The 54,245-nt window shown below is 64.2% G+C and carries 60 protein-coding genes (2 of these 60 cut by a window edge); 24 read left to right on the top strand and 36 right to left on the bottom strand.

What is annotated here, in order from left to right; translation table 11 throughout:
- From A8G00_RS01415 to A8G00_RS01385, 7 genes are all read left to right on the top strand, one after another.
- Positions 1-325, top strand: the final stretch of a protein-coding gene (locus A8G00_RS01415; RefSeq protein ID WP_102999760.1) for an ImuA family protein. The gene continues 521 nt to the left of window position 1, outside the view; only the last 325 of its 846 coding nucleotides appear in the window; its start codon lies off the left edge, out of view; the stop codon is at positions 323-325.
- The gene (locus A8G00_RS01410) at positions 222-1,811 is read left to right on the top strand and encodes a DNA polymerase Y family protein (RefSeq protein WP_102999759.1); all 1,590 of its coding nucleotides are present in this window, start codon (positions 222-224) and stop codon (positions 1,809-1,811) included. Before A8G00_RS01415 ends, A8G00_RS01410 begins: the two co-directional genes overlap by 104 nt.
- Positions 1,808-5,389: an error-prone DNA polymerase gene (locus A8G00_RS01405; protein WP_102999758.1), complete on the top strand. Its 3,582-nt coding sequence runs from the start codon at positions 1,808-1,810 to the stop codon at positions 5,387-5,389. The genes A8G00_RS01410 and A8G00_RS01405 overlap by 4 nt, the downstream gene beginning before the upstream one ends.
- A 289-nt stretch (positions 5,390-5,678) precedes the next feature.
- Complete coding sequence (locus tag A8G00_RS01400; protein ID WP_102999757.1) at positions 5,679-6,935, top strand: pilus assembly protein TadG-related protein; 1,257 nt, start codon at positions 5,679-5,681, stop codon at positions 6,933-6,935.
- Positions 6,932-7,405, top strand: coding sequence for a TadE/TadG family type IV pilus assembly protein (locus tag A8G00_RS01395; protein ID WP_102999756.1), 474 nt, complete (start codon positions 6,932-6,934; stop codon positions 7,403-7,405). The genes A8G00_RS01400 and A8G00_RS01395 overlap by 4 nt, the downstream gene beginning before the upstream one ends.
- Positions 7,402-7,782 (top strand): TadE/TadG family type IV pilus assembly protein, encoded by a 381-nt coding sequence (locus A8G00_RS01390; protein ID WP_025551710.1) that lies wholly within the window; start codon positions 7,402-7,404, stop codon positions 7,780-7,782. Before A8G00_RS01395 ends, A8G00_RS01390 begins: the two co-directional genes overlap by 4 nt.
- A 114-nt stretch (positions 7,783-7,896) precedes the next feature.
- On the top strand, positions 7,897-8,937 hold the full coding sequence (locus A8G00_RS01385; RefSeq protein WP_025551712.1) for a rod shape-determining protein: 1,041 nt from the start codon (positions 7,897-7,899) through the stop codon (positions 8,935-8,937).
- A gap of 234 nt (positions 8,938-9,171) precedes the next feature.
- Here the strand turns inward: A8G00_RS01385 and A8G00_RS01380 are convergent, their stop codons facing one another.
- From A8G00_RS01380 to alr, 8 genes are all read right to left on the bottom strand, one after another.
- Positions 9,172-10,179: a class 1 fructose-bisphosphatase gene (locus A8G00_RS01380; RefSeq protein WP_044662631.1), complete on the bottom strand. Its 1,008-nt coding sequence runs from the start codon at positions 10,177-10,179 to the stop codon at positions 9,172-9,174.
- Positions 10,180-10,313: 134 nt separating this feature from the next.
- On the bottom strand, positions 10,314-11,153 hold the full coding sequence (locus A8G00_RS01375; RefSeq protein WP_102999755.1) for a shikimate 5-dehydrogenase: 840 nt from the start codon (positions 11,151-11,153) through the stop codon (positions 10,314-10,316).
- Between the two features lie 104 nt (positions 11,154-11,257).
- Positions 11,258-12,604 (bottom strand): PepSY domain-containing protein, encoded by a 1,347-nt coding sequence (locus tag A8G00_RS01370; protein WP_102999754.1) that lies wholly within the window; start codon positions 12,602-12,604, stop codon positions 11,258-11,260.
- Complete coding sequence (locus A8G00_RS01365) at positions 12,601-13,179, bottom strand: hypothetical protein (protein ID WP_146032541.1); 579 nt, start codon at positions 13,177-13,179, stop codon at positions 12,601-12,603. Before A8G00_RS01365 ends, A8G00_RS01370 begins: the two co-directional genes overlap by 4 nt.
- Positions 13,180-13,187: 8 nt before the next feature.
- Positions 13,188-15,287, bottom strand: coding sequence for a TonB-dependent siderophore receptor (locus tag A8G00_RS01360; protein WP_102999752.1), 2,100 nt, complete (start codon positions 15,285-15,287; stop codon positions 13,188-13,190).
- 163 nt (positions 15,288-15,450) lie between these two features.
- Positions 15,451-15,801, bottom strand: a complete 351-nt coding sequence (locus A8G00_RS01355; RefSeq protein WP_102999751.1) for a RidA family protein — start codon at positions 15,799-15,801, stop codon at positions 15,451-15,453.
- 20 nt (positions 15,802-15,821) lie between these two features.
- Positions 15,822-17,075 (bottom strand): D-amino acid dehydrogenase, encoded by a 1,254-nt coding sequence (locus A8G00_RS01350; RefSeq protein WP_102999750.1) that lies wholly within the window; start codon positions 17,073-17,075, stop codon positions 15,822-15,824.
- Positions 17,072-18,214, bottom strand: a complete 1,143-nt coding sequence (gene alr, locus A8G00_RS01345) for an alanine racemase (RefSeq protein ID WP_102999749.1) — start codon at positions 18,212-18,214, stop codon at positions 17,072-17,074. The genes A8G00_RS01350 and alr overlap by 4 nt, the downstream gene beginning before the upstream one ends.
- Before the next feature lie 117 nt (positions 18,215-18,331).
- Here alr and A8G00_RS01340 point away from each other — a divergent pair, with 117 nt between their 5' ends.
- A complete protein-coding gene (locus A8G00_RS01340) occupies positions 18,332-18,802 on the top strand; it encodes an Lrp/AsnC family transcriptional regulator (protein ID WP_025550230.1) in 471 nt (156 codons plus the stop codon).
- Here A8G00_RS01340 and A8G00_RS01335 read toward each other — a convergent pair.
- From A8G00_RS01335 to A8G00_RS24675, 5 genes are read right to left on the bottom strand one after another with little or no spacing between them, the layout of a single operon-like run.
- On the bottom strand, positions 18,799-19,560 hold the full coding sequence (locus tag A8G00_RS01335; RefSeq protein WP_025550228.1) for a TIGR02186 family protein: 762 nt from the start codon (positions 19,558-19,560) through the stop codon (positions 18,799-18,801). The genes A8G00_RS01340 and A8G00_RS01335 overlap by 4 nt on opposite strands.
- A complete protein-coding gene (locus A8G00_RS01330) occupies positions 19,557-20,471 on the bottom strand; it encodes a sulfite exporter TauE/SafE family protein (protein ID WP_025550226.1) in 915 nt (304 codons plus the stop codon). Before A8G00_RS01330 ends, A8G00_RS01335 begins: the two co-directional genes overlap by 4 nt.
- Positions 20,472-20,520: 49 nt before the next feature.
- Positions 20,521-21,582, bottom strand: coding sequence for a hypothetical protein (locus A8G00_RS01325; RefSeq protein ID WP_102999748.1), 1,062 nt, complete (start codon positions 21,580-21,582; stop codon positions 20,521-20,523).
- Positions 21,579-22,967 carry a glycosyl transferase family protein gene (locus A8G00_RS01320; protein ID WP_172451722.1) on the bottom strand — a complete coding sequence of 463 codons (1,389 nt, stop codon included), beginning with the start codon at positions 22,965-22,967 and terminating at the stop codon, positions 21,579-21,581. The genes A8G00_RS01325 and A8G00_RS01320 overlap by 4 nt, the downstream gene beginning before the upstream one ends.
- 40 nt (positions 22,968-23,007) lie before the next feature.
- Positions 23,008-23,265, bottom strand: a complete 258-nt coding sequence (locus tag A8G00_RS24675; protein ID WP_146032540.1) for a hypothetical protein — start codon at positions 23,263-23,265, stop codon at positions 23,008-23,010.
- 93 nt (positions 23,266-23,358) lie between these two features.
- Between A8G00_RS24675 and A8G00_RS01315 the strand changes: the two genes are divergently transcribed.
- Positions 23,359-23,538: a hypothetical protein gene (locus A8G00_RS01315; RefSeq protein WP_025550220.1), complete on the top strand. Its 180-nt coding sequence runs from the start codon at positions 23,359-23,361 to the stop codon at positions 23,536-23,538.
- Here A8G00_RS01315 and A8G00_RS01310 read toward each other — a convergent pair.
- Positions 23,535-23,933 carry a low affinity iron permease family protein gene (locus A8G00_RS01310; protein WP_044662623.1) on the bottom strand — a complete coding sequence of 133 codons (399 nt, stop codon included), beginning with the start codon at positions 23,931-23,933 and terminating at the stop codon, positions 23,535-23,537. The genes A8G00_RS01315 and A8G00_RS01310 overlap by 4 nt on opposite strands.
- A 70-nt stretch (positions 23,934-24,003) precedes the next feature.
- Here A8G00_RS01310 and A8G00_RS01305 point away from each other — a divergent pair, with 70 nt between their 5' ends.
- The 4 genes from A8G00_RS01305 (at position 24,004) to A8G00_RS01290 (ending at position 27,481) form a co-directional block, all read left to right on the top strand.
- Positions 24,004-24,336, top strand: coding sequence for a hypothetical protein (locus tag A8G00_RS01305; protein ID WP_102999746.1), 333 nt, complete (start codon positions 24,004-24,006; stop codon positions 24,334-24,336).
- 140 nt (positions 24,337-24,476) lie between these two features.
- A complete protein-coding gene (sucC, locus tag A8G00_RS01300; RefSeq protein ID WP_025550217.1) occupies positions 24,477-25,676 on the top strand; it encodes an ADP-forming succinate--CoA ligase subunit beta in 1,200 nt (399 codons plus the stop codon).
- Between the two features lie 126 nt (positions 25,677-25,802).
- A complete protein-coding gene (locus A8G00_RS01295) occupies positions 25,803-26,552 on the top strand; it encodes an electron transfer flavoprotein subunit beta/FixA family protein (RefSeq protein ID WP_025550216.1) in 750 nt (249 codons plus the stop codon).
- Complete coding sequence (locus tag A8G00_RS01290) at positions 26,549-27,481, top strand: electron transfer flavoprotein subunit alpha/FixB family protein (RefSeq protein WP_048577912.1); 933 nt, start codon at positions 26,549-26,551, stop codon at positions 27,479-27,481. The genes A8G00_RS01295 and A8G00_RS01290 overlap by 4 nt, the downstream gene beginning before the upstream one ends.
- Positions 27,482-27,537: 56 nt before the next feature.
- Here A8G00_RS01290 and A8G00_RS01285 read toward each other — a convergent pair whose 3' ends face one another.
- The 10 genes from A8G00_RS01285 to uvrA form a co-directional block, all read right to left on the bottom strand.
- Positions 27,538-27,882, bottom strand: coding sequence for a glycine zipper 2TM domain-containing protein (locus A8G00_RS01285; protein ID WP_025550214.1), 345 nt, complete (start codon positions 27,880-27,882; stop codon positions 27,538-27,540).
- A 170-nt stretch (positions 27,883-28,052) separates the two neighbouring features.
- Positions 28,053-28,271 carry a hypothetical protein gene (locus A8G00_RS01280; protein WP_025550213.1) on the bottom strand — a complete coding sequence of 73 codons (219 nt, stop codon included), beginning with the start codon at positions 28,269-28,271 and terminating at the stop codon, positions 28,053-28,055.
- A gap of 128 nt (positions 28,272-28,399) precedes the next feature.
- Positions 28,400-28,576 carry a hypothetical protein gene (locus A8G00_RS24935; RefSeq protein ID WP_165363300.1) on the bottom strand — a complete coding sequence of 59 codons (177 nt, stop codon included), beginning with the start codon at positions 28,574-28,576 and terminating at the stop codon, positions 28,400-28,402.
- Positions 28,577-28,638: 62 nt separating this feature from the next.
- Positions 28,639-28,851: a cold-shock protein gene (locus A8G00_RS01275; RefSeq protein ID WP_007684722.1), complete on the bottom strand. Its 213-nt coding sequence runs from the start codon at positions 28,849-28,851 to the stop codon at positions 28,639-28,641.
- A gap of 170 nt (positions 28,852-29,021) precedes the next feature.
- Positions 29,022-30,023, bottom strand: a complete 1,002-nt coding sequence (locus A8G00_RS01270; protein ID WP_102999745.1) for a hypothetical protein — start codon at positions 30,021-30,023, stop codon at positions 29,022-29,024.
- A gap of 103 nt (positions 30,024-30,126) precedes the next feature.
- Positions 30,127-30,303 (bottom strand): hypothetical protein, encoded by a 177-nt coding sequence (locus A8G00_RS01265; RefSeq protein WP_025550211.1) that lies wholly within the window; start codon positions 30,301-30,303, stop codon positions 30,127-30,129.
- Positions 30,304-30,415: 112 nt separating this feature from the next.
- Positions 30,416-30,610, bottom strand: a complete 195-nt coding sequence (locus A8G00_RS01260; RefSeq protein WP_025550210.1) for a hypothetical protein — start codon at positions 30,608-30,610, stop codon at positions 30,416-30,418.
- 21 nt (positions 30,611-30,631) lie between these two features.
- A complete protein-coding gene (locus tag A8G00_RS24670) occupies positions 30,632-31,126 on the bottom strand; it encodes a hypothetical protein (RefSeq protein ID WP_128830804.1) in 495 nt (164 codons plus the stop codon).
- The gene (locus tag A8G00_RS01255; protein WP_102999744.1) at positions 31,110-32,495 is read right to left on the bottom strand and encodes a DUF3696 domain-containing protein; all 1,386 of its coding nucleotides are present in this window, start codon (positions 32,493-32,495) and stop codon (positions 31,110-31,112) included. Before A8G00_RS01255 ends, A8G00_RS24670 begins: the two co-directional genes overlap by 17 nt.
- Before the next feature lie 52 nt (positions 32,496-32,547).
- Positions 32,548-35,460, bottom strand: coding sequence for an excinuclease ABC subunit UvrA (gene uvrA, locus A8G00_RS01250; protein ID WP_102999743.1), 2,913 nt, complete (start codon positions 35,458-35,460; stop codon positions 32,548-32,550).
- A gap of 163 nt (positions 35,461-35,623) precedes the next feature.
- On the opposite strand from uvrA, the gene A8G00_RS01245 reads away from it, so the two are divergent.
- The 3 genes from A8G00_RS01245 to A8G00_RS01240 all read left to right on the top strand — a co-directional run bounded on the left by A8G00_RS01245 (position 35,624) and on the right by A8G00_RS01240 (position 37,054).
- Complete coding sequence (locus tag A8G00_RS01245) at positions 35,624-36,196, top strand: septal ring lytic transglycosylase RlpA family protein (RefSeq protein WP_044662614.1); 573 nt, start codon at positions 35,624-35,626, stop codon at positions 36,194-36,196.
- Between the two features lie 40 nt (positions 36,197-36,236).
- Complete coding sequence (locus A8G00_RS24930; protein WP_216365585.1) at positions 36,237-36,377, top strand: hypothetical protein; 141 nt, start codon at positions 36,237-36,239, stop codon at positions 36,375-36,377.
- A 365-nt stretch (positions 36,378-36,742) separates the two neighbouring features.
- Positions 36,743-37,054 carry a UrcA family protein gene (locus A8G00_RS01240; protein WP_102999742.1) on the top strand — a complete coding sequence of 104 codons (312 nt, stop codon included), beginning with the start codon at positions 36,743-36,745 and terminating at the stop codon, positions 37,052-37,054.
- Between the two features lie 166 nt (positions 37,055-37,220).
- Here A8G00_RS01240 and A8G00_RS01235 read toward each other — a convergent pair whose 3' ends face one another.
- Both A8G00_RS01235 and A8G00_RS01230 read right to left on the bottom strand, forming a co-directional pair.
- Positions 37,221-37,964, bottom strand: a complete 744-nt coding sequence (locus A8G00_RS01235; RefSeq protein WP_025552126.1) for a LytTR family DNA-binding domain-containing protein — start codon at positions 37,962-37,964, stop codon at positions 37,221-37,223.
- Between the two features lie 272 nt (positions 37,965-38,236).
- A complete protein-coding gene (locus A8G00_RS01230; protein WP_102999741.1) occupies positions 38,237-39,346 on the bottom strand; it encodes a sensor histidine kinase in 1,110 nt (369 codons plus the stop codon).
- A 161-nt stretch (positions 39,347-39,507) separates the two neighbouring features.
- Between A8G00_RS01230 and A8G00_RS01225 the strand changes: the two genes are divergently transcribed.
- The 3 genes from A8G00_RS01225 to A8G00_RS01215 all read left to right on the top strand — a co-directional run bounded on the left by A8G00_RS01225 (position 39,508) and on the right by A8G00_RS01215 (position 41,135).
- Entirely contained in the window at positions 39,508-39,753 is a 246-nt protein-coding gene (locus tag A8G00_RS01225) for a hypothetical protein (RefSeq protein ID WP_229742423.1), read from the top strand.
- 79 nt (positions 39,754-39,832) lie between these two features.
- Positions 39,833-40,084 carry a hypothetical protein gene (locus tag A8G00_RS01220; protein ID WP_102999740.1) on the top strand — a complete coding sequence of 84 codons (252 nt, stop codon included), beginning with the start codon at positions 39,833-39,835 and terminating at the stop codon, positions 40,082-40,084.
- A gap of 502 nt (positions 40,085-40,586) precedes the next feature.
- The gene (locus A8G00_RS01215) at positions 40,587-41,135 is read left to right on the top strand and encodes a hypothetical protein (RefSeq protein WP_025551523.1); all 549 of its coding nucleotides are present in this window, start codon (positions 40,587-40,589) and stop codon (positions 41,133-41,135) included.
- A gap of 266 nt (positions 41,136-41,401) precedes the next feature.
- Here A8G00_RS01215 and A8G00_RS01210 read toward each other — a convergent pair whose 3' ends face one another.
- From A8G00_RS01210 to A8G00_RS01175, 8 genes are all read right to left on the bottom strand, one after another.
- On the bottom strand, positions 41,402-42,943 hold the full coding sequence (locus tag A8G00_RS01210; RefSeq protein ID WP_253257874.1) for a right-handed parallel beta-helix repeat-containing protein: 1,542 nt from the start codon (positions 42,941-42,943) through the stop codon (positions 41,402-41,404).
- Between the two features lie 257 nt (positions 42,944-43,200).
- Complete coding sequence (locus tag A8G00_RS01205; RefSeq protein ID WP_102999738.1) at positions 43,201-43,896, bottom strand: tRNA (guanosine(46)-N(7))-methyltransferase TrmB; 696 nt, start codon at positions 43,894-43,896, stop codon at positions 43,201-43,203.
- Positions 43,897-44,118: 222 nt separating this feature from the next.
- A complete protein-coding gene (locus A8G00_RS01200) occupies positions 44,119-44,298 on the bottom strand; it encodes a hypothetical protein (RefSeq protein ID WP_025551528.1) in 180 nt (59 codons plus the stop codon).
- A gap of 127 nt (positions 44,299-44,425) precedes the next feature.
- Positions 44,426-45,136, bottom strand: a complete 711-nt coding sequence (locus A8G00_RS01195; protein ID WP_102999737.1) for a methyl-accepting chemotaxis protein — start codon at positions 45,134-45,136, stop codon at positions 44,426-44,428.
- A gap of 234 nt (positions 45,137-45,370) precedes the next feature.
- Entirely contained in the window at positions 45,371-46,576 is a 1,206-nt protein-coding gene (gene metK / locus A8G00_RS01190) for a methionine adenosyltransferase (protein ID WP_048578481.1), read from the bottom strand.
- A 60-nt stretch (positions 46,577-46,636) separates the two neighbouring features.
- Positions 46,637-48,280 carry an apolipoprotein N-acyltransferase gene (gene lnt, locus A8G00_RS01185; protein ID WP_102999736.1) on the bottom strand — a complete coding sequence of 548 codons (1,644 nt, stop codon included), beginning with the start codon at positions 48,278-48,280 and terminating at the stop codon, positions 46,637-46,639.
- An 11-nt stretch (positions 48,281-48,291) separates the two neighbouring features.
- Complete coding sequence (locus A8G00_RS01180; RefSeq protein ID WP_044662606.1) at positions 48,292-48,927, bottom strand: YqaA family protein; 636 nt, start codon at positions 48,925-48,927, stop codon at positions 48,292-48,294.
- Positions 48,928-48,939: 12 nt separating this feature from the next.
- Positions 48,940-49,461, bottom strand: a complete 522-nt coding sequence (locus A8G00_RS01175) for a GNAT family N-acetyltransferase (RefSeq protein WP_102999735.1) — start codon at positions 49,459-49,461, stop codon at positions 48,940-48,942.
- 90 nt (positions 49,462-49,551) lie between these two features.
- On the opposite strand from A8G00_RS01175, the gene A8G00_RS01170 reads away from it, so the two are divergent.
- The 4 genes from A8G00_RS01170 to A8G00_RS24665 all read left to right on the top strand — a co-directional run bounded on the left by A8G00_RS01170 (position 49,552) and on the right by A8G00_RS24665 (position 52,033).
- Positions 49,552-49,794: a hypothetical protein gene (locus A8G00_RS01170; protein ID WP_102999734.1), complete on the top strand. Its 243-nt coding sequence runs from the start codon at positions 49,552-49,554 to the stop codon at positions 49,792-49,794.
- 44 nt (positions 49,795-49,838) lie between these two features.
- Entirely contained in the window at positions 49,839-50,627 is a 789-nt protein-coding gene (locus tag A8G00_RS01165) for a hypothetical protein (protein WP_172451717.1), read from the top strand.
- Positions 50,628-50,788: 161 nt separating this feature from the next.
- A complete protein-coding gene (locus A8G00_RS01160) occupies positions 50,789-51,352 on the top strand; it encodes a hypothetical protein (protein WP_102999809.1) in 564 nt (187 codons plus the stop codon).
- Positions 51,353-51,484: 132 nt separating this feature from the next.
- Positions 51,485-52,033 (top strand): hypothetical protein, encoded by a 549-nt coding sequence (locus A8G00_RS24665; protein WP_146032539.1) that lies wholly within the window; start codon positions 51,485-51,487, stop codon positions 52,031-52,033.
- Between the two features lie 180 nt (positions 52,034-52,213).
- Here the strand turns inward: A8G00_RS24665 and A8G00_RS24660 are convergent, their stop codons facing one another.
- Positions 52,214-52,561: a hypothetical protein gene (locus A8G00_RS24660; protein ID WP_146032538.1), complete on the bottom strand. Its 348-nt coding sequence runs from the start codon at positions 52,559-52,561 to the stop codon at positions 52,214-52,216.
- Positions 52,562-52,683: 122 nt separating this feature from the next.
- Positions 52,684-53,130: an acetyltransferase gene (locus tag A8G00_RS01150; RefSeq protein ID WP_037484348.1), complete on the bottom strand. Its 447-nt coding sequence runs from the start codon at positions 53,128-53,130 to the stop codon at positions 52,684-52,686.
- Between the two features lie 65 nt (positions 53,131-53,195).
- Here A8G00_RS01150 and A8G00_RS01145 point away from each other — a divergent pair, with 65 nt between their 5' ends.
- On the top strand, positions 53,196-54,245 hold the 5' portion of the coding sequence (locus A8G00_RS01145; protein ID WP_025552161.1) for a DNA-packaging protein. 276 nt of this gene lie beyond the right edge of the window; 1,050 of the gene's 1,326 nt are visible here — the first part of the coding sequence; it begins with the start codon at positions 53,196-53,198; its stop codon lies beyond the right edge, outside the window.

The raw sequence follows: 54,245 nt of genomic DNA, 5'->3' as shown, positions 1-54,245 counted from the left end.
CGATCCGGTGCCTAGCGCGGCGGACACGCGCTGGCGCGTTGCGGCGGCGCCCTCTCTGCCCTTGCCGGGAAACGGGCCGGGCAGAAGCGCCTTCGACCTTGGCCTGTTGCGACGGCGGGCGGGACGGGACGGGCTCGGCTGGCGGCTGGTCTGGGACAATGGCCGGGGCATGTTTGAAGGAAGTGGAGGTGGGCGCGATGAACGCCATGGCCTTGGACAGGATGGCAGCGGACGGGAGGGCGGAGGACGCGATGGGCAAGCGCCGCTATCTGGCGCTGTGGTTTCCGTTCCTGCCGATCGACCGGCTTCGGATCGCGCGGCCTGATCTCTGGGCGCAGGGCGAAGGTCCCGCAGCCGTCGTCGAACAGGTGCGCGGCGCGATGCGGCTGGCCATGCTCGACGCCGATGCTCTCGCGCTGGGCCTGACGCCGGGCATGACGCTGGCCGATGCGCGTGCGCGGGAACCGGACCTGCGCGTGTTCGATGCCGATCCCCATGGCGATCAGGACTGGCTGGAGCGGCTCTGCGACGGTTGTTCCCGCTACACGCCGGTTGCGGCGCTGGATTCACCCTTCGGTCTGATGCTCGACATTACCGGCTGCGCGCATCTCTGGGGCGGGGAGGAGATGCTGGCGCGCGAGGCGGCCGAACGGCTGGAGCGTCATGGCATGCGGGTGCGCCATGCCCTTGCCGGAACGGCGGAGGGTGCGCATGCGCTGTGCCGTTTTCCGGTGGGCGCGGCGGCGGACGAGGATGCGGCGCTGCGCCGCCTGCCGGTCGAGGCGTTGCGGCTGGAGGATGAAAGCGCGGTGGCGTTGCGCCGCGCGGGACTGCGGACCGTGGGCGATCTGGCGGCGCGGCCGGCGGCGGTCCTGGCGTCGCGCTTCGGTGAGGCGGCGGTGGACGCGCTGCACGCTTTGCTGGGATTGGGGAGGCGGCCTCTCTCCCCCCGGCGGTCGCGTCCCGCGATCCGGATCGAGCGGCGTTTTGCCGAGCCGATGGGCAGCACCGCCTTTGCCCTCCGGACGCTGGAGGAGATGGCGGCCGAGGCGGGGGAGCGGCTCAGCGAACGCGGGCAAGGCGGTCGACGGTTCGAGGCGCTGTTCTTCCGCAGCGACGGCCTTGCCTTTCCCTTGCGGGTGGAAACCAGCCTGCCGGTGCGGGACGCGCCCGCTATCATGCGGCTGGTGCAGGAACGGATCGATGCCCTGTCCGATCCGCTCGATCCCGGTTTCGGCTTCGACATGCTGCGCCTTACCGTGCCGCAGGCGGAGCCGATGGCGCCGACGCAACTGGCGCTGGAAGGGGGAGAGGCGCGTCGCGAGGAAAGCGTCGCGGCTCTGGTCGACCGGCTGTCGATCCGGGCAGGCCGGGCTCGCATCCAGCGGCTTCACCCGAAGGACAGCCATATCCCCGAACAGGCCCAGCTTGCCCTGCCCGCCGTGGAAAGCCGCGCGCCCATGAACTGGCCGCAAGAGGGGCAGGAGGGGGAGCCGCCCATGCGCCCGCTGCATCTGTTCGATCCGCCGCAGCCGATCGACGTGGTGGCCGAGGTGCCCGATGGTCCGCCCCATCGCTTCCGCTGGCGCAAGGCATTGCATGAAGTGACGCGCTACGAAGGCCCCGAACGCATCGCGCCCGAATGGTGGACGGCCAGGGACGGCGCGCTGGAGGGCGAGAGCGTGGGGCTGACCCGCGACTATTACCGGGTCGAGAATGCGCGCGGGCGGCGCTACTGGATATTCCGCAACGGGCTTTACGGCGCCGAAGCGGAACATCCCGGCTGGTACATCCATGGCCTGTTCGCATGAAGCGCCACGGCAAGGGTCCAGACCCGTCCAGGCCCAAATCCATCGACCGGCGTGAACTGAATGCGCTGGAGGCTGCGCGGGAAAAGGGGCGGCGCGGGTCGCGCGGCGAATCTCCGCCGATCGGGCCGGCAGAGACGCCTCCCTTTGCCGAGTTGGTGGCGGCGACCAATTTCTCCTTCCTGCGCGGCGCATCCCATCCGCAGGACATGGTGACGCGCGCCATCGCCCTGGGGCTTGTGGGCCTGGGCATAGCCGACCGCAATAGCGTCGCCGGGGTGGTCCGCGCCCATGTCGCGCGCAAGCGCTGGCCCGAACGGATGCGCGCCGCTTTGCTGGAGGCGCGCAAGGAAGCGGGGCAGCCGCTGGAACTCAGCGAAGAGGAGGAGCGCGCCTGCCGGACCGACCTGCGGCTGGTCGTCGGCGCAAGGCTGGTCTTCGTGGATGGAACGCCGGACATCGTCGCCTATCCCGCGACGCGGCGGGGTTGGGGCGAACTCACCAAATTGCTGACCGTCGGCAATCTCCGTTCGGTGAAGGGCGACTGTATCCTCCGCTATGAGGATCTGACCGCCTATCTGGACGATCTGCTGCTGATCGTGATGCCTGGCTCCACCGCCACCCAACAGACCGCGCATCGCAAGCCGGTGGACTATGATTATGACGACCGGCCCCCGAAGGAAGCGATCAGGCAGGGCCATCTCAGTCTTGTGCCGCCGCCGGCTCCGTCCGATCTGAAGGGATTGCTGGCGCGCTTGTCGCGTCTTGCGCCGCGCCGGGTCTGGCTGGCGGCGGCATTGGGACGGGATGGGCGGGATGCGCGGCGGCTGGCGCAGTTCAAGGCCTTGTCCGTGGCGGCGGGCGTGCCTTTGCTGGCGACCATGGACGTGCTCTACGCCAGTCCGGCGCAGCGTCCCCTGCAGGATGTGCTGAGCTGCATTCGCGAAGGCACCGGCATCGCCAGGGCAGGGCGCCTGCTGGAGGCGAATGCGGAAAGGCATATCCATGACCCTGCCGAAATCGCCCATCTGTTCCGCGATTGCCCGGAGGCGGTGGCGGAAAGCGGACATTTGCTGAGCCGGGTGCATTTCACGCTCGACCAGCTTGCCTATGAATATCCCCATGAACCGGTGCCGGAAGGATGGACGGCGCAGCAATGGCTGGAGGAACTGACCTGGTCCGCCGCCCATGCCCGCTATGGCGCGCGTCTTCCCCTGAAGGCCCGCGAGACACTGGAAAAAGAATTCGAACTGATCGCCAAGCGCAACTATGCCTATTATTTCCTGACCGTGCATGACATCGTCGCCTTTGCCCGGACCAAGGGCATCCTTTGCCAGGGACGCGGATCGGCGGCGAACAGCATGGTCTGCTTCCTGTTGGGCGTGACATCCATCGATCCGCTCAAGCACGACCTGCTCTTTTCCCGCTTCGTATCCGAAGATCGCAACGAACCGCCCGACATCGACGTCGATTTCGAACATGAGCGGCGCGAGGAGGTGATGCAATATATCTACGAACGCTATGGCCGCCATCGCGCCGGGATCGCCGCGACCGTCATCCATTACCGTTCGCGCAGCGCCGTGCGGGAAGTGGCGAAGGCGCTGGGCATTAGCGAGGATGTGTCGGCCCGCCTCTCCAGCACGGTGTGGGGCAGTTATTCGAGCGACATGAACGATGCGCGGATCGTGGAGGCGGGCTTCGCGCTCGACAATCCGCAGATCGCGCAGTTGAAGGCGATTGTCGACCAGTTGCTGTCAGAGCCCTTTCCGCGCCATCTTTCGCAGCATGTGGGGGGCTTTGTGCTGACGCAGAACCGGCTGGACGAGACGGTGCCGCTGCATCATGCGGCGATGGAGGATCGCAGCTTCATCGAATGGGACAAGGATGACATCGACGCGCTCGGCCTGATGAAGGTCGACGTGCTGGCGCTGGGGATGCTGAGCTGCATCCGCCGGGCGTTCGACCTGATGCGGGAACAGGGGCTGGGCGATCACCAGCTGACGGTCGATATGGAGGCGGCGGACGAAACCGTTTACGACATGCTGTGCAAGGGTGACAGCATCGGCGTTTTCCAGGTGGAAAGCCGGGCGCAGATCAACATGCTGCCCCGTCTGAAGCCACGCTCCATCTATGACCTGACCGTGCAGGTGGCGATCGTTCGTCCCGGGCCGATCGAGGGCAATATGGTCCATCCCTATCTGCGGCGGCGATGCGGGGATGAGAAGGTCGAATATCCCCGGCCGTCCCCCCATCATGGACCAGCCGATGAACTGGAGAAATTGCTGGGCGAGACTTATGGCGTGCCGCTGTTCCAGGAACAGGCGATGAAGCTTGCGATCAAGGCGGCAGGTTTCGAGCCGGCGGAGGCCGACGCCCTGCGCCGCGCCATGGCGACCTTCCGCAATGTCGGCACGATCCATCATTTTCGCGAGAAGATGATCAGGGGCATGGTGGAGCGGGGCTATGAGGCGGAGTTTGCCGAACGCTGCTTCAAGCAGATCGAGGGTTTCGGCAGCTACGGTTTTCCCGAAAGCCATGCCCTGTCCTTCGCGCGGCTGGTCTATGTGTCGGCCTGGATCAAATGCCATCAGCCGGCGGTGTTCGCCTGCGCTCTCCTCAATTCGCAGCCCATGGGTTTCTACGCCCCGGCCCAGATCGTGCGCGATGCGCGGGAGCATGGCGTCACCGTGCATGATGTCGATGTGAATATGAGCGGGTGGGACAATGCGCTCGAACCGCTGTTGCGGTCGCGGGACGGCGGTCGGGGCGAGGGGGCGGGGCGGGCCCTGGCGCTGCGCCTTGGACTGCGGCAGGTGGATGGTTTTCGCGAGGATTGGGCGAAGCAACTGGTTGCGGCGCGAAAGGAAGGGCTGTTTTCCACCATGGAGGATCTGGCGCGGCGGGCGGGATTGCCGGCGCGGGCCTTGCGGTTGCTGGCGGACGCCGATGCCTGCCGCTCGCTGGGGAAGGACCGGCGGGCTGCCCTGTGGGAAGCGCGGCGGACGCCTTCGGACGAATTGCCGCTGTTTGCCGCCGCCAAGGCGCAGGAACTGGGGGAGGAGCCTGATGCGATGCTGCCTGCCATGGCTTTGTCCGAGCATGTCGAGGCCGATTATCTGGTGACGCGCCTGTCGCTCAAAGGGCATCCGATGCAATTCCTGCGCCCGGTCTTCGCGGCGGAGGGCGTGCTGAGCTGCGCCCAGATTTCGGCGGCGAAGAACGGAGCCCTGGTGAAGACGGCCGGCGTGGTGCTGGTGCGGCAACGGCCGGGCAAGGGCAATGCGGTCTTCATCACCATCGAGGATGAGACGGGAATCACCAATATTCTTCTATGGGCGCGATTGTTCGAAATGCAGCGGCGTCCGGTCATGGCGTCGCGGCTGATGCTGGTCGAAGGGGAAGTGCAGCGCAGCAAGGAAGGCGTCGTCCACCTGATGGCTTCCCGCGTGCATGACAGGACCGCGGAATTGTCACGGCTTTCGCAAACGGATGTGCAGGAGTCTTCCCGCACGCGCCAGAGGCACGCTTCAGGACATCCGCGCAATGTGCGGATATTGCCGCAATCGCGGGATTTTCATTGAGACTGAAGGGTGGTTGAGCTTGTCGTTCCAGAGAGGAGAAACGCAAGAAAATCTCAGTTATTTTCAAAAATACGTAGAAATATTTCATCCTATACTATAGTTTATCAGTATTATTTTCGAATATTGATGCGAAAATAAATCAATTAATTTATCTCAATATTGATATAACTAAAGTTATATACTATTCAATATAACTAATTTATGTTAGAAAATCATATTTCATTAACCCATAATATTTAAAACCCCGACTGTGATCTGGAGCGATGCTCCACGCAGGAAGGGAATGGGAATGTTCGGCAGAGCGGTGGGGCGGTTGCTGCGGGACAGGACGGGCAATGTCCTGATGATGGCTGCAGCCTCCATGCCAGTACTGGTCGGCGCGGCGGGCCTGGCGACAGACACGGTGCAATGGACCCTCTGGAAACGACAGATCCAGCGCCAGGCGGACAGCGCCGCGCTGGCAGGAGCCTATGCGGTCGCGCAGGGCTTCAGCGCGTCGGACAGCGCGACATCGGACATCAACCGCATGTCATTGGTCACCCTGACGCAAACCCCGACGATCGAAAATGCGCCGACGACAGGTTCCTATGCCGGCAACAGCAAGGCGGTTCGCGTGGTGCTGCAAACCTCGGCGGAGCTGCCCTTTTCGAAGATATTGGGGGTGAAAGCGCCGGTCATCTATGGCGAAGCGACCGCGGCCGTGGTGGGCAGCGGCGACTATTGCGTCGTTGCGCTCGAAAAGACGAGTGCGGTCGGCATCACGCTCCAGGGCAATGCCACGGTCAATCTGGGCTGCGGCATCGCCACCAATTCGCGGGCATCCAACGCCGTCACTGCAGGCGGCAGCAGCACGGTAACGGCGACTCCGGTGGCGGCGGTGGGCGGGCTGACGTCCAGTTCCAACTATGTCTCGCCGACCACGCTGCTGCCCTACAGCATCCCGGTGCAGGACCCCTATGCATCGCTGCCCACGCCCACTGCGTCGGATTTGTCGGGCTGTGGGGGCAACGCCAATGTTCAACCCAATAACAGCAAATCCATCTCGCCAGGCTGCTATAAAAATTTCAACGTCAAGGGCACGCTCAACATGGCGCCAGGTGTATATTTTATCGACAGCACGACCTTCGACATCGGGTCGCAGGCAGTGGTCAACGGCACCGGCGTCACCATCATCCTGACCAGCGGAAACGCAGCCACCAATCCCAGTTCCATCGCCAACGTCAATATCAATGGCGGTGCGACGCTCAACCTGAAGGCGCCGACGGACCTCAGTGACCCTTATCATGGCGTCCTCTTCTATCAGGACCGGCGCGCGCTGGATTCGGGAACCAACACGATCAACGGCAATGCGAGTTCCGTCCTGCAGGGCGCTTTCTATTTTCCGGGCCAGGCGATGTCCTTCAGCGGCACATCGGGCATGACCACCGACTGCGTGAAGATGGTGGGCAAGCGCGTCACTTTCATCGGGAACAGCAATATCGTCAATCAATGCAAAGATACGGGAGTCGATAAATTCACGGCCACGCTGGTGAAGCTGGTGGGATGATGAAGCGGCTTCTCTCCGACCGATACGGCAACAGCACCGTCGAACTGGCGATCATCATGCCGGTCCTGGTCCTGCTGACCTTCATGGCGGGGGATGTCGCCATGGCGTTCAAGGCGAAGATCGGGCTCCAGCGCGCGGCGGAGCGCACGGCACAACTGGCGGCCGCGGGCGGCTACACCAACGACACCACAGACACTTCGAAGGCCTATAATAATCTGGCCGCAGACGCCGCTGCGGCAGCCGGCGTTCCAACCGGCAATGTCACCGTCACGCCCACGCTGCTCTGCAATGCCATTGTGCAGACCGCCAGCCCGGAAGTTCCTTGCCCCGACGGCCAGCAGACGAAGCGCTATGTCGCGATCAGCATTTCAGGAACCTATACGCCGATGTTCGCGAAACTTGCCCCCGGCAGCAGATGGTCGTCCCAAGGCATCGCGCTCACCGGCTCGGCCTCGGTGCGTCTGCAATGACGCGCCTGATACGCGACCAGCGCGGTGCGGCGGCGATCGAATTCGTCCTCGCCGTGCCGCCTTTCATCATGCTGCTGATGGGCGCGCTGCAACTCGGCATCATCGCCTGCGCGCGCACCGGCCTGCAACATGCGGTCGACGAAGGCGCGCGCTATGCCAGCATCTTTCCCAGGCCCACCGACGCTGAGATCATCGCCAAGGTGAAGAGCCGTGAATTCGGCCTCGACCCGACCTACACCAACGATCCGACGGTCGTGCAGGGCACGCAATATGGCGTTTCCTACAGGGAAATCACCATGACCTATTCCCGGCCATTGAATTTCATCCTTTACCAGACCCCGGCCATATCGATCAGCTATACCCGGCGAGCCTATTAACGCCTCAACTGGCCCCGGATACCGGACGGGCTGTCGCACCCTGCTTCTGCTTGGAGAGGGGGCTGTGCAGGGGATGCCATCCCGCTTCCCCTGCACAGATTGTCCGCCATTCGCATGAAACTGCCGCGCTTCTTTTCCTCTTCCGCCTGCGACATGGCCATCGACCTCGGCACCGTCAACACGGTCATCTATGTGCGCGACCGGGGTATCGTCCTCAACGAACCCTCCGTCATCGCGATCGAGACGCGCGACGGCATCCGCAAGGTCAAGGTGGTCGGCAACGAAGCCAAGCTGATGATGGGCAAGACGCCGGCCGGCATCCAGGCGATCCGGCCGCTGCGCGACGGCGTGATCGCGGACATCGACGTGGCCGAGCAGATGATCAAGCATTTCATCGACAAGGCGCTGAACGGCGCCAACCGCTTCGGCCGCCGCCATGAAGTGGTGATCTGCGTACCGACAGGTTCCACCATGGTTGAACGCCGCGCCCTGCGCGACGCCGCCTCCAACGCGGGGGCCTATCGGGTCCAGCTGATCGAGGAACCCATGGCTGCCGCGATCGGCGCCGACCTGCCCGTCACCGAGCCGCGCGGGGCGATGGTGGTCGACATTGGCGGCGGGACGACGGAGGTCGCCGTCCTGTCCCTGCGGGGCATCGCCTATAGCAGCTCGGCACGGGTCGGTGGCGACAGGCTGGACGATGCCATCGCTTCCCACATTCGCCGCACGCATAATCTGATGATCGGTGAAGCGACGTCCGAACGTGTGAAATGCGAACTGGGCGCCGCGACCTCCCCCGATGGCGAAGGCCGCCGGATGACGGTGAAGGGCCGGGATCTGGTGAACGGCCGCCCCGCCGAAATGTCGATCAGCGAGGCGGAAATCGCGGATGCGCTGTCCGAGCCGGTCGGCCAGATCAAGATGGCGGTGATGACCGCGCTGGAACAGACCGCGCCGGAACTGTCCGCCGACATCATCGAGGAAGGGATCACCCTGACCGGCGGAGGCGCGCTGCTCCGGCGTCTGGACGAAGCGCTGTCCGACGCGACGGGGCTGCCCGTCACGGTCGCGGACAAGCCGCTGATCTGCGTGGCCATGGGCGCTGGCCGGGCGCTGGAAGACCGCGCCTATGACGGTGTGCTGACGGTTTCCTGACATCCGCCTGCCGTAAGTGACGGCGGGAATGGGTGGATTGCGGACATTCCCCCTCCCGCAGGCGGGAGGGGGCTAGGGGGTGGGCTGGCGCGACATCAGCGTGAATTTTCAACGGCTAAGCTGGAAGCTCGCTACGCTCGCGCCCACCCCTAACCCCTCCCGTTTACGGGAGGGGAATGTCTTGGATTGGCCAAAACAGGACATGCCTCCAGGCCGCGCCTGTGCGTCGGGATTCTATTCCTCGCGTCCATAGGCGACCACGGTTTCCACTTCGGCCTTGTCGCCCAGCACGACGCCGACGCGCTGGTGCAGTCCGGTTGCCTTGACGTCCATGATCCGCTGATAGCCGTTGCTGGCCGCGCCGCCCGCCTGCTCGACCAGGAAGGACATGGGGTTCGCCTCATACATCAGCCGCAGCCGGGCCTTGTCGGCGTAGCGGTGATCGGCGGGATAGAGGAAGATGCCGCCCCGCTTCAGGATGCGATGCACATCCGCCACCATCGAAGCGGTCCAGCGCATGTTGTAATCCTTGCCCAGCGGCCCTTCGGTGCCCTGGATGCGTTCCTCTATGTAGCGCGCGATGCCGGGCGACCATTGCCGCCGACGCGCCATGTTGATGGCGAATTCGGCATTGCCCTGCGGCATCCGCATCGGTCCATCCGTCATCCGCCAGGAGCCGATTTCCCGGTCCAGCGTGAATTCATAGACGCCGGTTCCGATGGTCAGCACCAGCAGCGTCTGCGGTCCGTAGATCGCATAGCCCGCCGCCACCTGCTGCGTGCCCGGCTGAAGGAAATCCTGCTCCGTCACCTCACGGCCCGAACATTCCTCCGGCGCCTTCAGCACGGAGAAGATGGTGCCCACGCTCAGGTCGACATCGATATTGCTGGACCCGTCGATCGGATCGAACAGCAGCAGATATTCGCCCTTGGGGTAGCGATTGGGGATGCGATGGATCGTTTCCATCTCCTCCGAAGCCATGGCGGCCAGATGTCCGCCCCATTCATTGGCGTCCAGCAGCAGTTCGTTGGCGATGACGTCCAGCTTCTTCTGGACCTCCCCCTGCACATTCTCGCTACCCAGGCTGCCCAGCACTTCGCCCAGCGCACCCTTGGACACGCTGTGGCTGATCGTCTTGCAGGTGCGCGCAACGGTTTCGATCAGCAGGCGCAATTGCGGCGGGATGGCATTGGCCTCGCGCTGCTGCTCGATCAGGAAGCGGGTGAGGGTGACGGACTGCATAGGCGGTTTACTCGCTCAAGAGAATATGGCGCGCCGAACGCACGCCATGCATGGAACCAGGGAATGCCGTAGCGGCCATACAGGCGTCGGAAAAGCGCCAATTCGTGACGCCCCTGTGACGAAGGACGACCCGTTCACGCTTCGAGACTGGCCGCGACCTCTGGCCCATGCGCGAATAGCGTGGCATCCCGCACCTGTTCCGGCGTCGGCCGGATGCCGGTATAGAGCGCGAATTGCTCGACAGCCTGCAGCACAATGACCTCCCCGCCGGAGATGATCGCCTTTCCCGCAGCCCGTGCGGCGCGGACGAACGGCGTATCCACCGGCTGTGCCACGACGTCGAAGGCGATGTCGCAGGCGGCGATGAAGTCGGCCGGAAAGGCCATCGCCTCGCTATCCGGTCCCTCCATTCCAAGCGGCGTCACATTGACGAGCAGGGGCGCGCCCGTATCGGGCAGGGCGGGCTGCCATGCATAGCCATATTGTTCCGCCAGCGCTCGGCCCGCCGCCTCATTGCGGGCGACGATGGTGCCCTTGTCGAAGCCCGCGTCCCGCAGCGCCGCCGCAACGGCCTTCGCCATGCCACCGCTGCCGCGCAGCAGAAAGGGCTGGGGGCTTGCGATCCGCCGCTCCAGAAGGTCGCGGACCGCCACGAAATCCGTATTGTAGCCGGTGAGGACGCCCCCGTCATTGACGATGGTGTTCACGCTGTCGATGACCCGCGCCGATTCCTCCAGCCGGTCGACAAGCGGGATCACGGCTTCCTTGAAGGGCATGGAGATGGCGCATCCCCGGATGCCCAATGCCCTGATGCCGCCGACGGCCGCGGGCAGGTCCGTCGTGCTGAAAGACTTGTAAACATAGTCCAGTCCCAGCAGTTCGTAGAGCCGGTTGTGCAGGCGCGATCCCGCATTGCCGGGCCGTCCGGACAGGGACATGCACAAGCGGGTATCCCGCCCAATGGGTGGTTTCATAAACTGATGGTCTCCTCGCGCATGGCCTAGACAGCCACCGGCATGGGATCAATGACGAGAGCGACCATCCATGCCCTTTGTCCGCCGGATCGGCGCAGGAGCGCTTATCCTCCCAGCACCGCCGGCACCAGCGCCGCGACGCAGATGCCCAGGCTCCATTGCAGGGCACGCCGCACGCGGTACCGCTCCGGCAAGGCGGTGCCCAGGACCACCAGCACCGCCAGCGAAAGCCAGAAGATCGTCTTGAACGGCGCCGCATTGCCGATCCACAGCCGTGCCAGCAGCGTCAGGGCCAGGGCCAGTCCCGAACCCCAGACGATCGCGTTCCACCCGTTGCGCAAGCGCGGTTGCCGGTAGCCGCGCCGCTCCCGCTTGCCGAGCCAGATCGAAGTGCCCGTCGCGATCACCACGCAAAGCGCTCCACCCAGCAGCAGATAGGCGATCTTCACCGGCAGTCCGCCATAATTGCCGAAATGCAGATTATAGGCCGACGCCGCCACCTGCTGTCCCGTCGCGCCGTCCGCCAGGCCGACCGTCCCCAGAAAGCGCCCGGCCTGATCGAAATTATAGGTTTCGCCATAGACCAGCCGTCGCTGCGGCAGGGCAAGCACCTGTAGCTGCTGCCCCGCGGTTCCCGGTTCGTGCATGAAGACGTAGATCGGACGCACCTCCGGAAAGCGGGCGGTCATCGTCTGCAACGCGGCGGCCACGTCCGCCAACGGGGCGGGCTTGGCATTCGGCTTGCCCTCAGCGCCGAAGATCGGCGCATAGGCCGCCTCCATATCGCCCTTGTAGAAGCCTTGCGCCAGTCCATAGACGTTGATCGATCCCAGGCCGATCATCGCGCCGGTCAGGGCGATCGCCAGCGCGAAGGGCAGGGTCCACACTCCCAGCCTGTTATGCCAGTCCGCCAGCCCGAGGCCACCCCGGTCCCGCGCCCGCAGGCGGAAGGCATCGCGGAAGATGCGGGGATGGGCGATCAGGCCGGTCAATGACAGGGCGATGGTCATCACCCCCAGTCCGCCTACGATCGTCAGGCCGACCATGCCGGGAATGTTCAGCGTATAGTGCAGGTTCAGCAGGAATTCGGACCATCCGTTCAACTCCTTCGCGACCACCCGTCCCTGATCGTCGACATGCACCGCCTGATGGTCGGTGGTGACGGTCGTGCGGGGCAGCGCGTCGGTCGGCAGATGGACGTAGAGATGCTCGGTCGCTTTCCGGTCCTTCTCGCTTGCCAGCACGGAAGCCACGGCGCGTTGCACCGCATCGGGCGAGATTCGCGGCATTTCCGGAGCATCGGGCTGCTCGGCGCGTTGCCATTCCTCGTAGAACACCGTTACCGTGCCGGTCAGGCAGACGATATAGAGCAATGCGCTTGCCAGCAGGCCGATGGCGGCATGGGCGGACAGGCCCCGTTGGACCAGCGTTTTGGACAGGCCAAGGTTCATGGCCGGACCATCCACAGCATGGCCAGACCCAGCAGGGCAGGGGCCGCCAGCAGTCCCACTTGCCGCCGCCGTTGCGGCCAGAGCAGGATCAGCATGGCCAGCACCGCCCAGAGCAGCGGCATCAGGAACAGCATCAGCACATTGCCGTCGGCCTCATGCGCGCCCAGCGCTCCGGCCGTGGCCCGCGCCGCCAGTCCCAGGATCAGCGCCACCAGCATCGCACCCGGCACGCTGAGCAGAAAGCTGACCATCCGCCCGCCGATGCGCAACGGCTCCTGTCCTTCCGGCAGCATATGGGCGCGGCGGTTGGAGGCGCCGGTCTTGCCGGGCGGCGCGGTCGCGGCGGCAAGGGCCAGGCAGGAGAAGGCCATTGCCAGTGCGGCCAGCGTCACCATGGCAACGCCCCAGGCGCCTGCTCCCGCCATTCCCATCGCCAGGGCAAAGGCGAGCAGCCCCCAGGCAGCAGCGTTGAGCGGAGCCGATCGTAGCGCCCTGCCCCATGAGAAGCGCAGCAGGCACACCGCCGCCGCCGCCAAAAGCGCGCTGGTCCAGAGCAGAAGGGAAGGCTGGTTCACCATCATCCTCAATAATCGAAGCGCAAGGTGCCCATCACGCTGCGGGGGGCCGCGTAAAAGGCCTGCCCCCACATCAGGCTGCCCAGATATTTGCTGTCGGTCACATTACGCACATTGATGCTGGCGGTCAGCCGGTCGATGGGCTTGATGCTGGCCATCAGGTCCAGCACCGCATAATCCTTCTGCCGGATGTCGCGGCCGACCGTGCTGTCGAGGGTGCTGATGTCGCTCTGCCACCGGAACTGTGCGCCCAGCTTCAGGTCGCGCCACTCGGGAATATGATAGGTGCTGGCAAGTTTCAGCGACTGACGCGGCAGGTAGGTGCGGGCGCGGTTCCCGGCCTGATCCTCGATCTTGAGGCCCGTATAGCCGCCGCTTACCGACCAGCGGTCCGTCACGCGGCCGGTCAGCTCGATCTCGAAACCCTTGGCAGTGGTGTCGACGCCCGCATAATAGACGTCGCCCACCTGCCCCGGATCGCCCGCGCCGAACACGCCGGCCTGCTCCGCGAGGTTCTTCTGCTTCGCGCGGAAGAGCGAGGCGCTGGCATAGAGCCGCTTGTCGAACCATTCGCTCTTGATGCCGCCCTCCATGCTGCTGCCCTTGGCAGGATCGAGCCGGCGGTTGGTGATGTCGACCTTGTCCTGCGGATTGAAGATGTCGGTGTAGCTGGCATAGAAGCTGATGTTGGACGTGGCGTCGAACACCAGGCCCAGATAGGGGCTGACCGCGCTGTTCTTGCGATACTGGTCGGTGCCGTAGGATGCGCCGGTGGTCTTGAGCCAGAAGGCGCTGGCGCCGACGACCGCCTTCAGCCTGTCGGCCAGATTGGCGTGCAGCGCGCCATAGGCCCGCGTCAGCCGGTCCGTCACCTCTTCCTCCAGGCTTTCCTGCGTGAAGTCGGGTTCGATCAGCGTGGTGCGGTTGAACGCCCATTGGGCAACAGCGGGGTAGGCGACGGCAGCCAGCCCGCTTTGCTCATATTCGCGGCCGTCGGTCCTGCCGGTGGAGAGGCCGAAGGCGAGTTGATGCTCGCGCCCGAACAGCGTCACTGGGCCGGAAGCGTAGAAATCGCCCAGATACTGGTCGGAGGGGGAGCGATATTTGCCCGCCATCCCCGTCACGCCGACGCCCGTCGCCGCATCGGGATAGCCATAGGCGTAAAGCAGTTCCGCCCCCGAACTGCGATGATTATAGGTGAAGCGGCCGCGGGCGTTCCAGCCATTGCCGAAAGCATAGGCCAGTTCCGCCCATGCGCTTTCGTCGCTGACGTTCCAATAGGTCCAGTCGGCCGAAGTGCTGGCCGAACGCGGATAGGCGATCCGATCGCCATTATCGTCGAGCAGCGGCAGCGCGCCCCACAACACGCCGTCCGCGTCATTGTCCTGCCGGGTATAGCCGGCCGACGCCCTTAATTGCGGCGTGATCTCCCAATCCAGGATCGCGCCATAGACGTTGCGGTCGACATGATTGTAGCGGAGGTGGCTGTCCCTGTCCTCATGGGCGAAGATCAGCCGTGCCGACAGTGTGCCCGACGCATTCAACGGCCCCGAAATATCGGCTTCCACACGGCGGTCGTCCCAGCTTCCCAGCATGGCGGAGAGGGAGGCCTGCAATTCCCTGGTCGGCTTCTTGCGGACATAATTGATCGTGGCGGACGGATTGCCGACCCCGGTCATGATTGCATTGGCGCCGCGAACCGCCTCGACATTCTCGAACAGGATGGTGTCGAGGTCCCCGAACTGGATGCCCCAGCGCAAGGGCAGGCCGATGCCGTCGACCTGGAAATTGGTGATGTCGAACCCCCGCGAATTATAATAGGTCCGGTCGGTCTCCACCCGCTCCACATTGATGCCGACCATCTGGGTCAGCAGGTCGTTCACATTGGTCAGCGCGAAATCCTGGATTCGTTCGCGGTCGACGACGGTGATCGACTGCGGCGTTTCGCGCAGCGTCAGGGCAAGGCCGGTGGCCGATGCGTTCTCATCCGTGACCGTGCCCGTGACGACGATATTGTCTGCCTCCGCCAGCACGTCGGCCTGGGCGGGCGACGCCCAGCAAGCGGCAAGGGCAGGGGTGAGCAGAACGGAACGGAAAGCGATGGACATGCGGACGGACCCTTTTTCTTGCCGGACGCAGCCGGCAGAAAGGGCCTTATTGCTGATAATAATGCAAGTCAATCGCAATAAATATATGAGTCGTGCCTCTCCCTTGCAGACGGCGCTGCGGGCGGATTGCCGTGCCTGCCGTACGGCAATCCGCCTGCCCGCTTCACTTCACCCTGGCGGCGGTCACGATGATCTCAACCTTGTAATCGGGGCTGGCGAGCTTCGCCTCGCCCGTGGCGCGGGCGGGTGCTTCGGCATCCGCGATCCACGCATCCCACACCGCGTTCATCTCGGCAAAGTCGTCCATGTCCGCCAGCCAGATCTGCGCCCTCAGCATATGGTTCCTGCTGCTGCCCGTGCGTTCCAGCAGGGCGTCGATCTCGGCCAGCACGGCCCGGGTCTGCGCCGTGACGCTCTCGCCGGGCGCGCCGATCTGCCCCGCCAGATAGATGGTGTCGCCATGAATGACGGCCTCGCTCATGCGCGGGCCGCGATCGATGCGGGTGATGGTCATGCGGAAAGGCTCCTTTTCGGTTATGAATAGCGGCTGATCGCAAGATCGGTGGTTTCGATCCGGGGCCTGCCCCCGCCGATGATGTCCGCGATCACATGCCCCGACCCACAGGCCATGGTCCACCCCAATGTGCCATGCCCGGTGTTGAGGAAGAGGTTCGGGACTTTCGTCGCCCCGATGACCGGCGTGCTGTCCGGCGTCATCGGCCGCAGCCCGGACCAGAAGCTGGCGCCGCCCAGATCGCCTGCGCCCGGAAAGAGCGAACCCACCGAATATTCCAGCGTATCACGCCGCGCCCTGGGCAGCCCTTTGGAATAGCCCGACAGTTCCGCCATGCCGCCCACACGAATACGGTCGCCCAGCCGCGTGATCGCAACCTTGTAGCTTTCGTCGAGCAGGGTTGACACCGGCGCCCTTGCCTCATCGACGATCGGAACGGTGATCGAATAGCCCTTCACCGGATAGACCGGCAGCCTGATCCCCAGCGGGGCCAGCAGCAGCGGGGAATAGCTGCCCGTCGCAACAAGATAGGCGTCGGCCACGACATGGCCCCTGTCGGTTTCGACATGGCTGACCTTTCCATTGTCGACGGCGATCCTTCCGATGGTCCGTCCGTTGAGGAAGGTCACGCCCTTCGCCTTCGCCATGTCGGCCAGCGCGTTGGTGAATTTGAAGCAGTCGCCGGTTTCGTCATTGGGGAGCCGCAGGCCCCCGGCCAGAGGCGCGCCGCTGCCTGCCAGCCCCGGTTCCGCCGCGATGCAGCCTGCCGCATCCAGCACTTCGAAAGGCACTCCGTCCGCCTTCAGCACGGCGATGTCCTTCGCGATGCCGTCAAGCTGCTTCTGCTCGCGGAAAAGCTGCAGGGTGCCCCGCGACCGCTCGTCATAGGCGATGCCGGTTTCGCGCCGCAGGTCGATCAGCCGGTCACGGCTATATTCCGCCAGGCGCACCATCCGGCTCTTGTTGATGGCATAGGCGCGTTCGTTGCAATTGCCCAGCATCGCCACCATCCAGCGTAGCATGGCCATGTCCATCCGCGGCCGCAGGATCAGCGGGGCGTGCTTCATGAACAGCCAGCGCAGCGCCTTCATCGGTATTCCCGGCGCAGCCCAGGGGGAGGCATAGCCGGGCGAGATTTCTCCAGCGTTGGCGAAGCTGGTTTCCAGCGCCGGCCCGTCCTGCCGGTCGATCACCGTCACTTCATGCCCGGCCTGTGCCAGATACCAGGCGGATGTGACGCCGATGACGCCGCTGCCCAGAATGGCGACCCTCATATGGCGACTTTCATGGCGTGATGCTCCGCTTGTGCCGGATCGCGGCCACCCCGTACGGAGCGGTGATAGCGATGTCCGAGCTGTGTCAGTATTTCATAGGCGATGGTGCCGGCGTCGGCGGCGACCTGGTCCACGGTCTGATGAGGCCCCAGAAGTTCCACCAGGGCGCCAGGATAGAGGAGCACATCGGGCACGTCGGTCACGTCCAGCGTGATGCTGTCCATCGAAACCCGTCCCGCTATCGGCGCGCGATGGCCGTCGATGTAGGCGGAGCCGCCGTTGCTCAGGTGGCGAGGCCAGCCATCGGCATAGCCCACGGCGATCGTCGCGATCTGCGTCGGCCGCTCGCAACGGTGGGTGAGGCCATAGCCGACGGCAGCGCCCGCCGGGATGTTCCGCAACTGGATGATCCGCGCGTCCAGCGAGACCACCGGCCGCATCTCCCGGCGCTCGCCCTGCGGCGCTCCGCCATACAGCGCGATCCCGGCGCGGACGATGTCGAAATGATCGGCGGGCAGGAAGCTTCCGCCGCTATTGTCCAGCGAGCGCGGCACGCCGGGGAAATTCATGCTGAATGCATCGAATTTCCGGCGTTGCATCGCGTTGGAGGGGGCATCGGGATCGTCGGCGCAGGCGAGGTGGCTCATCAGCAGGCGAAGGTCGATGCCCTCCAATCTTTCCCGCTGGGCCAGCAGAATGGCGACCTCCTCGGGCGGAAGGCCGAGCCTCGACATGCCGCTGTCCACCTGCAACGCAGCGGGTAGGGTCCGCTCCAGCGTGCGTGCCGTCCTGGCCCAGCGCCCGATCTGGTCGAGCGAGTTCAGGACCGGAATGGCGCCGATGGCTGCGCACTCGCCTTCCGCGCCTGGTTGCAGGCCGTTGAGGATGAACAGCGCCATTCCATCGCTCAGAATGGGTCGGAGCGCCATGGCTTCGCTGAGATGCGCGACGAAGAAGTGTCGGCACTCGGCACCGATCAAGCTGCGCGCGACGAGGTCCGCGCCCAGGCCGTAACCGTCCGCCTTGACCACGCCGGCAACGGTGGCGGGGGCGACCTGCCGCTGGATCGTGCGGTAGTTTTCGACGAGTGCATCAAGGTCGATGCGAAGCACGGCTCCGGCGGTATCGATGGACTGCATATGTGCCCCCTTTTGAAGGGAGGGTAACGCGGCGCTTGGTAAAAATGCTCTCAAATGACCGCAGGATCGTCTAATGTGACGGGATAATTGAACGATCCTTCGCAAGGAATGGAAAAAATGGCAGAATCGCTGGATGCCGTGGACCGCTCGATCATCCGCCTGCTGCGGCTCAATGCGCGGCGTCCCAATTCGGAGATCGCGGCGGAGATCGGCCTGTCCCCATCGGCCTGTCACCGGCGCATCCGGATGCTGGAGGATGCCGGCGTGATCCGCGGTTATACCATCGTGACCGCACCGATGGAAAAGGAGGGCCGCGCCGTCGATGTCCTTGTGCAGGTGACGCTCGACCGGCAGACGGAGGATTATCTCGCCCGTTTCGAACATGCCGTGCGGCAATGTCCTGAAATCCGGGAATGTTTCCTGATGACCGGTGGCGTTGATTACTGGCTGCGCGTCGAGACCGAGAGCGTGGCCGCCTATGAAGCGATCCACAGCGAAATCCTCTCCCGCATGCCGGGCGTCACCCGGATCAACAGCAGCATCGCCATGCGCGATGCGCTGCGGCCCAGGAAAGCGGCGCGGCGCTAAACCCGCCTGGCTATTGCGCCTGCTGCCCATCCCATGCCAACGGCCAGCATCATCGCGACCAGACCATAGGCGAAGGGCCATTGTTCCGCCGCGACAGCCATGAAGCGTTCGAAGCCCGACTTGCGGACGGTGATGTCGCGCACGGCGGCGGCCACCACGCGGCCATCCTGCACGAGGAAGGTTTCCGCCGTATAGTCGCCGACGATCACACGCGCCGAAAGCGGCAGCCGCGCCCTGTAGAGCACGCCGTCGGTGATCTCCACCGTTCCCGGCCGCTCGACATAGAGCCCGGCCCGTTCCCTGAGGTCGATCAGCCCCTTCTGGAACCGGTCCAGCTCCGCGCTGTCGTTGAGCGAGGAAGGGGAGAGCTGGAGCTTGTCCACGCCCATTTCATAGATTGCCGCCGTTCGCTCATCGACCACCTTGTCGACCGGTCGGGACGATGCGATGGCGTAGAAGCTGGGCGCTGACCGGAAGCGCGCGCTGTCGGCATTGACCCAGATGCCGGCCACCTTCTGCTTTTCGCGCATCGTGATCGACTGGTCCGGACCCTTCAGCACGACCATGATGTCCGGCGGCTTGCTGGGCCGACGCCCGTCGGGATAGACGATGGCGCCGAACAGCAGCAGGTCAGCGCCGGTGAAGCTATATTGTATTTCCACCTCGCGCTGGGACACGTCAGGCACCAGCATCGGTTCGTCCGCCGCCGTCAGCAGCAGCAGGGCCGGCGGCAGGGCCAGAAGCGCCCGCCGCCTCACCGGATCTCCACCGTGTATATTTCGTCGGGCCGAAAGCCCAGCCCCAGCGCCATGCGTGCCGCCACCAGCAGCACGATCGCGGCAAGCAGGATGCGCAGATATTCCGGCCGGATCGTCATCGAAAGGCGCGTTCCCACCTGCGCTCCGGTGACGCTGCCGATCAGCAGCAGCAGGGCCAGCACCAGGTCGACCGCATGGGTCGTCATGGCGTGCATCATCGTCGTCGCCATGGTGACGAACAATATCTGGAACAGCGACGTGCCGACGACGGACTGGGTCGTCATGCCCAGCAGGTAGAGCATCGCCGGAACCAGGATGAAGCCGCCGCCCACCCCCAGCAACATGGTGAGGATGCCCGTCGCCATGCCCAGCAGCAGCGGCGCCAGCGGGGAAATATACAGCCCGGACCGATAGAAGCGCCACCGCATCGGCATGGCCGCCACCAGCGGATGGTGCCGCCTTTTGCGGGCCTGAATCTTCCTCCCGGTCTTGAGCGCGATCAGCGCCTGGATGGACTCCTTCGCCATCAGCGATCCGATGCCGCCCAACATCAGCACGTAGAGGATGCCGATCACCGTGTCGATCTGGCCGATGGCCTGAAGAAGGCGGAAGATCAGCACGCCGAGGCCGGCGCCCACCACGCCGCCGGCGATCAGCACGCCGCCCATGCGGAAATCGACCGTTCCGCGCGACATATGGGTGACGACCCCCGATACGCTGGCGCCCGTCACCTGGCTCGCCGCCGAAGCGGCCGCGACGGTCGGCGGAATGCCGTAGAAGATCAGCAACGGCGTCGTCAGAAATCCGCCGCCTACCCCGAACATGCCGGAAAGCAGGCCCACCACGCCGCCCAGGGCGATGATGACCAGCGCATTCACCGACAGGTTGGCGATGGGCAGATAGAGATCCATGCGCTTCCTGGGTTAAGCGCAATATGCGGAGAGATAAAGGCGCTCCCGCTTAAAAATCAGCGCCCAGCGTAACGGCCGGGCCGGACGGCGGTGCCGCGCGCCCCGCAATCCGTTCCCGCCATTCGATGCTCAGCCTTGCGCTCACCGGCCTGAGCGGCAGGCGGACCTGCAGTTCCGGCCCGATGTCCAGCCGCTCGACCTGCGGCTGCGCGCCGCCGGAAAGGCTCGCGCCGATCCGCATGGGCGAATGGCCTAGCGGCGACAGCAGCGACATCTTGCCATCGACGAACAGGTCGTGAGAGCGGAAGCCGACAATGCCGCCCTGGGCATAGGCTTCGACTTCCAGCGAGGGCGCCACCGGTGCCGGCCCGAAACCGCCTGCCGCCAGCACGGCATGGGCGTTGCGCCCGCCCTTGCCCAGTGCAATCCGTCGTTCCGCCGCGAAGCTGACCGGAATGGTGCGCGCCGGTTGCCATGCAATGCCGAGCGCGCCTTCCGGAGATGCCGGTTCGTTCAGCGCGGCACTGGCTCGCGCATAGGCGGCCGCCCGGCTCGATGAGCGCGGGGTCAGGTCGAAATCGAGGCGTAGGCCCGCCTGCGATCCGCCCAGCCTGCCGCCCGTCACGGCATCGGCGCGGGTCGTGCTTCCGTCGCGCCAGAGCAGCCAGGCGCTGCCATGCCAGCGGGCGTCGCTTGCGGATGGCGTGGAAGCGAGGGGCAAGGCTGGCGCAGGATTGTTCGATGGAACGACGCGACCGCCACTCTGGTTCTGTGCTGCCGGCGCCGCCTTCTCTTCGATGGACAGGAAGGTGGCGTTCGCGCTTGTCCTTCTCCCAAGGCGTCGAGAGTCCTTGAATATAGGGCGCTGGATGGCGGCATGCTGGCGCTTTTGCGGCATTTCACCGAACCAGGCCGGTGCGTCATGCCCCGTCGCGGCTGCGGGGCTCTTCTTCTTCTTCGAATAGGCGGTGGGGTGAAAACGCCCCTCGCCGTCAATTTCCCTCGCCATTTGGGGAAGATCACCCTCCGGACCTGCCAGACGGATCGCGACCCAACCCGCCATCACGAGGACGAAGAAGCGGAGCGGGCGCCCCGTGGCGGCTTCGCTCACCCCGGATAATCCAGCTCGGGAAAGCGGTGATGCGTCTTGTCCCAGGTCAGCGGCTTGCCCAACAGCGACTGAAGATACAGGAACATGGCGCGACGGGCGGCCATCATCGCGATGATGTTGGCGATCAGCGTGCGCGGTATCGCCCCCAGCCCGAAGGCCCAGCCATAAGCCATGCCCGAGAAAATCGCGCGCATCGCCATCCGCCAGCTCATGAAGCCGAAGTTGAGCCACAGCAGGGCTTCGACCACTGGCGTGGGTCTGGGCACGGGAAAGGCGCTGAACAGGCTCCCGGCAAGCAGCACGCCCCAGAGCAGCAGCGCCAGATAGGCGGTGAACAGGACGAAGGCGGAAAGCGCCGCACCCCGGTCCCGCATCCGCATCCACCATTCGGCGGGGCTGCCCTGCCAGCCCATGCGATCCCATCCGGCAAGCGAGATGCCGACCATCCAGCGCGCCTTCTGCTTGACGGCATCCGTCAGATTGTCCGGGAAATATTCCTTGGTCGCGACAAGCTGGCCCTCCCCGTCGCGCATGCGGACGAACACGCCGCGCCCGCCCATATTGCTGATACGCAGGCCGACCTCATAATCCTCGGTCAGCGATTCCGGATCGAACGGTCCGCCATTGGCCGGATTCACAAGCCTTTCCAGCATTTGCCGCTCGAATGCGCAGGCCACCCCGGCCGAGGGCATGGACGCACCCATGGCCTCGCGCACGGTCAGGAACTTTCCATGGCTTTCCGCAAACTCGTCACAGTAATGATTGGCTATAGCCCTCGACCACCAGCCGCCCTGGCCGGGCAAGGGCAGGACCGGGAGTTGAACGAGCTGGAACCGATCCGTCATCAGGTCGAACAGCCTGATCTCGTCGCGATGGACGACATCTTCCGCATCGTGCAGGGCGATCGCCTTGAACCGGACCCCGGTGCGCTCTTCCTCCCGCAGCATGGCGCGCCAGACCACATTCAGGCAATCGGCTTTCGTAGTTGGCCCATTTCGTTCGTTGATGCACAGGATCAACCGCGTTTCCCGGCCGGCCAAGGGCGTGAGAATATCCAATGTCGCCCGGTCATTGGGATAGGCGCCCACGAAGATCCGATAGTCCTGGTCCCTCCAGTGGCTGAGCGCGTTACGGAGCATCGGGCCGATCACATCGGCTTCCTGCCAGGCTGGGATGAAGATGGCGATGCGGCCGGGTTGCGGGGAGGCGGGCAGGGTGAGGGTCGTCATTCGTCGATGACGGGAATAGACAATCAGCTTGCGCCACAGCCTTCGGCACAGGAAGACCAGGTCTATGATGAAATCGTCCATGCCGCCGATCGCCAGCGCCACCACCGCGAACAGCAGAATTTCATGATGAACCCTCGCCAGATAAGCGAAGATCATTGCCTCCACGGATCGAGCTCCCCCTGTTCCCGACGAGCGGCTATGACAGCAAAGAATTGATTCTCAAACAAATAATCATTTCATAACCGTAATAATTTTTATTGATCCCTAGCCTTCCCCAACAGTGGCTTTCAGGCCCTCGGTGCTCATGGAGAAGGCGAAGACCGCCATTCTCGCTGGCTTGCTGCTGCTTTGACCCATTGTGGATTGCTTCCTTTTGGAAGGCGGCCTGCTTTTGAGGAGGGGGAATATCCGGCAGGCTGCTCTCCGCATGCGCCGGATGGAATCGCATGGCCATCGGGCCGATGCTATCGTCACCGCGCCATAGAGCGACTCGCACAGGATGCGAACCCCAGCCAATCTCTTTCAGCGATCAGGTAGGAGGGTGAATATGAATGGGGAGATGGATGTCAACTATCTGCTGCACAGACAGCAAGTTGCATTGATTCGCGCGCAGATGAGCCGGTCGGTGAAGGGCCGGGAGGCCTATGAAGGCCTTGCGCGCGGCTATACCGATCAGATCGACGCCTATCGCCGTGAGAATGAAAGGCTGGTCGACCTGGCGCATTAGCGGCGTTCGATCAGCCGTTCTATCGACTCGCGGTGCGTTTCATTGTCGCCACATTCCTTTTCCAGCACCGTCTTGATCTTCTCCAGTTCCGCTTCGGTCAAATGTTCGATGCCGATGAACTCGTTCCGCGCCGTCGATACGGCGCGGATCAGTTCGTCCATTTTCGCCTGTATGGCGGAGCCGTCGCGATTTTGCGCATTCTGGATCAGGAAGACCATCAGGAAGGTGACGATCGTCGTGCCCGTATTGATGATGAGCTGCCAGGTGTCGGAATAATGGAAGATCGGGCCGGTCACAATCCAGCCCAGGATCACCAGCGCGGCCAGGATGAAGGCGGCCGGCTGGCCCGACCAGCTTGCGATCCGGTGGGCAAAGGCCGTGAAAATCCTGTCCATCTCTCTTTTTCTCCCTTGGGCGCGGCCAGCATTTAGCCTCTGTTCAGACCATGCTTGCCATGAAGGAGGGATGACAGCCATCCCCCTCCGTTCGCTGGCCTGCGGGCTGGGCGCTTCGCTCCTCCTCCTGTCCTGCACGACGGTCTCGCCCGAATCGCGCCTTCGCACGGGGCTGATCGATGCGGGCATATCGCCGCGCATGGCCGGCTGTATGGCCGAAAGGATGGTCGATCGGCTGAGCCTGACGCAACTGCGCAGGCTTCAGTCGCTGGCATCGCTCCGCAAGTCTCACATGGGGGACATGACGGTGGACCGGTTCCTCTTCAAGGTCCGCGCGCTGGAGGATCCGGAGATTTTTGCCGTGACCAGCAAGGCGGCGATCGTCTGCGCCATCGACGGCTAATTTCGCAATAAACAAGGCTTGCGCTTTGCAAAGGTTTTGCAATTTTGCAAAGTCATTTTGCGAAATTTGCTGGTGTTGCCCTTTTGCCTGTGCTTAGCCGCTGGACACAAGAGTTTCAGCGGAAAGGACGGGCGAGCCCCATGAACATCCACGAATATCAGGCGAAGGAACTGCTGGCGAAGTACGGCGCGCCGATCGCCGCCGGTTACGCCGCTTTCTCCGTCGATGAAGCGGTCGAAGCCGCCAAGAAGCTGCCCGGGCCGCTCTATGTCGTGAAGTCGCAGATCCACGCCGGTGGCCGCGGCAAGGGCAAGTTCAAGGAACTCGGTCCCGATGCGAAGGGCGGCGTCCGTCTGGCCTTCAGCCTGGACGAGGTGAAGGCTCACGCCACCGACATGCTCGGTAACACGCTGGTGACGGTGCAGACCGGCGAAGCAGGCAAGCAGGTCAATCGCCTCTACATCACCGACGGGGCTGATATTGCGAAGGAATTCTACCTCGCCCTGCTCGTGGACCGTGCGACCGGCCGCGTGGCCTTCGTCGTGTCGACCGAAGGCGGCATGGACATCGAGGAAGTCGCGCATTCGACCCCGGAGAAAATCCACACCTTCGCCGTTGACCCGGCCACCGGCTTCATGCCGCATCATGGCCGGGCCGTTGCCGCCGCGCTGGAATTGACCGGTGACCTGGCCAAGCAGGCCGCCAAGGTCGCTTCGTCGCTCTACGACGCTTTCCTGGCGACCGACGCGTCGCAGATCGAAATCAACCCGCTGGCCGTCACCGAGCAGGGCAACCTCCTCGTCCTCGACGCCAAGGTCGGCTTCGACGGTAACGCACTGTTCCGTCACAAGGACATCGTCGAACTGCGCGACCTGACCGAGGAAGATGCGGCGGAAGTCGAGGCTTCGGAATATGACCTCGCCTATATCAAGCTGGACGGCAATATCGGCTGCATGGTGAATGGCGCGGGCCTTGCCATGGCGACCATGGACATCATCAAGCTGAATGGCGAATTCCCAGCCAACTTCCTGGACGTCGGCGGCGGCGCTTCCAAGGAAAAGGTGACGGCGGCCTTCAAGATCATCCTGAAGGACCCGGCGGTGAAGGGCATTCTGGTCAACATCTTCGGCGGCATCATGAAGTGCGACATCATTGCCGACGGCATCGTCGCCGCCGCCAAGGATGTGAACCTGTCGGTTCCGCTGGTCGTCCGCCTGGAAGGCACGAACGTCCAGCAGGGCAAGGACATATTGGCCAAGTCGGGCCTGGCCATCGTCCCGGCGGACGATCTGGGCGACGCGGCCAAGAAGATCGTGGCGGAAGTGAGGAAGGCAGCCTGACGCAGCTTTTCGCCTGAACAAGACACCAAAAGGGTGCGGGTGGTCCGGAGACGGGCTGCCCGCGCCCCTGCTTGCATTTGCTGTCGCATTTGCGGGCTTGGCGTGAATGAAGGAAGGATGTTGGAGATGAAGATCCTTGTGCCCGTGAAGCGGGTGATTGACTATAATGTGAAGCCTCGGGTGAAGGCGGATGGGACGGGCGTCGATCTGGCGAACGTGAAGATGTCGATGAACCCGTTCGACGAGATCGCGGTCGAGGAAGCCATTCGCCTGAAGGAGAAGGGCGTGGCGACCGAGGTGGTGGCGGTGTCGATCGGCGTTGCCAAGGCGCAGGAGACGCTGCGCACGGCGCTGGCCATGGGTGCCGACCGGGCGATCCTGATCCAGACCGACGATGAGGTCGAACCGCTGGGCGTGGCCAAGCTGCTCGCCAAGGTGCAGGAAGAGGAAGGCGCCGGCCTGATCATCCTGGGCAAGCAGGCGATCGATGACGACAGCAACCAGACCGGCCAGATGCTGGCGGCCCTGCTGGGTCTGCCGCAGGGCACCTTCGCCAGCAAGGTGGAGGTCGAAGGCGACAAGGTCAGCGTGACCCGCGAAGTCGACGGCGGTCTGGAGACGGTGAAGCTCAACGTCCCCGCCATCGTCACCACCGACCTGCGTCTCAACGAACCGCGCTATGCCTCGCTGCCCAACATCATGAAGGCGAAGAGCAAGCCGCTCGCGACCAAGGCGCCTGCCGATTACGGCGTGGACATTGCGCCGCGTCTGGAGACGATCAAGGTGTCCGAACCGGCCAAGCGTTCGGCCGGCGTGAAGGTGGCCGATGTCGATGAACTGGTCGCGAAGCTCAAGGCTCTGGGAGTTGCAGCATGACGAAGACGCTCGTTTGGGTTGAACATGAGGGCGGCGCGGTCAAGGACGCGACGCTTTCCGCCGTCACCGCTGCATCGAAGCTGGGTGAAGTGCATCTGCTGGTTGCGGGGCAGGACGTCGGCGGCGTTGCCGCGGAAGCCGCCAGCATCGCGGGCGTGGGCAAGGTCCATGTCGCTGACGACGCCGCCTTCGGTCATGCGCTGGCCGAGAATGTCGCGCCGCTGGTCGTTGAGCTGATGAGCCATCATGATGCGTTCGTCGCGCCCGCCACCAGCAATGGCAAGAATATCGCGCCGCGCGTGGCGGCTTTGCTGGACGTCATGCAGATCAGCGACATTCTGTCGGTCGAGAGCGAGGATATGTTCACCCGGCCCATCTATGCCGGCAACGCCATCGCGACGGTGAAGTCGAAGGATGCCAAGAAGGTCATCACCGTTCGCGGCACCGCTTTCGAGAAGGCGGCCAAGGAAGGCGGCAACGGGACTGTCGAGGCGGTGGCTTCGACGGGTGACAAGGGCATTTCCTCCTTCGTTGGGGCCGAGATCGCCAAGCTGGAGCGTCCGGAGCTGACTTCGGCCAAGGTGATCGTGTCGGGGGGCCGTGCGCTCAAGGACGGCGAGACGTTCGAGGCGACGATCTTCCCGCTGGCGGACAAGCTGGGCGCGGCGGTCGGCGCGAGCCGCGCGGCGGTCGACGCGGGTTATGTGCCGAACGATTATCAGGTCGGGCAGACCGGCAAGATCGTGGCGCCGGAAGTCTATATTGCCGTGGGTATCTCCGGGGCGATCCAGCATCTGGCGGGGATGAAGGATAGCAAGACCATCATCGCCATCAACAAGGATGAGGATGCGCCGATCTTCCAGGTGGCGGACATCGGGCTGGTCGGCGACCTGTTCAAGGTCGTGCCGGAGCTGGTCGAAAAGCTGTAAGCCCTGTCGGGGTTCAGAAGGAGGGCGCGGGCCTTGGGTCCGCGCCCTTTTTCGTTCTATTCGCAGCGGACGTCGTTCTTGTCGATGGCGCGGCCGGCGAGCGCGCCGCCGGCGCCGCCCAGGATGGTGCCCAGCGTCTTGGAGCCGCCGGGGGCGATGATGTTGCCCAATACGCCGCCCGCGATCGCGCCGACTATGGTGCCGGTGGTGCCGTCGTCGCGCTTGCAATAATAGCGGCCGTCATTGTCGCGGTAGATATAGTCGTTGTCGCCGATGGGCCGGCCGCCGGGGCGGTGGCCGTAGCCGGGCCGGTCGTAGCCGTAGCGGCCACCGTCACCGTCCGAAACGCAGGCCGTCAACGGCATTGCAAGCAGCGCCGCTGCCAATAGGGGGGTGCGCATTGTCCTTTTCTCCTGTGCTTTCCCTGCTGGGGTGACAACCCTTGGGAAGGGAGGAAGTTGCGCGAAATAGTCTGCCCGCCGCGGCACCAAAAGGGGGGAAAGGCAGCCGGGCGGGCAGTGATGCCAGCGGGGAGAGGGTGTTCACCGCTGGAAAGGAAAGGGTCGGGCCGTCAGGGCGTCACGGGCGCGGCGCCGGTGGTGCTGGCGGCAGGCGTGGCGAGGTTGGGACTGGTCACCGTGCTGTCGCTGTCGCGGCGCTGGTCGAGGTCCGATTTCGCCTGGTTGTAGCGGGCGACGAGGTCGTCCTTGAACTCTGTCAGCTTGCCTTCGTCATAGAGTTTCTTGCCGACATAGCCTGCGATCGCGCCGAAGATCAGGGTGCGGATCATGGGTGGGGGCTCCTTGTTCCGTGGGGAATTTGCAAGGATAACATTGGCGGCGCGGATCGGTTCCGGCGCGGTGCGGCAGGGCGAGCGGGGCCGGCGATGCGAAGAGTGGCAGGGCCGGCCGGGGCCGTTCAGTTGGTGGCGGCGGCGCGGCGGGCGCGGCTTTCGTCGACATATTCCTGTCGTCGGGCCATGACCAGAAAGGCGGCTTCGGAACGCAGGCAGCGCTGGCGGACATTGTCCAGGGTGGCGGCGTCGGCTTCGTTCCGGGCCTGACGGGCGAGGGCGCGGAAATCGGGGTTGGCCATGGGACGCTCCTTTCAAGAGTGGCGGGCGCCGCGTGGGCGGCGCCCGGCCTGTCAGCGGCGCATCATTGCGCGTGCTGGATATTCACCGCCGCCATCTTGCCGCGCTTGTCCTGCTCCAGATCGTAGGAGACGCGGTCCTTTTCGCGCAGGGTGGCGAGACCGCCGCGCTCCACCGCGGAGATGTGGACGAAGGCGTCCGGGCTGCCGTCATCGGGAGCGATGAAGCCATAGCCCTTGTCGGCGTTGAAGAATTTGACGGTTCCGATGATGCTCATGGGGTATTTCCTTCTTTACGTGGGCGCGTCCCGTGTGGACGGGCCTTGCGCTAGAGGGGCAGGGAAAGAAGGAAGTTTGGTGCCGCAAAGCGCCGAAAGACCGTCGATTTGCGACTATAGCCTTCCCCATATAGGGGCATGGGGGCGGAATAGCAAATCGGCGGGTGCGATCATCCTGCTCCCGCCAGCGCGGCGAAGCCGAAAAAGGCGTCGCGGGCGCGCGCGGCGGCATGTTCATAGGGGCGGCGCTCCGCCTCCACGCGCAGGGCCAGCGCCTGTTCCTCCGCCGTCGTCAGGTCGCGCTCATAGGCGTCGATGTCGTAGAGGGCGTCGCTTTCGTCGCCGTCGAAGCCGGGCGGCGCGGGATAGTCGGTGCGCCAGCCGTCCCTTTCCTCATCCCACCAGATGCCGCGCAGCCGGGCGGCGGCTTCGTCCGGCGGGAAGCTGGCGCGGTCGACCGGCGGAGCGGCCGGAATGGGCCGAAGTTCACACCGTCCATCGAGGGGGAAGAGCGGGGCCTTGCCGCCCTCGCCCAGCGCCAGGCGCGCGGCGACGAACAGTGCGGCGGAGGCGCCGGGGGACAAGGCTGTGGCGGCCTGTTCGATGGCGGGCGCTTCTTCGGGGGCTGCGGGATCGGGCAGGGCGGCGTGGTCCGCATCGCCGGCCATGGGCTGGGGCGCGGCGTCGGGGCGGTCGGGCTGCGCCTGATCCTCCGGACAGAGCATGTCGAGATAGGCGGCGAAATCCTGCGCCACCACGCGGGCGAGGGCGGCGTCGCTGCCCTGCGGCGGGCTGTCGGCCATGCGGTCGAGGCGGGAGAGCATCGACATGGCGAGGCGGTTGTCGTGGCGGTGGCGGGTGATTTCGCCTGCGTCCATGTCCTTGCGGATCACCTCCTCATGGCCGGTGAGAGCGCGGGCGAGCAGATCGTCGGCGAGGCGGGCGCGGGCGATGAGGATGGCGGCGTCCCAGCCGAGGCGAAAGGCCGCGCCGTCGCGGCGGATGCGCAGGGCATAGGCCGAGCGCGGGCTGATGTGGGCGGCTTCACAGGCGGAGAGAATGATGCCGGTGGCGGCGAGGGTTTCGAGGAAGGCGCGTTGGCGAGCGGGGCTCCAGCCATCGGCGCGGATCTGCTGCGCGGGGGTGGGGAGGGGAGGGAATTGGCAGGTCATGGCAAGGCCCTTTTCCGTTAGGTGCTTTGCCGGGAGGATATGTCAGGGGAGGAGGTGTAGGACAGAACAAAATCGGAACATGTGCGCTAAGACAGTGACCTTGTCATGCCTGCTTCTTTCGATCGATGATCTTTTTCATCATCGCCATGACCTCCTCATGAGGAATGCCGGGCTTATCGGACGCAAGCGACTTCTCCACCTTTGCGCGAAACCATGCATCATAGGCCTCGGCTTCCTCGGTCGTCGCGAACTCGGATATGATGGGGTCGAGTTTGGGCATCGGTGGAGAATGTCAGCGATGTCGGGCGGTGCCAATCAGCGAGGGTGGCTATTGGTCCGGTCTGGATGAGTAGGATGTGGGCAGCGTAGACCCAATTCTGGCGAGGGCGATTTTACCAATTGCCCCCGGCGTCCTTGATGGCTTTGAGCAAAACCTTCTTGCTGGCGGTGCGGCGGGTGCCGCTGTTGCGGGGGATGTCGGCGTCGGTGATGCCGAGTTCGGCGCGGCGGCGTGCAAGGTCGGCGGCAAAGCTCTTGAAGGCGATGCGGCGGCCGGGCCAGTTTTCAATTTTGTCGGTTGAGGACATCGTCTACTTCCGAAGGGGCCTCTATCGTCCAGCACAAAGCTGGTTTACTCTGACGCCAAGGGCGTTCAGGTCATCCTCGCACTCGTCATAGTCGCTGTCACAAGCATTTGCGATTTCTGCCGCTGAGGTTGCATTGTAAGCACCTGCTACCCAAAGATAGTCGTCGTTATCAAATGGTGAAGATGTGAAAGAATCTGGGAGCAGATAACCCTTCTCATCACGGATAGTTATACGGGTAGCCCAAGACGAGACATAGCCTCTTTCATAAACCATACGTAAAAACATGTCGCCTACGCCGGGTTGGCCAGAAAATGAAGCATGATTTCGATATTTGTCGAAATATTCTGACTCGCTATCCAGGATAATCCTGCCGTTCTCGGCTATATCCCTAAGATATTCAGCGCAAGAAATTCGACACTCTTCTGACGCATCTGGAAAGTTTGTGGGTAGTCCCAATGATTCCTTGGTAAGGTCGTTGGCGACAACCAAAACATTCTCATCAACTACTCTGAGCATTGCGATTTCTCATCCGCCATATCGACGCTGCCTTCTCACGCGCTATTATGTCCCCCATCTGATCACCGAAGAAATCCTTAGGCCAGTTCTCCACTCCCCCGAAGAGGTTGACTTGGAGCGGAGAGAGGTTCGATTGCCCTCCTTCATTTTCGCAAAAGAATAAAGCGATATCATTCTGAGTTATATTTCCAAATTCGGTCTCACGTTCAGCAATTCGCCGTAGAAGTCGATTTAAAAAATGTTCGCTATGGGATTCAATTATGAGCTGAAGTTTTCTGTTTATAGCAGTTGCTATAACTAAGTCCGCTATTCCCGCCTGTACATGGGGGTGTAGATGTATCTCTGGCTGCTCAATCAGAATTGTTGATCCCGCCGGGACATAATACAGTAACGTCAACATCGGAAGAATTTGGGAAACGCCAAAGCCCACATCAGTTATGAGCGTCTCCACGGATTGTGGTCCCTTTTTCACATACACACGGAACAGACCAGACTCCTTGCCTACTTCATCAACCCGGAAAGAGTAAATAAGGCCAAGTTTTTGAAGCCACCAAGCAATCATTTCTTGGAAGCTTTTTGTAGGGCTCTTGTATTTAAGATTCCGTCGAAGGCCAAATTCGGTAGCACTTAAAATGGCTTCAACGGTGCGTTCACCCCGGCGACCCACATCAGCCGGAGTTGAGCCCGACCATGGATATTGTCTCTTCGGATCCTCGCGAAGCGGTCCGAGATGCAGAATTGAGTCCATTTGGTTGACATACGCGTTCTCGAATAGCCCCAAAAACTGAGCATTTTGAAAATACGTCTGTGCTTGGTCAGGCAGCGAAAAGCATTTGGTCGGCTCCGGCAAATCCCATGGACGCCCCATCGAACGAACGAACCTAAATAACTCTTCGTTAGAAGATGTTAGCTGATATCCGGGCTTTCCTTCTCTCCTATTCAAGGAAAAGCTGGCCATATTCGTCGTATAAGTAAGCTCGTTTGTCAGAATTTTTCTACCGCGGGATAATAGCTCAACTTTGATCCCGATTTCCCGAAAGTTGTAGGCTTTCCTCCTTTTCTGCGTAGTATCAGTAAATGATAAAGGCTTGTCCAAACTCCATTCCAGATGCCATTTTAGATTGCGGGCATCTTCATGCCTAAAAATTGAATCCTTATAGGAGCCCAGCTCAACCGGCGTGGAGGAATCGCCAAATTCCAAAACAGCTTGGCTGTTGGTTGAATCTTTTGTCTGCTTCAAGAGCAGCAGAAATTGAATGATGCTGCTCTTTCCCGAGGAGTTCGCCCCGAAAAGAACTGTTATAGGCCGAAATTCAACGGAAAGTTCGGCCCATGATTTAAAATTTTTTACGCTGAGCTTTTTGAGCATAGGCCATTTAAATCATGATAAGTTAATCGTCTAGAGCACCATTGGAAGTCTCTTATTCCGCCGCCACAGCCTCCATCCCCAACAACGGCGCTAAGTACCGCCCGGTAAAGCTCCGGGCGTTCTTCGCCACCTTCTCCGGTGTGCCTTCGGCGACGACTTCGCCGCCTTTGACGCCGCCTTCCGGGCCCATGTCGATGATCCAGTCGGCGGTCTTGATGACATCCAAATTGTGTTCGATCACGACCACGCTGTTGCCCTGTTCGACGAGGGCGTGGAGGACTTCGAGCAGTTTGCGGACGTCTTCGAAGTGCAGGCCGGTGGTGGGTTCGTCCAAGATGTAGAGCGTGTTGCCGGTGGCTCGGCGGGAGAGTTCCTTGGCGAGCTTGACGCGTTGGGCTTCGCCGCCCGACAGGGTCGTCGCCTGCTGGCCGACCTTGACATAGCCCAGGCCCACTTCGGCCAGCATCGCCATCTTGTCGCGGATGGGGGGGACGGCCTTGAAGAATTCCACCGCATCCTCGACCGTCATGTCGAGGACGTCGGCGATGGACTTGCCCTTGAACTTTACCTCCAGCGTCTCGCGATTGTAGCGGGCGCCGTGGCAGACGTCGCAGGTGACATAGACGTCGGGGAGGAAGTGCATCTCTATCTTGAGCACGCCGTCGCCCTGGCAGGCTTCGCAGCGGCCACCCTTGACGTTGAAGCTGAAGCGGCCGGGCTTGTAGCCGCGCGCCTGCGCTTCGGGGAGGCCCGCGAACCAGTCGCGGATGTTGGTGAAGGCGCCGGTGTAGGTCGCCGGGTTGGAGCGGGGGGTGCGGCCGATGGGCGACTGGTCGATGTCGATCACCTTGTCGCAATGTTCGAGGCCCGTCACCCTGTCGTGCGGGCCGGCGACGATGCGGGCGCCGTTGAGGGTGCGGGCGGACGCCGCATAGAGGGTGTCGATGGTGAAGCTGGACTTGCCCGAGCCCGATACGCCGGTGATGCAGGTGAAGGTGCCGAGCGGGATGCTGGCGGTGACATTTTGCAGGTTGTTGGCGCGGGCATTGTGGACGGTGAGTTTCTTGCCCGATCCCTTGCGGCGGCGGGGCGGGATTTCGATGCGGCGGGCGCCGTTCAGATAGTCGGCGGTCAGGCTGTCCTTGTGCGCGAGCAGTTCGTTGAGGGTGCCCTGCGCGACGATGGTGCCGCCGTGGACGCCCGCGCCCGGCCCCATGTCGACGATATAGTCGGCGGTGCGGATCGCGTCTTCGTCATGTTCCACGACGATGACGGTGTTGCCGAGGTCGCGCAGGCGCTTGAGCGTGATGAGCAGGCGGTCATTGTCGCGCTGGTGCAGGCCGATGGAGGGTTCGTCGAGGACGTAGAGGACGCCCGACAGGCCGCTGCCGATCTGCGAGGCGAGGCGGATGCGCTGGGACTCGCCGCCGGACAGGGTGCCGCTGGTGCGGTCCAGGTTCAGATAGTCGAGGCCGACATTGTTGAGGAAGCCGAGGCGCTCCACGATTTCCTTGAGGATGGCGCGGGCGATCTGGTTCTGCTGGTCGTTGAGGCGGCTGGGGAGGGTGGAGAAGAAGCCGAGCGCGTCCACCACCGAGCGGCGGGTGGACATGGAGATGTCTTCCCCCGCGATCTTCACCGCCAGCGCCTCCGGCTTGAGGCGGGCGCCGTGGCAGGTCTCGCACGGCATGGCGGTCTGGTATTTGCTGAGTTCCTCCCGCATCCAGGCGGATTCGGTCTGGAGGAGGCGGCGGTTGAGGTTGCCGATGACGCCTTCGAAGGGCTTTTTCACCTCATAGCTTTTCTTGCCGTCGACGAAGCGCAGGGTGACGGGCCGGCCGGCGGTGCCGTGGAGGATGATGAGCTTCACCTCCCCCGGCAGGTCGGCCCAGGGGGTGTCGAGGGAGAAGCCGAACTCCTTCGCAAGGGAGCCGAGGACCTGCATATAATAGGGGCTGGGCGGGTTGGACTTGGCCCAGGGGACGACCGCGCCCTTCTTGAGGCTGAGGGCTTCGTTGGGGACGACGAGTTCGGGGTCGAACTCCTGCCGTTCGCCCAGGCCGTCGCAGGCGGGGCAGGCGCCCTGCGGGGCGTTGAAGGAGAAGAGGCGCGGTTCGATCTCCGCTATGGTGAAGCCGCTGACGGGGCAGGCGAACTTCTCGCTGAAGACGATGCGGTTGGCGGGGATGCCTGCGCCCTTGAGGTTGCCGGTGGATTCCGCTTCGACCTCGCGGCCGGGGACGGCGCCGTCCGCGAGGTCGACATAGGCGAGGCCGTCGGCGAGTTTCAGGGCTTGTTCGAAGCTGTCGGCGAGGCGGGTGGCCATGTCGTCGCTGACGGCGAGGCGGTCGACCACCACTTCGATGTCATGCTTGTATTTCTTGTCGAGGGCGGGGGCGTCCTCGATGGCGTAGAGTTCGCCGTCGATGCGGACGCGGGTGAAGCCGGCCTTCTGCCACTCCGCCAGTTCCTTGCGATATTCGCCCTTGCGGCCGCGGACCACGGGGGCGAGGAGGTAGAAGCGCGTTCCTTCGGGCAGCTGCATCACGCGGTCGACCATCTGGCTGACCGTCTGGGCGCTGATGGGGAGGCCCGTGGCGGGCGAATAGGGGATGCCGACGCGCGCCCAGAGGAGGCGCATATAGTCGTAGATCTCCGTCACGGTGGCGACCGTGGAGCGCGGGTTGCGGCTGGTCGTCTTCTGCTCGATGGAGATGGCGGGGGAGAGGCCGTCAATATGTTCGACGTCCGGCTTCTGCATCATCTCCAGGAACTGGCGCGCATAGGCGGAGAGGGATTCGACATAGCGGCGCTGACCCTCGGCATAGATGGTGTCGAAGGCGAGGGAGGACTTGCCCGAGCCGGAAAGGCCGGTGATGACGATCAGGCTGTCGCGCGGAAGGTCGACGTCGACGCCCTTGAGATTATGCTCGCGTGCGCCGCGGACGCTTATGGTGGTCAGCATTCGGCAGACCTCTGCTGAGAAATTTGCGTGAGACTCATGGGGGCGTGTTGTTCCAGATTTGTTCTTGGGAGGCAAGGGCCGGTCGGGCGCAAGATAGGGACTGTGCGGCGAAAGGAAAAGGCGGCGGCTTTGCCCCCGCGCCGGGCTGGGTTAAAGGGCGGGGATGAGCGGGACTTTTGTTCGGATGCGGTTCGGCGCGCTGGGCGTCGCGATGGCGCTGGCGGCCTGTGGCGGGGGTGTGCGCTATCGGCCCGTGAGCGACGTGCCGGTGCGGGTGGGAAAGCCCTATAGCGTCAGGGGCGTGACCTATGTGCCTGCCGCCGATCCGGGCTATGATTATCTGGGCTATGCGAGCTGGTATGGCGGGGAGAGCGGGAACCGGACGGCCAATGGCGAGCGCTTTCGGCCGAAGGCGGTGACGGCGGCGCACGCGACGCTGCCTCTGCCGAGCTATGTCGAGGTGACGGCGCTGGAGACGGGGCGGACGATCCTGGTGCGGATCAACGATCGCGGGCCCTTTGCCGGGCGGGGGCGGATCATCGACCTGTCGCGCGGGGCGGCGGAGCAGCTGGGGATCAGGGCGACGGGCCATGCGCCGGTCAGGGTGCGCGTCGTGGAGCCGCCGGAGAAGGACCGCAGCAAGCTGCGCGAGGGGAAGGAGGCGCCGGAGCGGCCGGTCGTCGATGCGCGGACGCTCGCCAATTTGCGGGCGCAGCTCGCCGCGCAGGGGCGGTGATGTCGTTCGTGGAAGAATGTCGTCCGTTCGTCCACGGCTGATGTTGCCGGGCGTGATGGATGGGCGGATCATCGAATGGGGAAAACGGTCGTTGCGCACCCGCGCTATGATGCGGTTCGACATGGCGACGATCTGGCTATGGATCGACTGGCCCCGGGCCGTATCGCCGCAAGATGATTGAAAGAGATCCCGGAGAGCCCGACAGCTTCCTGGATGCACCCCCGGCCTTTCCCTTGCGCCGGGGGTGTTTTTATGTGCGCGAATTGTTGAACGATTGTAATTTTACGCTACGGAACGTTTGTTTTTCTGTCGTAAAATTGTCGTTCGTCCCCGTGAGACTGTATTTGGTCGACGGGAGCGCCGTTGGCCGACAGGGACAGGCGCCGGTCGAAAGCGAAAAGCGATGCATTTGCAATGCGCCTAAACAAAATGGGCGAAGACAGAGACGATGATCTGTTGAGGCCTTCTCTTCTCTTCGCTTGAGGTCTGCACCGCGCCCCACGCGGCCCAGGCCGACAAAAGCATAGCGTTGAGGAGACAATTGCCATGATCGCCATCAAGTTCACCGCTGCTCTCGCCGCCATGGCCGCCGCTGGCACGGCTTCCGCCATCGAATTCGAGTCCAACGGAAAGAGTGTCGAGGTCAGCTATCATGATCTGGACCTGTCGAAGACGAGCGACCAACGCGTCCTGAATGCCCGTATACGGCGTGCCGCGGCAAAGGTCTGCCCGCTCAACGATACCACGGCCGCGATCGAGAAGTGTCAGCAGGTTGCAGCCGCGCATGTTCGCGGCGCTGTGGACCTTGCCGTCGCCAAGGCTCAGAATGGGGAGCGCTTTGCCGATCTGAGCAAGTAAAAGCCAGTCGGCGCAGGCGCCTGAGTTATTCAATCGGTTTTTGGAAAAGGGCCCGGAATTCACCGGGCCTTTCCTTTTGTGGGCGCGGAGCGTTGCGGCGTCCCGTGGGCGCTGTCCTCCATCGTCTTGGGCGGTTTCCCTTCCCATCTGCGATGGATTGAAGGGGTCAGCGGCCTGCCATGGCGCGGGCGTTGGTGAGATAGGTGCGGCCGATGCGGATTTCCGTGCCGTCCGCGAGGCAGGCTGACCAGACGCCGCTGCCGTCGTGGCGCAGCCGGGAGATATGGTCGCGGCGCACGATGTGGGAGCGGTGCAGGCGGACGAACTGCTGCGGGTCCAGCCGGTTTTCCAGCGAACTGATCGTCTGGTGCAGCAGATAGCTATTGGCCCCCACATGCAGCCGCATATAGTCGCGTTCCGCCTCGATCCGGTCGATCTGGACCGCGCCGATGCGGATCAGTTCGGAACGGTGCGGCACCCAGAATTCCTCCGCCCATTCGGGTTCGTCCTGCGTGCTGGTGGCGGGGGAGGGGACGGTGCGGTTGCCCAGCGCCTGTTCGACGCGGTCGATGGCGCGGGACAGGCGTTCATGGGCGACCGGCTTCAGCAGATAGTCCACGGCGGCAAGGTCGAAGGCCTCCACCGCGAAACCTTCGAAAGCGGTGACGAAGATCACTGCCGGGCAGATGCCCATGCGCGAGGTCGCCCGCGCCACCCCGATGCCGTCGAGCAGCGGCATGGCGATGTCGAGCATCACCAGGTCCGGTTCCAGCCCCTCGATCAGGCGCAGCGCCGCCTCCCCGTCGCTGGCGGTGCCGACCAGCGCGATGCGCGGTTCGCGGGCGCAGAGCATCTGGAGGCGCTCGACCGCCAATGGTTCGTCGTCGACGATCAGCGTTCGGATGGGCATGGGTTCGACCTTTCACGGATTGCGCCAAGGATGGGGAAATTCCGTACCCTAGAGCAGATTCCGATCCGATTGCATCGGCTCGACTGCTCTAGGTTTTTGTTTTGTCGCGTTTTCCGAGTCAGCAGATGATTCCATCTGCTTGGAAAACGCTCCAGGCTGCGGCGACAGCATCCATTGTGCCTCTACCCACCTGCGGTTGCTGGGGAGAAATGGATGCTGAAGCAAGTTCAGCATGACGTCGCTTATATTTTCAAGTTGAATGTCGATACGGCCTAGCTCCGGCGGATTATGGGGAGGGTCAGGTCCACCGCGAAGCCGCCGCCGGCGCGCGGGCCATAGTCGATCCGGCCCTGTTCGCCGAAGCGGGCGGTCAGGCGGTCGCGCACATTGGCGAGGCCGATGCCGCTGCCCGCGTCCGCTTCGCTGGGCGGCTTGTCGCCATTGTCGGTGACGCTGATGTGGAGCATGCCCTCCTCCTCCCGCGCTTCGATGGCGATGGTCACCGGGCTGGAGGTGCGCGACACGCCATATTTGATCGCATTTTCCACCAGCGGTTGCAGGATCAGGCCGGGAACGCAGGCATTGAGCAGGGCGTCCGGGATGCGGATGCTGGTCGACAGGCGATCCGGGAAGCGCACCGCTTCGATGTCCAGATAGAGTTTCTGGAGATGCACTTCCTCCTCCAGCGATACGTCCTCCAGCGGGTCGCCGGTTAGGCTGGTGCGGTAGAAATTGGAGAGGGAGAGGATCATCTGTTCCGCCTCGTCGCGCCGGTCCTTCATGACCAGCGAAGAGAGCGAGTTCAGCGTGTTGAACAGGAAATGGGGGTTCACCTGATAGCGCAGGGAGCGCAGTTCGGCCTGCTGGGCGGCGCGTTCCAGCCGGTCGGCGCGGCGTTCGACGCGATGCGCCTCGCTGGCGTAGGAGAGGGCGAGGTACAGGCCGGCCCAGGCGGCGAGGAAGAAATAGCGGCTGATCGCGTCCTCCACGATCTGCATCAGGGCGAAGCCCTGTTCGCTCGCATATTTCTGATAATCGGCGTCAGGAAACAGCGAGGCCGGGTCGTAGATGTTGAAGACGTAGAAATTGGCCGCCGCCGTCGCCAGCGCGAAGGGCGCGGCGAGCGAGAAGGCGGCGACGATGCGCGTCGTCAGCGGCTGGCGGTCGAAGCGGCGCAGGCAAAGATAGAGGACCCAGGTGACGACGATGCCGATCACCGTCACCACCGCGCGGCGCGCGGCCATGGCCCCCTGCGCCTCGAACCCCATGACGGAGGCGCGCAGCGTCACCAGCACCGCGTAGAAGAACCAGAAACCCAATATCGAATACAGTGCGACCGTCGGCGGCACGCCAGGCTCGCCGTCCTCGTTTTTTATGCTCATGGGCGAAAGTCTAGGACAAGGCGCGGCGTCTGTCGCCCCTTGGCGGCGAAGCTGGTCGAAGGGTTCCATGCGTTGGTCGATAGGGGCGGCGGGCGGAACCCGCCCTTGCCGCCGTCCGTTTCATGGTTCGAGGCGCCGGCGCGCCAAAAAAGGAGAGCATGATGAGCGACAAGACCGATATTCGGCCCAACAGCCGCGAGGAAGCCGACGACAGGCGGCCTACCGACGCGCAGGACCATGCGGTGACGACGGAGGAGAAGCTGGACGAGGGATTGATGGACAGCATGGATGCATCCGATCCGCCATCGGCGACCGCGCCGGGCGATCATGGCGATCCGGTCCCGTCTTCCGGTTTTCCTGAAGGCAGGGATCGGCCGGACGGCGAGGATCGGAAGGACGGGCGATAGACGATAGGGGAAATCGTGATATGATCGGTTGGGAGGGCAGCCGCGCGTTGCCCTCCGCAGGTGAGAGGAGCCACTTCATATGCCGACTTCCGCCACTCCCGCGATCGAACGCATTGCCCGCGTGCTGGCCGGGCGCCAGCTCAGCCTGAACGGCGAGGGCGACGATCCGCATGCGGCGAGCGCAGTCGATGCCAGTTGGCAGGACCATGTCGACGATGCCTATGCGATCCTGCACACGCTGCGGGAGCCCGATGCGCAAATGGCGCAGGCGGGCGACGTGGCCGTATGGCGCAGCATGATCGGCGCGGTGCTGGAGCGCAGGGCCGGGTAAGGCATCGCGCAGAAACGCCTGTCCTGAGCCGGTCGTGGATGGGTGTTTTGCGCTGAAAGGGATGCGGCTGAAAACGATGCGAAAGCGGAAAATTCGAGCGCGCGGCCTGCATCCGGTTTAACGCGGCGCGCTCCATGGCGGCGACCGGGTTTGGGTTGCCCTTGCCGATCGGCCTGTCCTGCTTGAAGGGATCGGGAGCCGGGCCTCCGCCCTGGCGGATTATCGGGCAGCTTGGTTGTGCGCGCATGAGCCATTCGCCGCATTCGAGCGCCTCGCACGAAAAGCCCGTTTGGAGGAAAGCGGCTGCCGCCGGACAATGCCGGCGGGGGCTTGGCGGCGAACCGGCTCATGCTACTCGATTGGGCGCATTCATAAAAATTACATGTTGCGCTGCACAAGGAAAAATGATTCCCTGTGTCTGTCGGCAGAACCGGCGCTTAAGCTTGCAGTAACCATCGGGGGCGCATGTTCTGCTTACGACTTGAAGTCGGAGGGCAAAAGCATGGGCACGAGTGCAAGACCTGCGGACGGGGCGATTACCCTGGCGGAGTTGCGTGAATTCGCCAGTTTCCCGGCCGCTACGCAGCGTTACATCCGAAGATCGCTGGACATCGGACTTCATCGGCGCGACGCCATGAAGCTGTGGTCGCGCGACATGGTGGAGGAAGCCAGCATTCGCGCGCAGGCGCGGATCTACGGGCGGCTGGAGGAGATCAAGGCGCGGGTGCCCGATGACAGCGGCTTGGACCAGATGGAGCCTTTCATGGCGCCGCTGGTGACGGTTTCCGCCTTCGACCTGGGGCAGGACCGGTTGTGCAGCTTTTCCGCCTATCGCTTCCTGTATGAGCGGCTGTTGGGTGCAGGATCGCGGCCATGGCTGCCGGGAGCCTTCTGCGCGGCGGCCAGCCTGCCGCACCTCCACCCCGAAAAGCGCCGGGCGCTGCTCCAGTCGATCAGCGAAGCGGCGGCGACGGCGGTCGGATGGTCGAACCGGGAGCCGACCTTCTATCCCGAATGGGTCGAGAAGGTGGATCTGAGCAAGGCGAACTGAGCGAGCGGTCCGGGCCCGTCCGGGGGGAGGGGCGCGAGGGACGCGGCGATGACGGCGCGGCGGGCCGGACCCGGCGCGCCGTTGCCTTTTTCCGCCGTCATGGCCCTCCATGCGCTTGATCCAGGTCTAGATTATCGCAATCGACTTCCCGGCGGAACTATGTCCTATTGCCGTCCGCAGGCATTGGCCTGTGTGCGACCCAACTGAAGCCCCGCCTTCCTTCGCAAGGGGCGGGGCTCCTTTGCCTTTGGCGGAGGGGGATCGGGTCAGCGGCGGGTTTCGAAGGCGGAACTGGCCCGTGGTTGCCGGAGCCGGACGGGGGTTCCCAGTTCGCGCCCCAGCATCGCCAGCATCCAGTTCCGGTGGCGGTCGATGAATTCGGGGAAAGCGTCGGGGCTGGCGGGGTCGAACCTGGGCACGTCCCAGTCCGACGCGATTTCCTGATAGGGCTGGATGGTCTGGCCGGCGCCATCGTCCGGCAGGTCGATATGGCTGCCGAAATAGCTGTTCCGCCGGAAGCGGATCGATTCGGCCGGGGTGAAGCCGGCCCGGATCAGATAGTCGGGGCCGCTGCGCCCGCTCTCGCTGCCGTAGCGGGCGGTGCCCGCCACCTTGAAGACATTTCGCGCGAAGCGGACTCCGCGCGCCCAGCCCTGCCATTCGGTGGCGACGATCATCTGCACGTCCATCGCCGGGCCGACATGGATGACGTTCCTTTCGATCCGGGCGTCCGACACATTGCCGGAAAGCTGGAAGATGCGGGCGCCGTCGTTGCGGCTGACGTTGAAGCGCGCCAGCGTGCCGCGATTGCCCAGATTGTCCTTGTCGTTGCGGCGGGGCGAGCAGATCAGCAGGAAGCCGCCGGCATTGTCGTGGCTGTAATTGTAGAGGAAGGTCGTCCGGCGCGAGTTGAAGTCGGAATCGAAGCCCTGGCCGTCATAGCGGGTGCGGGTATGGGCCGCCTCGTTGAGCTGGATCAGGCTGTTGTCGGTGCTCCACTGCCAGATGCCGGCATTGTAGCCGGGCGCGCGGCTGCCGGCGTGGAGGACGATATTATGTTCGATCAGGGCGCCGTCCGTGCCGCGGGGGACGATGCCGTCGCCGCCGATGTCCTCCAGATAATTGTCGCGGATCACCACCTTCCTGCTGGGGAACCAGTCGAGGAAGGATACCCGGTCGCTGATCCCGGCGATGCCGGACCGGTCGACGCGCCACAGGATGTTCCGCTCGATCGCGAGGTCCTGGAAGCGCGTGGCGACCTGCCGGCCGGTGGCGCGGAACAGGATGCCGCCATTGTCCTTGCGGTCGTTGGTGCCGCGGACATCGTGGACATAATTGTCGCTGATGCGGATGCCCCGCGTCACCCCGCGGTTTTCGGCGCGCACCAATATGCCGATGCGCGGGGCCGGCGAGGGGGCGGCGTTGGTGACTTCCAGCCCGCTGATCGTGACGTGATCGGCGTCGATCACGGCGACGGCATATTCCGAAACGCCGCCCGCATCGATGCGCGGGCGCGGGCCGGAGCCGGTCGCGCCGACCGTGATGGGCGATCCCGCCCTGCCCGAGCGGGCGATCGTCAGCGGTTCCCGCCAGACCGATCCGGCGGCCAGCAGGACGCGGTCGCCGGGCCGGAGCGGCCAGCCATTGACCCGCGCGAGCGAGCGCCAGGCCCGGTTGCCGGCCGTGCCGTCCGCATTGTCGTCGCCCTGGCGGGAATCGACATAATAGGTTTCGGCGTGGGCGGCGGTGACGAGGGGGGCGGGAAACAGGAGCGTTGGAAGAAGAAACGCCCAATATGGCTTCGGCACCTGTCGGTCTTTCACGGCGTTGCGATCTGGCCGTGAGATTGATGGAGGGGGGCTGAACGGTCAATGAAGATGTGGCGATTGCGGGGACGATGGCGTGTTGCGGGGAAAGGAGGGCCGGCAAGCCCTTGAATTGCCGGATGGGAGCCCTAGATTGATGTGGTCACTCTTCCCCCTTGGAGTGACACCTCCCTGAACCTTGGCCCCGCCGTGGAGCTTGCTCCGGCGGGGTTTCTTTTTGGAGAGGGCCGGGGCGGCGATCAGCGGCGGCGGTAGCGGAAGTACCAGACTTCATGGCCCAGGCTGCGCGCTTTCGCTTCGTAGCGGGTTTCGGGCCAGCCGCCGGGGCGGCGCTGGAAATCCGTGGGAGAGCCCGCCAGCCATTCGAAATCGGGATGGCCGTTCATCACCATCAGCGCCCAGCGCAGATAGACGGGATGGTCCGTGCCGAAGCGGAATTCGCCGCCCGGCTTCAGCTTGCGCGCGATCATCGCGACCGGGCCGGGGTTCATCATGCGGCGCTTGGCGTGGCGGGCCTTGGGCCAGGGGTCGGGGTGGAGCAGATAGACGAAGCTGAGCGAGCCGTCCGGAATCCGGCTGAGCACGGAGAGCGCGTCGCCCATGTGGAGGCGGACATTGCCCAGCGCCCTGTCGCGGATATGGCCGAGCGCGGTGACGACGCCGTTCAGGAACGGTTCGCAGCCGATGAAGCCGTGATCGGGCAGCAGGTCGGCGCGATAGGCGAGATGTTCGCCGCCGCCGAAGCCGATTTCGAAATGCAGGGGACGGTCATAGCCGAACAGGCCCGCGGCGGTGACATCCCCTTCCTCAGGCACGGAGAGGGCGGGCAGCAGGGAATCGACCAGTTCCTGTTGCCCCTTGCGGAGCTTGTGCCCGGACTGGCGGCCGTAGAGGCGGTTGAGCGTGGTGGGATCGCCGGATTTATGCGCTGTCATGCGCGGGCGGATAGAGCATTTTCGGTGCGAGTGAAATCACCTGCCGGATCGAAAAATGCGGGAAGGGGGATGGGGTAAGGAGGGGAGCGTTATGGGGCGCCTCCTGTCCCCGTTGTTGAGGAGATGATGCCGGGGACAGGAGGCTCAGGCCTGACGCCGTGGGCGGCGTCGGGCTTGTTCCTTTGGGAGGCGACGGGCCGGGGCCGATGCGAACCCGTCAGGTCATTTGCACTTGGCGAAGCGGCCCTTGGCGTCCTTGCACGGTCCCTTCTTGGCGACCGGCTTGGGCGGACATTTGACGAACTTGCCCTTGGCGTCCTTGCATGGCGCGGCCAACGCTGGGGCTACGCTGCCGGTCATGAGGGCTAGGCCGAGGAGGGCGGAAGTCAGTGGCCTGGTCATCGCATTCCCCTTGGAAAGAGGTTGCCGGACCCGACAGGGGTGCGGGTCCGACGCCCTGCTTATGGGCGTTTTGCGGGCGGCATGCCAATGAACTTTTCGTCATGTTGCCGCCATGCGGGGGCCCTTGTCAGGCCGCCGATTGCCGGTCCGTCAGGCCGATCCGTTCCTGCTGCATCATGGCCGCGGCGCGTTCGGTGGCGATGCGGGTGTCGTCGGCCAGTTTCTTGACCTCGCCCGCGACGACGGCGAAGCCGCGGCCGGCCTCCCCGGCGCGGGCCGCCTCTATCCGGGCGTTGAGGGCGAGCATGTTGGTCTGGGCGGCGATGCCGCGGATGGTCGAGACGATGTCGGCCAATTGGGTCATCGTCTTTTCCAGCGCATTCTTCTGCCGCTCCAGATCGTGCTGGAGGCGATGGCTGTCGGCCAGGCGATGACGCGCCTCCCGTTCCTGCCGGACCTGGCGGGTGATGTCGGTGGCGATCTTCACGACCTTGCGCAATGTGCCGTCGGCTTCGAAGACGGGATTATAGGTGGCCTGCAACCAGATTTCGCGGCCGTTGCGGTCGCGGCGCTCATAGGCGCCGGCGTCGAAGGCGCCGGAACCGAGCTTCTGCCAGAAATCGGCATATTCCTGGGATGCGGCATGGTCCGGCGTGCAGAAGATCCGGTGGTGCTTGCCCGCAATCTCTTCCAGCCCATAGCCCATCAGGGCCAGGAAATTGGCGTTGGCCGTCAGGATCGTGCCGTCCAGCGCGAATTCGATCACCGCCTGGCTGCGGTTGAGGGCTGTCCACGCGGCTTCGGCGCCTTGGGCGCCGTAAGAGAGGGAAGAGGCCAAACCATGTCTCCTTGATCCATCCGGCGCTAGGCGGAGCATGGTTAAGGAAGGGTAAGGGGCCATGAAAAAGGGGCTGCCGGGCGACCGGCAACCCCTGATGCGATGTGCTTTCCCGACCCGGATCGGGTGTGTGGGATTCAGCCCAAATGGCGGCTTTCCGCGCTTCCGGCGCTTACCTGCCGAACTGCGCTTCGCGCTTTTTTCGCCTTGCCCTGAACGGAATCCCGGCGCGCCTTAAAGGGCGGCCTTGAGCTTTTCCACCAGGTCGGTGCGTTCCCAGGGGAAGAAGTCGCCCTCCGCCTTGCGTCCGAAATGGCCATAGGCGGCCGAGGGCTGGTAGATCGGCTTGTTGAGGCCGAGATGGGTGCGGATGCCGCGCGGGGTGAGGCCGCCCAGTTCCTTGATGTTCTTGATCGCCTGTTCGATCCTGTCGTCCCCGACCGTCCCGGTGCCGTGGGTGTCGACATAGAGCGACAGCGGTTCGGAAACGCCGATGGCGTAGGCGAGCTGGATCGTGCAGCGGCGGGCGAGGCCGGCGGCGACGATGTTCTTGGCGAGATAGCGGGTGATATAGGCGGCCGAGCGATCCACCTTGGTCGGGTCCTTGCCGCTGAACGCGCCGCCGCCATGGGGCGAGGCGCCGCCATAGGTGTCGACGATGATCTTGCGGCCGGTAAGGCCGGCGTCGCCGTCCGGGCCGCCGATTTCGAAGCTGCCGGTCGGGTTGATGTGATAGACGGTCTCATCCGAGAGCAGTTCGCCGGGCAGGATTTCCGCGACGACGCCCTTCACGTAATTTTTGAGCTCGGCTTCCTTCTCGCCTTCGTCATAGCCCGGCGCGTGCTGGGTCGAAACGACGATGGCGGTGGCGGCGGCGGGCTTGCCGTTTTCGAAGCGCAGCGTCACCTGGCTCTTCGCGTCCGGCTCCAGGAAGGGGGCGCGGCCGCTGTGGCGGTCGGCGGCCATCTTCGCCAGGATCTTGTGGCTGTAGTCCAGCGTGGCGGGCATGAGGTCGGGCGTTTCGTCGCAGGCGAAGCCGAACATGATGCCCTGGTCGCCCGCGCCTTCATCCTTGTTCCCGGCGGCGTCGACGCCCTGCGCGATGTGCGCCGACTGGGCGTGGAGATTGTTTTCGAAGCGGAAAGTTTCCCAGTGGAAGCCGTCCTGTTCATAGCCGATGCGCTTTACCGTGTCGCGGACGGTGCGTTCGATCTCTTCCTGTGCGCCCGGCGCCCATTCGCCATTTTCATAGACGCCCTTGCAGCGGATTTCCCCGGCGAGGACGACGAGCTGCGTCGTGGTCAGCGTTTCGCAGGCGATGCGGGCTTCGGAGTCCTTCGACAGGAAAAGGTCGACGATGGCGTCGGAAATCTGGTCCGCGACCTTGTCGGGATGGCCTTCGGAAACGGATTCCGAGGTGAAGAGGTAGTTCGAACGCATGGTTGCTCCAGTCTGATGCTGTGTCTGCGTATAAAGAAATCTTTATGTGCAGTGGATGCCTTAGCGGCTGCCGCGCAACCGGGCAAGTGGGATGCAGGCGAGGACGAGCAGCGCTGCAAAGGCGAAGGGGAGAAGATTGCCGAACCGCGCGAAGATCGTCGGCGGCAGCGCGGGGGGGAGCGCGGTGTCGAGAAAACCGGCGTGGTGGTGGCCGATGCTGCCGAGGATATGGCCGCGGGCGTCGACCACCGCGGAGATTCCGGTGGGGGTGGAGCGGATGATGGGGATGCCCTCCTCCAGCGCGCGGAGGCGGGCCTGCGCCAGATGCTGGACCGGGCCCCAACTGCCGAACCAGGCGTCGTTGGAGGGGTTGAACAGGAAGTCGGGGCGGTTGGCTTCGTCCACAACCTGGCCGGAGAAGATGATCTCGTAGCAGATCTGCACGCCCATCCTGAGCGGCGGGCGGCCCAGCGTGGCGGGCAGGGCCAGGCTTTGCGGGCCGGGGCCGGGCCAGAAGTCGACGGCGCCGGGGACGAGGCGGGACAGGCCGAGCGGCTGGAGAACCTGGCGCATCGGCAGATATTCGCCATAGGGGACGAGATGGGACTTGTCGTAGCGGCCGAGCAGGCGGGCCTGGGCGTTTACGACGAACAGGCTGTTGTTCGCGCCGGCCAGCGCGTTTTCCGGGACGCCTTCTTTCCCGACCTGTTTGAAATAGACCTTGGTCGCGCCGGTCATGAGGAGGTCGCCGGGGCCGAGGCGGGCCGCGAGGCGGGCGCGCCAGTCGGGCTCCATGTCGAGATAGGCGGGGATGGCGGCTTCGGGCCAGAAGATCAGGCGAGGGGCCGGGCGCGGCGTGCCGGAGAGGGTGGCGAGGGTATGGAAATGGGCCCGTTCGAGTTCGGGCGAATATTTTTCGTCCTGGCCGATATTGGGTTGGACCACGCGGATTTTGGGGGCGCCTGTGGGGGTGGGCGGGGCGGGGGAGAGATTGCCCCACAGGGTCAGGGCGATGAGGGGTGTAATGAGCGCGGCGGCGGGGCGGAACCGGCGGCGGAGGGCGAGGAGGAGCGCGCCCGACGCCAGTATGGCGAGCGCGCCGAGGCCGTAGGTGCCGATCAGGGTGGAGGCGATCGCCATGCCGGTGGGGAGGAGGGTGACGCCCAGCGGGTTCCACGCGAAGCCGGTGAAGACGGTGGCGCGGAGATATTCGGAGGTGAGCCAGCAGGCGGCGAAGAGGAGGGTGAAAGGAAGTGTGGCGTGCTCCTGCGGAGGCAGGAGTCCAGTTCTGACGGCGGGACTGGGCTGTCGCGAGCCGCTTGTCTCGTTCCAGTGCCTTCGCAGGAACACGTTGTTCTGTAGATGGTACAGCCACCGGGCCGCCAGCGTGGCCAGGCCGGGATAGACGGCGAGGTAGAGGGACAGGAGGACCACCGCGCCATAGCCGAACCAGTGGGGCATCGCGTCCTGAAAGGTGAAGGCGTGGGCGATCCAGTTGAGGCCGAGGGTGAAATGGCCGACGCCGAACAGCCAGCCGCGCAGGAAAGCGCTGCGGCGGTCGGGAGCCTGTTCGATCAGGAGGATGAGCAGCGCGAAGCAGGCGAGGGTGACAGGCCAGAGCTTCAGCGGTTCGAAGCCGGTGGCCGCCGCGAATCCGGCGAGCAGGGCGGTGAGCTTCGGAAAGCGGGCCGGAATGTCCTTCATGCCGGTGCGGATCAGTGCAGGGTGGCCATGGTGGCGTGGCTGCACTTGTCGCTCTTGTCCCCGCCGCCGGACAGGGCGGAGGCCGCGATGAAGCCGCCGACCAGCAGCACCAGGAAGGCGGCGGAGAGCAGGCCGAGATATTTTTCGATGAACGCCTTTATCGGGCGGCCGAACTTCCAGAACAGGAAACCCACCAGCATGAACTGGAAGGCGCGGCTGAGCACGCTGGCCCAGAGGAAGGTGAAGAGGGAGAGGCCGATGAAGCCCGCCGTGATGGTGATGAGCTTGAACGGGATCGGCGTCGCGCCCTTGATCAGGATGATCTCTGCCCCATAATCGCGCAGATAGCAGGCGGCGACGGGGAATTTCGCGGCGAGGCCGAGGGCGTGCAATATCTGCTGCCCGACCGTTTCATAGAGGAAATGGCCGATGGCATAGCCGAACAGCCCGCCCAGCACCGAGGCGATGGTGCAGATCAGCCCGAAGCGGATCGCGCGTTCCGGGCGGGCGAGGCACATCAGGCCCAGCAGCGGGTGCGGCGGGATCGGGAAGAAGCTGCTTTCCATGAAGCTGATGGCGAAGAGCCAGCGTTCGGCGTGGGCGTGGGCGGCTTTCGCCAGCGTCCATTGGTAGAGCTTGGTGAGCATCGGGTTGAGGCCCTAGCCCAACTGCTTTCGGGCCGCCAGTGCTTTTGCCAGGACGACCATCTGCTGCGGCGGATCGAGCGGTACGGGATAGGGGCGCGTCTCTCCCGTCGGTCGGTAGCCGCGTCTTCGATAATATCGGATGAGATTGTCGTGGGTGGAGATGACGGTCATTTCCATCCGCCGGGTACCGAAGGCGGTCGCGGCGAGCTGTTCGGCGGCGGCGATGAGGCGGTGGCCGAGGCCCCCCGACTGGAGCGCGGGATCGACGCAGAGCAGGCCGAGACAGGCGCGGCCGTCGCCCCGGTCGGAGATATGGACGCAGCCGATGGGGGCGTCGTCCGGAGCGGGCGCGACCAGCAGGCGTTCGGCGGGGTCGGCGAGGATCGCCTCCAGCGCGGCGATGCTGGTGCGGGGGGTGGCGGGCGGGGCGGTCTCTATGGCCCAGCTTTGCCGGGCGGTTTCGCCGCGATAGGCGCGCTCTATGATCGGGTGGAGCCGGGGGAGGTCCGACGGGCGGGCGAGGCGTATGTCCATGGCCGGCCTGTAACGCCCTTGTGATGGAAGCGACAGGGGCCTTGATCGGTGCCGCGTCGCCACGGTAGCTTTGCCGTGTAGGAGACGCATATGCTTGGCATGGGAGAGGGCGCCTGTCCCTTTGAGTTCAATACCGATCCCGCGACGTTCAAGGTCGGGGATTCGATCAGCTACCGGGTCACGGGCAGTCTGGAGGGCATGCCCTTTGCCGGCGTGCTGCTGGAGGTGCATGAGGATCATGTCGTGCTGACGTCGGACCCGAACGACAGGGCGAGCCGGATGCGGGCGACCCGGGAAAGCCGTCCTGTCGTCCGGGAGGAGGATATCTGTTGACGCCACGGCGTTGACGGCGCGGCGGCGTCTGGGCATGACCCCTTATGAGTCCGGCCCGGCGCATCCGAGTGAATTTGACCTTATCCCTTCCCTCCCAATGGCGCGAGCGCGGCGGCGGATTGCTGCTGGCGCTGCTGTTCAACGCGCTGCTGCTGCTGGCGTTGCTGACGCTGGCGCCCGATCCGGTGATCCGGCTGCCGGACCTGCGCAATCCGGTGACGTTCGAGATGGCGCCCGCGCCCAAGGCGGAGAAGGCGCAGAGCAAGGCCGAGAAGAGCGAGAAGAAGAAGCAGGAGAAATCGGCGCGGCGGCAGGTGCAGCAGCCGGTGGTCAAGCGCGACCGTCCCGTGGTGAAGCCGACCGAGCAGCAGCCCTCGCCGCTGCCGTTCCTGGTGCTGGACAGCCAGCAGATGGCGTCCGCCGACATCGGCAAGATGGCGAAGAAGGGCGCGGCCGACGGCGCGACGGGGCAGGGCAACAGCGCGGCGGCGGCGGGGCCGGGCGAGGGGCCGGGGGGCGTGCAGTTGTTCGATGCGGAATGGTACCGGCGGCCGAGCCATGCGGAACTGGCCGGCTATCTGCCCGCCGATGCGCCGACAAGCGGCTGGGGTCTGGTCGCGTGCAAGACGGTGGATCATTACCATGTCGAGAACTGCCAGGCGCTGGGGGAATCGCCCATGGGGTCCGGCTTTGCCAAGGCGGTTCGGCTGGCGGCGTGGCAATTTCTGGTGCTGCCGCCGCGGGTGAATGGCAAGGTGATGGTCGGGAGCTGGGTTCGGATCAGGATCGACTATACGCGCAGCGTGGCCGGCGGGGACGATGCGGGGCGGTGAACCGGGAGGAGGTTTTAACCCATATGGAACATTTTTGTTGACATCGTCACGCTGTTCTGGCACATAGGTCTACATTGGGAAAATGTGAGTCGCCGATGAGGCGGTGAAGGGCTGGTCCTTGTCGGGGCCGGCCCCTTTGCTTTGCATGCGGGGGATTGGCTGTGGCGGACGGAGAAGGGAAGAGGAGCCGGTTCGGCGGGCGGGCCAATGCGCCCGAGCGGGTGCTGGCGCTGGAGAATGGGCCGCAGGGGGCGCTGGGCGTCGCGCCGCAGATGCGCGCGGTGCGCCGGAATGGCTGGACGCCGGCGCTGCGGCAGAAGTTCCTGGAGACGCTGGCGCTGACCTGCAACGTCAGCGAGGCGGCGCGGGTCGTCGGGCGGAACTTGTCGACCGTCTATTATCTGAAGCGGCGCGATCCGGCGTTTGCGCGGGCGTGGAAGCAGGCGCTGAGCATCGGGCATGAGGAATTGCGGGCGCTGATGCTGCGGCAGGCGCTGTTCGGCACGGAGGATGAGGAGATCGTGCTGGACGGGGAAGGGGCGGTCAAGAGCCGGAAGATCAGGCGGGGGCATCCGCACATGATCCAGGCGCTGCTGTTCAGGGCGCATGAGAAGGAGGTGGAGGAGATGCAGCGGCTGGAGAGCGTGGAGCGGCCCGATGGCGAGGATGCGGTGGAGCGGTTGCGGGCGGCGCTGGATGAGGTGCGGAAGCGGAGTGGGGGGTAGGGGATTTTGGGTGGGTAGGGGGATGGCGGCTTTGGCGGAATTTCTCCCGATTGCGGAAGATCCATTTGAAATTCTGGGCTGTCGGCATAGGAAACTATCTGTAGCTCAGCTTCGGTAGAATAGGTGTAGGCGATGGACATTCGCAGTTTTCGGACGGAGTTGTCACGAGCCTTTCAATCTGAAGGCTTTTTCGAAAAACGCCTTTTCAAAGGTGCGAATAAAGTTTGGATGCAACAATCGTCTGGCGAGATCGCGTCCTATTTCGATCCCGATGCGCAACGCAGGCCTTGGGGGTTTCGACTTCTCGGTGTTGTGGGCATCGACATTCCCGCTCTTCGGCAGTGGTTGAACCAACATAAGCCGGGAACGGAGAGCGGTATTTTTCAGGGAGGCTTCGTCGGCTATTACATAGCGAACGACGATGTATTGGGCCGTTTTCAAGTCGAACACGGCTTGCCGGTTCCGGCTGACCTGTGGGTCGGACTCATCAAGGACCAGCTTGATCGCATACCGCAATCCTTAACTGGGCTACTCGAAACCTATCGAAAAAATCGGGAGGAACTGGGATGGCTGGCGCACCCACATGAAAAGGCAGCTTGGGATTTTCTCGTAAAGTGGCACGAAAGTCCCGATCCTGCTCTGCATGTGCCGTATCGATTACCAAACGGCCAAGTCGTTTAGTGGCGGCAATCGGGAACCCGAATTACTGATCCAAGCGGCAACAAATGGTCGCTTGCCGCTGGGCAGTTTCTAATCCCGAGCCGGACCAGCGGGTTACAGGAAGCTGGACGCGATTCGTAGGCCGGGAAAGCCGATGGAGGGTGGTTTGCGGGCAGTCGGCTTTGGGGTAACGCAAGATGATTATCCGACATCTGGATATAGGACACCATAGATCGTCAAGGCTAAACCGGCGGCAAATATTGCGATCGAAAACGTCTCCATTGGGACAGACATAAAGCGATTTGGAGCTTTATACAGTAGCCGTTCCTTCAAATTTCTTTTAGGTGTCTTCAGCAAACGTTTTCGATTAAAATAGCTGCCCACTTTCCAGTTCACCATAGCCGCTGCAATTAACGACAGCCCCCAATACCATCGTTGATCTGGTAGTAGGGGCTGCGCAATTTGGAGCATGAGCGCAAAAACCATCATTGTGCCAAATATGGTTAGCGCGGTGACATAGCCTCGACCCATCCACCAAAAAACAAACATTATTTTCCCTCAGACCAAGCGCTTGCTGATCATAGGCTTTCGAGCAATTCCTGCAACGGCAGGTTTTCGGGACGCAGAGCGGCTCGAAGAACGACAAAAACTGGCCGTTTCAGGTCATCTCGTCAGGGGGCGTAGCGGAGGTGGATCAGGGGGTAGGGGCGGCCCTGGCCGTCCTGGTCGGAGCGGCCGGTGCGGGCGAAGCGCATGGCTTCGTAGAAGCCGATCGCCTGCGCATTCTGTTCGTTGACGTCCGTGGTGAGCGTGGGGTGGAGCGACAGGGCGTGGTCGATCAGGCGGCGCCCGACCCCCTGGCCGCGCCATGCGGGGTCGATGAACAGCGCCTCCATATGCGTGCCGTCGATCAGCATGAAGCCGATGGCGTGATCGTCCGGGTCGGTGGCGAGCCAGGCGGGCGCGTGGGGGAGGAAGGCGGCGACCTCCGCCTCTATCGCGGTGCGGTCTGCCGGCGTCAGGAAATCATGGGTCGCGTCGACGGCCTTGCGCCAGATGTCGAGCAGGCGGGCGCCGTCGGCGGCGCGGGCGGGGCGGATGGAACTCATGGCGGGCATATAGGGATGTGGGGCTGATCGGCCAAATCGGCGGCCGTGGAAAATCGATGAATGGAGGCGGGCGCATGGCCCTTTCGGATTTCGAACGGCTGGCGCATCTGCCGGAGGCGGCGCGCGAGCGGGTGCTGGCCGGGCTGGGCGCGGCGGCGGCCGATGCGCTGGCGCATGACTGGCGCTGGCTGGCGCGGCCGGAGCAACTGGCGCCCGAAGGGGACTGGCGCATCTGGCTGATGATGGCGGGGCGCGGGTTCGGCAAGACGCGGGCCGGGGCGGAGTGGGTGCGGTCGGTCGCGGAGAGCGATCCGGCGGCGCGCATCGCGCTGGTCGGCGCGACGCTGGGCGAGGCGCGGGCGGTGATGGTGGAGGGGGCGTCGGGCCTGTTGTCCATCGCGCCCTGGTGGAACCGGCCGGTCTTCGCGCCGGCGCTGCGCAAGCTGGTCTGGCCCAATGGCGCGATCGCCACGCTTTACGGCGCGGCAGAGGCGGAGGGGCTGCGCGGGCCGCAGTTCAGCCATGGTTGGGCCGACGAGATCGCCAAATGGGCGGGCGGCGAGGCGGTGTGGGACAATCTGATGATGGGGATGCGGCTGGGCGGCGCGCCGCGCGTGCTGGCGACGACGACGCCGCGGCCCGTCGCCCTGGTGCGGGGGCTGGTGGCGCGCAACGGCGGCGACGTGGTGGTGACGCGGGGGCGGACGGCGGACAATGTCGCGCATCTGGCGGAAGGGTTCCTGGCGGCGATGGAGCGGAGCTATGGCGGGACGCGGCTGGGGCGGCAGGAGCTGGAGGGCGAGCTGATCGAGGAAGTCGAGGGCGCGCTGTGGACCCGCGATCTGCTGGAGCGGTGCCGGGTGGCGCATGTGCGCGGCGGGCTGGCGCGGGTGGTGGTGGCGGTCGATCCGCCCGCCTCCGCGCATGGCGACGCCTGCGGGATCGTGGTCGTCGGGCTGGGGGCGGATCGGCGCGCCTATGTGATTGCCGATGCGACCGTGGAGGGCGCGACGCCGGAGGGCTGGGCGCGGGCGGTGGCGGCGGCGGCGCTGGTGCATGGCGCGGACCGGGTCGTGGCCGAGGCGAATAATGGCGGGGCGATGGTCGAGAGCGTGCTGCGCGCC

The organism is Sphingobium sp. SA916 (assembly GCF_002894065.1).
GTDB classification, from domain to species: domain Bacteria; phylum Pseudomonadota; class Alphaproteobacteria; order Sphingomonadales; family Sphingomonadaceae; genus Sphingobium; species Sphingobium fuliginis.
Note: the sequence above shows the minus strand (reverse complement) of the source record. Positions and strands in the feature narration are given on the sequence as shown.

Excerpts from the sequence above, each read along its gene's own strand:
- A8G00_RS01320 (WP_172451722.1), bottom strand. The coding sequence starts at position 22,967 with ATGATCTTCGCTTATCTGGCGAGGGTTCATCATGAAATTCTGCTGTTC.
- A8G00_RS01235 (WP_025552126.1), bottom strand. The coding sequence starts at position 37,964 with ATGCCCATCCGAACGCTGATCGTCGACGACGAACCATTGGCGGTCGAG.
- A8G00_RS01295 (WP_025550216.1), top strand. The coding sequence starts at position 25,803 with ATGAAGATCCTTGTGCCCGTGAAGCGGGTGATTGACTATAATGTGAAG.
- alr (WP_102999749.1), bottom strand. The coding sequence starts at position 18,214 with ATGCAGTCCATCGATACCGCCGGAGCCGTGCTTCGCATCGACCTTGAT.
- A8G00_RS24670 (WP_128830804.1), bottom strand. The coding sequence starts at position 31,126 with ATGCTCAGAGTAGTTGATGAGAATGTTTTGGTTGTCGCCAACGACCTT.
- A8G00_RS24665 (WP_146032539.1), top strand. The coding sequence starts at position 51,485 with ATGGACATTCGCAGTTTTCGGACGGAGTTGTCACGAGCCTTTCAATCT.
- A8G00_RS01180 (WP_044662606.1), bottom strand. The coding sequence starts at position 48,927 with ATGCTCACCAAGCTCTACCAATGGACGCTGGCGAAAGCCGCCCACGCC.
- A8G00_RS01165 (WP_172451717.1), top strand. The coding sequence starts at position 49,839 with ATGAGTCCGGCCCGGCGCATCCGAGTGAATTTGACCTTATCCCTTCCC.
- A8G00_RS01340 (WP_025550230.1), top strand. The coding sequence starts at position 18,332 with ATGGCAGAATCGCTGGATGCCGTGGACCGCTCGATCATCCGCCTGCTG.
- A8G00_RS24930 (WP_216365585.1), top strand. The coding sequence starts at position 36,237 with ATGTTGCCGGGCGTGATGGATGGGCGGATCATCGAATGGGGAAAACGG.
- A8G00_RS01330 (WP_025550226.1), bottom strand. The coding sequence starts at position 20,471 with ATGGATCTCTATCTGCCCATCGCCAACCTGTCGGTGAATGCGCTGGTC.
- A8G00_RS01310 (WP_044662623.1), bottom strand. The coding sequence starts at position 23,933 with ATGGACAGGATTTTCACGGCCTTTGCCCACCGGATCGCAAGCTGGTCG.
- A8G00_RS01265 (WP_025550211.1), bottom strand. The coding sequence starts at position 30,303 with ATGCCCAAACTCGACCCCATCATATCCGAGTTCGCGACGACCGAGGAA.
- sucC (WP_025550217.1), top strand. The coding sequence starts at position 24,477 with ATGAACATCCACGAATATCAGGCGAAGGAACTGCTGGCGAAGTACGGC.
- A8G00_RS01230 (WP_102999741.1), bottom strand. The coding sequence starts at position 39,346 with ATGAGCATAAAAAACGAGGACGGCGAGCCTGGCGTGCCGCCGACGGTC.
- A8G00_RS01285 (WP_025550214.1), bottom strand. The coding sequence starts at position 27,882 with ATGCGCACCCCCCTATTGGCAGCGGCGCTGCTTGCAATGCCGTTGACG.
- A8G00_RS01405 (WP_102999758.1), top strand. The coding sequence starts at position 1,808 with ATGAAGCGCCACGGCAAGGGTCCAGACCCGTCCAGGCCCAAATCCATC.
- A8G00_RS01200 (WP_025551528.1), bottom strand. The coding sequence starts at position 44,298 with ATGACCAGGCCACTGACTTCCGCCCTCCTCGGCCTAGCCCTCATGACC.
- A8G00_RS24660 (WP_146032538.1), bottom strand. The coding sequence starts at position 52,561 with ATGTTTGTTTTTTGGTGGATGGGTCGAGGCTATGTCACCGCGCTAACC.
- A8G00_RS01385 (WP_025551712.1), top strand. The coding sequence starts at position 7,897 with ATGAAACTGCCGCGCTTCTTTTCCTCTTCCGCCTGCGACATGGCCATC.
- A8G00_RS01355 (WP_102999751.1), bottom strand. The coding sequence starts at position 15,801 with ATGACCATCACCCGCATCGATCGCGGCCCGCGCATGAGCGAGGCCGTC.
- A8G00_RS24935 (WP_165363300.1), bottom strand. The coding sequence starts at position 28,576 with ATGGCCAACCCCGATTTCCGCGCCCTCGCCCGTCAGGCCCGGAACGAA.
- A8G00_RS01360 (WP_102999752.1), bottom strand. The coding sequence starts at position 15,287 with ATGTCCATCGCTTTCCGTTCCGTTCTGCTCACCCCTGCCCTTGCCGCT.
- A8G00_RS01410 (WP_102999759.1), top strand. The coding sequence starts at position 222 with ATGGCAGCGGACGGGAGGGCGGAGGACGCGATGGGCAAGCGCCGCTAT.
- A8G00_RS01370 (WP_102999754.1), bottom strand. The coding sequence starts at position 12,604 with ATGAACCTTGGCCTGTCCAAAACGCTGGTCCAACGGGGCCTGTCCGCC.
- A8G00_RS01315 (WP_025550220.1), top strand. The coding sequence starts at position 23,359 with ATGAATGGGGAGATGGATGTCAACTATCTGCTGCACAGACAGCAAGTT.
- A8G00_RS01170 (WP_102999734.1), top strand. The coding sequence starts at position 49,552 with ATGCTTGGCATGGGAGAGGGCGCCTGTCCCTTTGAGTTCAATACCGAT.
- A8G00_RS01255 (WP_102999744.1), bottom strand. The coding sequence starts at position 32,495 with ATGCTCAAAAAGCTCAGCGTAAAAAATTTTAAATCATGGGCCGAACTT.
- A8G00_RS01260 (WP_025550210.1), bottom strand. The coding sequence starts at position 30,610 with ATGTCCTCAACCGACAAAATTGAAAACTGGCCCGGCCGCCGCATCGCC.
- A8G00_RS01305 (WP_102999746.1), top strand. The coding sequence starts at position 24,004 with ATGACAGCCATCCCCCTCCGTTCGCTGGCCTGCGGGCTGGGCGCTTCG.
- A8G00_RS01205 (WP_102999738.1), bottom strand. The coding sequence starts at position 43,896 with ATGACAGCGCATAAATCCGGCGATCCCACCACGCTCAACCGCCTCTAC.
- A8G00_RS01225 (WP_229742423.1), top strand. The coding sequence starts at position 39,508 with ATGAGCGACAAGACCGATATTCGGCCCAACAGCCGCGAGGAAGCCGAC.
- A8G00_RS01350 (WP_102999750.1), bottom strand. The coding sequence starts at position 17,075 with ATGAGGGTCGCCATTCTGGGCAGCGGCGTCATCGGCGTCACATCCGCC.
- A8G00_RS01150 (WP_037484348.1), bottom strand. The coding sequence starts at position 53,130 with ATGCCCGCCATGAGTTCCATCCGCCCCGCCCGCGCCGCCGACGGCGCC.
- A8G00_RS01290 (WP_048577912.1), top strand. The coding sequence starts at position 26,549 with ATGACGAAGACGCTCGTTTGGGTTGAACATGAGGGCGGCGCGGTCAAG.
- A8G00_RS01275 (WP_007684722.1), bottom strand. The coding sequence starts at position 28,851 with ATGAGCATCATCGGAACCGTCAAATTCTTCAACGCCGACAAGGGCTAT.
- A8G00_RS01220 (WP_102999740.1), top strand. The coding sequence starts at position 39,833 with ATGCCGACTTCCGCCACTCCCGCGATCGAACGCATTGCCCGCGTGCTG.
- A8G00_RS01175 (WP_102999735.1), bottom strand. The coding sequence starts at position 49,461 with ATGGACATACGCCTCGCCCGCCCGTCGGACCTCCCCCGGCTCCACCCG.
- A8G00_RS01215 (WP_025551523.1), top strand. The coding sequence starts at position 40,587 with ATGGGCACGAGTGCAAGACCTGCGGACGGGGCGATTACCCTGGCGGAG.
- metK (WP_048578481.1), bottom strand. The coding sequence starts at position 46,576 with ATGCGTTCGAACTACCTCTTCACCTCGGAATCCGTTTCCGAAGGCCAT.
- A8G00_RS01240 (WP_102999742.1), top strand. The coding sequence starts at position 36,743 with ATGATCGCCATCAAGTTCACCGCTGCTCTCGCCGCCATGGCCGCCGCT.
- A8G00_RS01390 (WP_025551710.1), top strand. The coding sequence starts at position 7,402 with ATGACGCGCCTGATACGCGACCAGCGCGGTGCGGCGGCGATCGAATTC.
- A8G00_RS01375 (WP_102999755.1), bottom strand. The coding sequence starts at position 11,153 with ATGAAACCACCCATTGGGCGGGATACCCGCTTGTGCATGTCCCTGTCC.
- A8G00_RS01395 (WP_102999756.1), top strand. The coding sequence starts at position 6,932 with ATGATGAAGCGGCTTCTCTCCGACCGATACGGCAACAGCACCGTCGAA.
- A8G00_RS01245 (WP_044662614.1), top strand. The coding sequence starts at position 35,624 with ATGAGCGGGACTTTTGTTCGGATGCGGTTCGGCGCGCTGGGCGTCGCG.
- lnt (WP_102999736.1), bottom strand. The coding sequence starts at position 48,280 with ATGAAGGACATTCCGGCCCGCTTTCCGAAGCTCACCGCCCTGCTCGCC.
- A8G00_RS01280 (WP_025550213.1), bottom strand. The coding sequence starts at position 28,271 with ATGATCCGCACCCTGATCTTCGGCGCGATCGCAGGCTATGTCGGCAAG.
- uvrA (WP_102999743.1), bottom strand. The coding sequence starts at position 35,460 with ATGCTGACCACCATAAGCGTCCGCGGCGCACGCGAGCATAATCTCAAG.
- A8G00_RS01270 (WP_102999745.1), bottom strand. The coding sequence starts at position 30,023 with ATGACCTGCCAATTCCCTCCCCTCCCCACCCCCGCGCAGCAGATCCGC.
- A8G00_RS01380 (WP_044662631.1), bottom strand. The coding sequence starts at position 10,179 with ATGCAGTCCGTCACCCTCACCCGCTTCCTGATCGAGCAGCAGCGCGAG.
- A8G00_RS01400 (WP_102999757.1), top strand. The coding sequence starts at position 5,679 with ATGTTCGGCAGAGCGGTGGGGCGGTTGCTGCGGGACAGGACGGGCAAT.
- A8G00_RS24675 (WP_146032540.1), bottom strand. The coding sequence starts at position 23,265 with ATGGCCATGCGATTCCATCCGGCGCATGCGGAGAGCAGCCTGCCGGAT.